We start from the raw sequence: 46974 nt of genomic DNA, 5'->3' as shown, positions 1-46974 counted from the left end.
CCATCCTCCCCATCCTCCCCATCCTCCCCATCTTCCCCATCCTCCCCATCCTCCCCATCTTCCCCATCCTCCCCATCCTCCCCATCCTCCCCATCTTCCCCATCTTCCCCATCCTCCCAGTGTGGAGGGTCTTCTTAAACCTCTTCCTTGAAGGGCAGATCAAACAGGGGCGTGCAGATGCCGTCTTGTTTTTTCCCGGTGAGTAGATAGACAAGCATTTCCCCCTTCCCTTTAATGGGGATAGGGCCTCGGCACTCGAAACAGTAGCTAGACTGTAAGAGGGAGTAGGTGGTACTAGAGACCTGAATACGTCCGGGAACCCCGTGAGATTCCATGCGAGAGGCAATATTCACCGTATCGCCCCAGAGATCATAGATAAACTTGTGAGTTCCGATCACCCCAGCGATCGCCGGTCCAGAATGAATGCCAATCCGTATGGCAAAAGATTCGTGGCACTTGCGATTAAAATTCAGGATTTCCGTTTGCATATCTAGGGCCATTTCTGCGATCGCCGAGGCATGATTGTGGCGCTGCACGGGCAGACCCCCTACCACCATATAGGCATCCCCAATCGTCTTAATTTTCTCCAACCCGTGCTTTTCCGCCAGTCGGTCAAATATCGTAAAGATTTCATTGAGTAATTGCACCAATTCTGTCGGGGAAATCCGTGCCGCTAACTTTGTAAAGCCCACAATATCGGCAAATAAGACCGTCACTTCCGGAAAACTCTCGGCAATAGTTTGGGTATCCTCCTTGAGACGTTCAGCGATCGCCTTGGGCAAAACGTTCAGCAACAGGCGCTCAGACTTAGCTTGTTCCACCTCCAATTGCTTAAACGCTTGCTGCAACTGGGCAGCTTGTTCCGCACGGGCTAAGGCTAAAGCTTCAATTTCCGCAGTCCGGGAAACCGAAGTCAGCAGATAGGTGACCGGAATATGTGTCCACAAAAAGCCAATAATCAGCACCGCCCAAGAACGCCAGTGCCTTCGCGAAGCACGATATTCATCCGTCGGCCAAATATAGAATGCCCAAATCCGTCCATTCACCTTAATTTCTCGCCGGATCGCACCTTCGTTCCCGTTAGCAATGATTACCGCACGCACAGGATTTCGCTGATTTTCCTGGGGTTTGAGAGGACATTCCGATGGCACATCTATAGCAAAAGGTTCGGTGGCACTATTTGAGGTGACCAGTTCCGTGGATTCAATGAAAGTGAGCAGGGGATAGGGTTGACGGGAATCCGGGGGAGTTCCTGTTCCAGGGGTTTCATCGCACAGGTACAAGTTAAACTGGCTGCCCCTGGCTCCAGCGAGTTGAAACAGATTGTCCACCTCCACCCACCCCACGACAAACCCGAGCAAGGGTTTCACCGCCTCCTCACTGGGCTGGGGGTCATTTTCGAGGGAGAAACCCGTGGGGACAGCCGTCTCATAGACTGGGTGAACCGCTAAAAATCCCTGTCGCCAGCGCGAGCCAACTTGCCACTCTAGGCGCTCGCTGACCACCAATTTGCCCATCTGTGCCGCGCGTTTCAGTGCCGCTTGGTAGGCGGGATTGACAGCTAGATCGAAGCCGGAGGCATTGGGGTTTTCCTGGAGAGGGGCAATATAGGAGATGGGAAAGTATTCGGCAAGGCGATCGCGCTCGATGAAACCGCCGGGAGTGATAGATTGTGTAATCTTAAAATTCCTGTCCCCTTCAATCGCCATGCGCTCCTCGTAATCCTCGCGATCGGCATCCTCCACCCGCTCGATCCAAGCCACGAGAGACACGGTAGAAGGGTTTGAGAGGGGACGCTGCACGAACTGCTCAAAGGACTCCAGATCCACAGTGGCAGAAGCGTGAAAGAAATCCGTAATCGTGCGAATGACTTCCAAGTCGGCGTCGAGTTGCTGCTGCAATCGACCCGTTAAACCGTCAATGCTCCGATTTAATTCATAGTCCCGTCGCCGATTTTCCCACTCCCATACCACACTGAATCCGACGACAGACAGTCCAACCCCCATCCCAAAGATGATGGTAGCAGGAAGATAGCGACTCCAGGGTATTTTCGGCTTTTTTGGCATAGTTGCCTCGATATGTTTGGCATCGATCTCTAATTCTCGATGCCCTAGAGCATCGATGTTATGAATCGTTTTACTGGGGAATGAGCATCCCCCCCTCGTTTACCTGAAATATCTTGTTTTCTACAGGTTTTCTAGGGGTTGGTGTCTCTATCCCCATCCTGATTGCATTGCACCTCACCCCACACCCTGATTCTGATCTCCCGAATGCGATCGCGGTTGGGAGTTAATGGATGGAACTGCCTGGATTCCGAACAATCAGCGGGTTCTGTTTGGATCCTGGGTTGATGCCTCCCCCATTTTACGGTCCCCTCATGCCAGTCCCAGCGCAGTTGTTAACGGATCTGGCTCCCTGATTTACCCCTATATTCTTGTCATCCAAACCGTCCCCTGACGCTGATAGTAGGCGGGCAATGTCAGAGCAGTTTATACCGTAACATATTCCTTTAGATAGACTGTTCCCCACCTTCGGGGCAGGCGAACCAGTCCCCAAACCCACAATTCCCCCAGCCCCGAAGGTAGTTCTTTCTCTTGTCCATCCCCCTCCATCCTTCTGCGCCCTTTCCAGCTCAACCCGACTTCCCCTAAATTTAGGCATAAACCCCTAAATTTAGGATTGGGTCTTCAATAATGCGTCCGTCTGGCTAGGCTTGCACCTGAGTTTAAAGACTCAACCCTCATAATTTGTAGCCAACCCGCAAATATAAAACCCGGATTCCGTATCAGTTCGGAGCCCTGCGTCTCCATCGACCGATTTGCGGTGAAGTCATGGGAAAAGGGGGTAGCGATTTTCTCCCCTTACCTACAATTTTATAGATTATATAGCCGGAATAGGGTTCGGGAAAAAGAGCCGGAGCAGCCCAAATTCCCTAAGTTCTCACCGGGGAGCAATGACCCCGGGAAAATTCCCCCATTTAGTCCAAAAATGCCCGGTTATCGCACCTCAAAGGACTGAGGGTTGGGTTCATCGATACATCCCCTTTGTTCCGTATCAGGGGGGACGACATTCGGCAGGACCTGCGGAAGTAACAACTTCTCTGAAATCCACCCCATATTACTCGGGCGGACCCCTACAGGGGGTGGCGCTGCCGGTGGGGAGGCGTCCTCATTGCCTGGTTCAGAGGCCCCTTCAGCCGGAGAAACGGGAGCGGGTGCAGCCCCCTCCGATTCCACGGGTTTTGGGGTCGAGCAAACTTGGACTTGGACCCAGGCATCGGTATCGCTAACTGCCTGTTGTTTGCCCATCACCAACAGAACACTGCCACCGGGGATAAACCCCAATTGATTTCCCGGGATGGCCTGCCCTTGCTGCTTCAACAACACCAATTTCCCATCCTCTGGCGCTTGCGCGGTAAAAGAATCCCGCAGTTGCAGGTACTGGCCCGGTTCTAGAGTGGGCTTTTCTGTGATGTCTGGAACCGGGAGGGGTTCACCCACGGGAGCCGGGGGGTTCGAGTAGTCTTCCGGTGAAAGGGGCAAATTCTCGATTTGATTCTGCCATCCCTCCTGGGTGAGAACTAAACCCGCTACGACGCCGACGCCAACTAACAACAGGATTCCGAGTAACATCGGCAACTTGGAACGTGGTGGCTGTAAAGAGGGTCTCAACTCCGTCGGGGCATCCTCGGGTTTGAGAGTTTCGGGATCCTTCTTGGGGAAACCTGTGGGTTGAGAGTCTTCTACGGGGTCTGCTGGGGGGACTGATTGGAGTTGGGCCACCAACAGACGGGAGTCGAGTCCGGCAGACCGAATCGGCTCTATCTTACAGTAGACCAGCCCCACGGTGACATTATCGTGACCGTTATGAAAATTACCAATATCGATTAACTTGGTGACCGATCGCAACACGGGGAATTCCCCGGATAAAACTGGCAGGATTTCCGTTTCCCAGTATTGCTCTACCCGGTCATTGTCGCTCAACCCATCGGAACAGAGCAGGAAAGCGCTATCTTCGTCGATGATAAAACGTTGGACGGTGGGATGAAGGACCGAGGATGCACCCATGCCTAATGCCTGAATCAAAGAGCCTGCGGCCCCTTGTTGTAAGGCATCCCGATATAGGGAGTAACCCAAACGGACCTCCCGAGAAGCGACATCATCATCGAGGGTAACTTGTCGGCATCCGGTGGAGGTAATCCAATAGGCGCGACTATCGCCAATATGATTAATATAAATTTCATGACGATGGGTCAAGGCCATCACCAAGGTGGTGCCCATGCGCTGTCGAGCTTGGCGCTGTTCTTCGTCATTGCGACTAGCGATGCGATCGTTGGCAATCCCCACGGCCTGTTCGATTTGCTCTATAATCCGGTGGGGAGCGCTTTGGGTATTCTCGGAAACGAGGGATTCGAGGTGTTGTTGTAAGGTTTCGATCGCCAAATTGGAGGCGACATTCCCCCCTTCATGTCCCCCAATGCCATCACAGACGATCGCTAACCCACTGGTATCTGAGGTGGCACGGCTGGTCCCACTGGGAGGATAGCAGGCGTCTTCATTCCGGCGACGAGTCGGCCCGCGATCGGTCCCCGTGGCAATGTAATAGGTGCGCTTGTAAAGCTCTCCACAGACACTTAAACCCCGGTCTAACAACTCGATTAGTTGCACTGGGGTTTGCACATCTCGGGCCCTGAGCATTTGGCTAAGTTGCTCCAGATACGGGGCGATCGCCGGATGAGCAGTCTTGGCCCAACTCAACCACAACTGACCCAGTTCAGATAGGTCTGGCGTTGTGGGATCCCGGGGCAATTCGAGCAGGCGCAGTAAGGATCCTTCCACCCGCAGCAATCCCGGATTTAGCAAACTCCCGGCTACCCCTTCCTTTTTAAACGGGTGCCACAGTTGAGCCATTTGCCACAACCAATTGAGCTGCCGCATCGGTGAGGCATCTGCCCAGCAGTCAGTCAGTAATGGCATCAGTTGGGCATGAACTGCCTCGGGGGGTTGACCTGGGTTAACCGAAACTATGGCCCCTTCCGGGTAAATCGCCGTTTCTTCTAGTAACCAAATATCCCGATTCGGGTCGTTTCCTTTCGAGGGCAATCGACCATAAACTTGGGGGAGGTGCAATCGCAGGGGAAATAGTTTGAGATAGGGGATGATCGCCCCAGGAATCTCGACTGGCATTTCTGGCAAGACCCCGGGTTTGGTATCGACCAGAATCTTATCCTCCTTAACCCAATAGCGATCGGCTAAGATATCCCCCGGTTGATAGCTGGGACGGCCCGTTGCACCCACTGCCCATAAGTAGCGTTTCGGCAGGGGAGTGCCACATTTTTGACAAAATTTTTGGGTCTCCGGGTTGGGAGACTGGCAAGTAAAGTTGGGACAGTAGATTATGGCCGATGGTTTGTTCATGGGGATTCCTCGCGCCTGGAAGCTGTTTTTAATCAGCCGAATGTCGGCAATATTATCTCCTTTCTCTGGGCGCAGCAGTTGGGGAATATATTGATTACTCGATCCATGATAGTTGTATCCTATGTAGGTCACCCCTGGTTCAAGCTAGATCGCTGAACATAAGTGCCAATGTCCGATTTTAGCTTTTTTCTGACCGTTTAGGGCTTTTATTCCTCGCCTTGGCCTTATAAGAGTGGGAAAGGCTTGCCCGAATTGGTGTGGGTGGTACTGGGGCTATAGGAAAACCCGCTTGTCACCCCCTCACTCGGGAATCCTCCTGTGCTTATCCTGGGACAGTCTAACTTACTATCCCGTTGATGTGGGATTGAGCGGGAGCTTTACAGGGCTTTACAATTGATGATGTATTGATTTTAACTACCCTGGCATAATAGCTATGATGCTCAAGTCAACGACCCGTCACATTCGGATTTTTACGGCAGAGGTGCAAGATAATGAGTTTGCTCCGAGTCCAGACTTATTAACCCTTGATGTGGATCCGGATAATGAGTTTAACTGGTCTGAACCGACGTTACAGAAGGTTTATCGCAAGTTTGATGAACTGGTTGATTCTTACAGCGGGGAAGATTTAACGGAGTACAATTTACGCCGCATCGGTTCGGATCTGGAGTATTATTTGCGATCGCTTCTCCAAGGTGGAGAACTCTCCTATAACCTCAACAGTCGCGTCCAAAACTACAGCATGGGTTTACCCCAAATGGTCTACGAGGACCAGTAATCTCAAATCCGGTTGTGCTCGGGTTTAAAACGGAAGCCCCACCCTCGGGCTGTGGGGTCATCTTCCCTACAGAGTCGGGGCAGTTGATAGACTGCCCCGCCTACAGATTCGGATGAGCTCCTAAAATTCCCTGAAGTCCTGATTCGCGTTAACCGCAAAGCCTCCAGGGGGTTGGGGTTTATTCGTGTGGCGGTGCGCTAATCCTCCCCATCTCCCCCATCCTCCCCATCTCCCCCATCATTCTTGTGGCGGTGCGCTAATCATCGCCTGAACCTCTTGCAGGTCAATTTGGAAATGGTGAGCGATCGCCTCCATCACCTGCTGTTCTTGATCGGTGATTACCCCATCGATTTGAGCAATTCGGCAACATTGGGCTAACAACGGATAAGCAAAATCGCGATCGAGGAGATTGAGTAGTTCCGGCAAGGGGACCGGATGCTCAATCTCCGCCTCGATCGCCTTCAAGGACTCCGTAGTAAAGTTTAATTGCTTTAATTCCGGCAAAATCTCCGCCCAAGAGGTATCCGGACGGGACGCCAAAATCTGATGAATCAAAATCCGGTCCATGACATCTTTTTGGGCGATCGCCCGTTCCAAATACTCCTGATTCTCTTGTTCTAATGCTTGAGTCGCCGCCTCCTGAGTCAGCGGATTTGTCTTCGCTTCATAAAAACGACAAGCTGCATATCCCAATCCATACAACATCACCGCATTAGAACTCGCCCCGATCGCCATCCCCGCTACTGGCAGGTTCCGCAACACCCCTAATCCCCCTTTCAATGCCGCTGACCCTCCCAGGGATAAGCCAAAAATCGCTAACACTTCCCCTCGACGCGCCGGATCTTTTAAATCCATGCCATAAGCACCGGCAATCTGATAAACCATTTCTGCCTGTAATGCGGTTGTTGCTACCACATCCACCCCCAACAAGGCTAGGGCCAGTCCGGGCAGAATACTACTGACCAATCCAATCCCCCCGGCATAAAGGGATTTTTCCACCATAATCCGATGGGCAATCTCATTGGGGCTTTCATGAGGATACTCTTGCTGCAACTTGCGAACTTCGGCTTCAGCTTTGTCTATATCCACGTGTCCGACTAAATTCAGCAGCCATTGGGCTTTAAAGACTTTAGCGAATTTTTTAAGAACCGGGTTTTCTCCAATAAACGAGAGGGCTTTTCCCGTTTCTAAAACCGTGCGATCAAACAATTTCATCGATTCTTTGGTCGCAGTGTCGGCAGTCTTCGAGGCATTTTGAGTTACCGATTTTCCCGCTTCCGAGGCCCATTGGCTGGCTTGTCCAGCGGCTTCAACAGCCGTTGCGCTTAACGAAGCCACATCAAAGGCAACTCCCCCGCTGTTTCCCTGGGCGATCGCCCCCACAAATTCGATGGTTTCTGCCACTTTATCCACCGCCACCTTACTCACTTCTAAAGCAGCTTTATTAATATTTTCTTGCACATCTCCCACTGTTGCACCCACTTGTTTGCAGGCTGAGTTATTGGATTTGACCCCTTGTTCCTTGAGTCCAGTTTGCAGCTTATTGGATTCGGTTTTCATTTTTTATCTCCTGTTTTTATGAGTATTTTTAAAGTCTGAACGACTTTCCTATTCTGCGCCCTATGTAACCTTCTGATACCAAATCCGGTTGTTAAAAGTCGTTTTTCTCTCCAGCCCGCGTAGGCGGGCTTCGTCCGTATAGACCCACCCTTGAGGGTGTGGGTTTTTATAGACCTATCACAACCGGATTGGATATGATTAAAACAGTTTTAAACCCATTGAGTCTGTTCTACAGGGGTAACCACAAAGAAGGTGAGCGATCGCCTGAATCACTCACCTTTCTCTGTTGAAAATTTAAACAATTCCCACCAGGGTAGTCGGTTGCGCCGGTTCCGGCTCTTTCAAGCCTATCCGTTCTTGGTACAGACAGGCCAAGCGTCGCTCTGCCTTAGCCAGGTCCCGTTCAATGCTACTAAAAATCATCGTGGACACGGGGTCCGTAAACTGCACTTGCAAGTGAAAACAGTCAATCACCCCAGTTTGAATATCCCCCAAGGCTTGACGCAAAATGGTGATGTCATTTCCAGCGGGTAAAATGTTCCGTAAAGAAGCGAAGGCAGCAGCAGCCATTGCCGGTAAAAATAGTTGTTCTCCCAGGGTTCGCAGGCGGCTTTCCAACAGTTCAATATGACTGACTTTTTCTTCCCAAATCTCTAACAACAGCAAGCGAGTCGCACTATCGGCGGTGATTTCAGCATAATGTTTAAAGGCTTCTTGGCTATAGCGTTCTCCCGCCATTGCCTTGAGCAAGCCGTCGATAATTTCCTGACGGGTTGATCCACCCCAAGCTTCGGCAAGTTGCCACCATTCTGCAGAAGTGTCGGTGCGATCGGGTAGGGATTGGTCGGGAATGCTCAAATTCAGCCTAGAGAGAATGGCGGTCGTGAAAATGGCTAAATCACCCGGTTGCCGAGAGCAGATCAGGTTGCCGTCGGTGGTTACGGCTTCATCAATATAGGTGGCACCGGCATTTTCCATATCTTTGCGGATGGAGATAAAGCCGGTGGCACGACGTCCCCGAAGTAAGTCGGCTTCGATGAGGACTTGGGGTCCGTGGCAGACGGCAGCGATTAATTTTCCCAAGGCAGCGGCTTCTTGAACGAAGGCGATCGTGTTGGGGTTGGTTCGCATTTTGTCCGGTGCCGCACCCCCGGGAATGATTACCGCATCGAAGCTTTGAGCGCGCGCCTCCGTGGTGGTGCCATCGGGTTGGATGGAAACTTTCCCGTTTTTACCATGATAGGTTTGATTCATCCCGGACCCCAGTACAGAGACTTTGGCCCCGGCTTGTTGAAATGCTGTATAAGGAACTTTAAATTCTGAATCTTCCACTCCTTCTTCAATGAGAATGGCGATTCGGGGTGTGGGCTGTGAGTTGTTGGTAGACATAAAGTGAGATTTTAGTTAATTAAGTTTGCAGTGTAAATCCAAAAGTGAGATAAAATGCACTTTGGATTTTATCTTTATTGTTTATTATTCGGTTAGGAAGAATTGACGGTTCAGGTATATCACAGAGTTGCGCCCTATCTACGGACTCGGCTCCAGGGGGGAAAAGTATGACTATACGAGGGCGATCGCCTAGCTGCCGAAACCTCACCCTAAAAAAGACTCGGGTTTTTATCTGGTGAGGTTCGGCTTTTGGCAGTTTGTGAGTTTAGTACAGGTACATACTACCGTTAGGCTCAATCCTCATGTTGGTGATGTCTGAGTCTAAGTTGTTGGCTTCTGTGAGATAAATCCGAATCTCTCCTGGGGCAATCACTTGGGGTTCGGCCTGAATCAGCCCCCCATCGGGTCGCTCAAAGGTGACGGTTAAGGGAATTTGCAGATCCATCAGCATGGCTCCTTCGCCCCCGACGAGGGTGCGATCGCCAGTCTCCCCGATCGCCTCGTAGGTAATCGGAGTATTGGTGCTATTGATGATTTCTACCGCAACGGGCGCCGTTCCCGGCGGCACGTAAGCTACGGGCATTTGCACGTTCTGGGGTAGGGGCATCGGTTGTGCCTGAGCCTGTAATTTGTTCTCTTCAGTGGGACTATTCTGAGCAATGCTGGCAATGGGAAAGGCAACTGCTCCCAGCAAGAGGCTAGTAAAAACTGTGCCTAATAATCCCGAATTTTTACGGTTCAATAAGGTAGTAAACTTCATAAAAAGCCTCCAAAATTGATGAAAAAATGTTCCCCAGGGGTACGCTCTCCTGGAAATTGAGTGTAGAGTTCCTGTAGATGACCCTAGGTTAATTTTTCTGGGCTGATTGGATGGGGTGCAATCCCCCTACTGCGTCACTGGATTTAATAAAGAGAACAAGAAACCGGGTTTCTGGACCTTCCTTTGTTGCTCAATTAGCACCAATTCAGTTAAGAAACCCGGTTTTCTTGCCTAATACTGCAACGATTTTCTAGCTAGAGAGTGGGTCATACCATTTTCTAGGCTTTCAAAATGACCTCACTCCCTTTGGATTTGCTGAACAGCAGCGATTAACCCGCTAACATACTACGAAGCATCCAGGCATTTTTCTCATGGATTTGCATCCGTTTGGTCAGCAAATCTAAGGTGGGTTGGTCATTGGCTTCCTCTAGGAGCGAAAGCATTTCCCGGGAGGTGCGGACCACGGTTTCTTGCCCTTGAACTAACAAGCGAATCATTTCTTTCGCCTCGGGAATGCCCTCATTGTCTTCAATCGAAGTCAGGCTAGAAAACTTCGCATAAGTAGCAGGAGCAGGAAACCCCAAAGCGCGAATCCGCTCGGCAATTTCATCGACTGCTAGGGCTAATTCTTGATACTGCTCCTCAAACATGAGATGCAGGGTGCTAAATAGGGGTCCCGTGACGTTCCAGTGAAAATTATGAGTTTTCAGATAAAGGGTATAGCTATCGGCCAACACCCGGGATAACCCTTGAGCAATTTCTTCTCGGGTGCTGTCGTCAATCCCGATATTGACGCTGATCGGATTTTGACTTTGAGCAGACATTCCAAGAGTAGCTGTCATTCTTATTCCTCTAATGAGTAGACTGTTTTACTGCGGTTTTGAAAAGTTCAGAGTATAGATTGGGGGGAAACGACTGTTCCCCGGTTGCGACTTAGTTAAATGATGCCTGGACCTTTTCCACGGCGATCGCCTTCCATCGTCAGCTTCCCATCCTCGTCATTGTCATGAACTTCGTCATATTCACGAGCACGTTCGGCTTTGAGAGCTTCTTCTTTTTCGCGCAAGTCACCCGGCTCATTGATATACATTTCAGGTTCGATCGCATAGTTATTAATCAAACCTTCTTGGTCTACCGTAAAGCCATCACGGGTATGATCCGGATTTTCATGAGGTTCATCTGCATTAGAGGGAGCTTTCATAAACTTGTCACCCTCACGCTCTTTGCGCGCTGCCACTTCTGCCGGAATGATTCCGCGATCGTAATGCACCGGCCCTTCTACAGGTTCCGTGACCTTGTTATTAACGGTTTCTTTGTTATCCATTTTTTGTTTATCCATGAGTATTCCCTCAATGTTTTATTTAGTCTCTTTACACCTTATCCGGTGATCCCTGCTTAATTAAACTATCTATGGGAGTAAGTTTCCCCCTACTCCTATCGATAGAGAAATTCAGGAAATCCTCTCCCTGTAACCGTTTAGAGTTCCTCCCTTGAAAAACACCCCAGGGATAAACCTTAGAATTAACTGATTCAATTTTTTACAGGCCCTTTTTTTAACGGGGATTCGGGTTTTCATCCCCTACAGCTATGGCATTTTCCGTTGGAACGATGCGAGATCCATAGCGGTTGGCATAAACCTGGGTAAACTCGGCCCCAAAAAATAAAATTTGTGCCGAAAAGTTAACCCACAACAATAAAACCACTAAAGAACCCGCTGCACCGTAGGTCGAACCAATGGTGCTATTTCCTAAGTACAAGCCAATTAAAGTTTTACCGATAACAAAGAGTAACGCCGTAACGATCGCCCCTAGCCAAACATCAGTCCAGGCAATTTTGACATCGGGCAAGACTTTATAAATCATGGCAAATAACACAGTAATCACCCCAAAGGAGAGGAAGAAATCTAACACTTGCCACAGCCCCATGAGCATATCGGGAACCAGATGGCTGAAGAAGTTTCCAATTGCAGCTAAGGCGGCACTTAGCACCAGGGAAACCAGCAGTAAAAACCCAATGGTGAGAATCATGGCAAAGGATAAAAAGCGGTCTTGGAGCATTCCTTTTATCCCGCGTCCTGGTTTGGGTTTTACGTTCCATATCGTATTGAGAGAACCCTGGAGTTCGTTAAAGAGTCCCGTTGCTCCAAATATGAGTAAACCCAGACTGATCAGGGTTGCCCAAATACCTGACCCGGTTTGCCTGGTATTCTCAATCATGGTTTCGATGACTTGTGCCCCTTCAGTGCCGATCGTGCCTTGAAGTTGGCGGACAATTTCCCCTTGGGCAGCATCTTGCCCAAAGATGACTGCGGCCACGGCGATCGCAATAATTAAGATCGGCGCTAAAGAGAAAATGGTATAATAGGCTAAGGCCGCCGCCAATCGCCCTGCATTATCTTGTTGCCATTCGGAAAAGGCCAGTTTTAACAGCCTAAACAGTTGCTTTATTTTTACCATTTTTGTTCCTTGTTGTTGTTAAAAAAATTTTCAAGGGCGTGTTTAATTTAATCAGGCTTCTTCAGAAAACCCCTAAAAAAAAGGGGATTACCTTCGGGGGAAATTCTCCCTCATCGGCCCGGTTTGAGTAAAGATGGGTTAGGGTTTTATTAAAATAGGGCTTAGATAGCTCAATCGCTAACTAAACCCTTTTAATCAATCCAGAGGATTTACCGCTTTACCGAAGGTGGGGATTTGGGTTAGAGAATCCTAAACCCCACCTGTTGTTAGCGCTTGAGTGCCCCCTTTCTCTCTCCCGGGAGGGAGAAAAATTTAGGGAGTTAGGGTCGGACCCTCAATCTTCAACTCTGCTGGACTATTGCAAAACAGAAGCACTTTTCGTAAGCTTTGGCCGGGGAAAGGGAGATTGAAGGCGCAGGATGAATCAAGTACCCTCTGACTTCCAGGGCATTGGCGATCGCCCTACCCAAGTTTAGGCAGTTTAACCGCGATATTCCGAGGATTAAAACTGTCCAGTTTTTGACTGATGAATATCTTCTTTAGCTTACTCAACCCCAGGGGAGCTATACCTCTATCCCAAGGTAGATCGATTGGGGGACTTTCCATTCTCAAAGAGTCTGTGCGATCGCCGCAAAACTCCCCATTCCTACAACTCAAATCCCTCCGGCTCAACCCCTAATATCCAGTCCGGTGGATTAACCTAAAAAAACATCTCTTCCTCTTCTCCCCCTTCCTAGCAAAGGAAGGGGGAAAGGGGGTTAGATCAGTGCCCCTGTTCCAGCAAACATGATATAACCCCTCAAATTATCCAACTAATCCAGAGCGCAACGCCAAAACCGCAGCTTGGGTGCGGTCATTCGCACAGAGCTTGTTTAATATATTCCGAACGTGAGTTTTCACCGTACCCACAGTGATGTACAGCTTTTCGGAAATTTCGGCGTTATTGTACCCTTGGACAATCAGTTCTAAAACTTCTAGTTCTCGTTCCGTCAGAGGATAGGCTTCGATAATTTGGCTATATTCCGGTTCGGGAGCCTTAATCGTTACCGTTTCTTTCTTCTGAGAGCCTAGGGTGGGTTGGGTATTCGTCGTGCGGGCCTGCTTGAGGACGATTCCGGCGATCGCCGGATCAATCCAGGAGTTACCTTCGTAGGTGAGGCGAACCACTCCCAGCAATTCCTCAAAGCTAATATCCTTCATGCAGTAAGAATCTGCACCGGCAGCAAATGCAGCCAGAACCGCATCTTCATTATCCTGAAAGGTCAAGATCAAGATTTTGGTTTTGGGATTCTGCCCTTGGGCCGCTTGTGCTTGTTGCAGTCGCTGGGTCACTTCAATTCCATCAATATCCGGTAACCCAATATCAACAATCCCAATATCGGGCTTTGTATCCATCAGCAACTTCAATCCCGAGGTGCCGTTGGCGGCATCGCCGACAACAACGATTCCATCAGATTGTTGCAAAGCGGTTCGGATTCCTATCCGAGTCAGGTCATGGTCTTCAACTAAAGCAACGCGAATTTCACTCATCTATTAAAAAGGGTCTCAACCCCGTCGTTTACAGCGAGAAGTTGGAGAGTTTTTTTCTGGGATCTCATCTGGGGAACCCTCCGAAACCCGGATGTGCCACTTCTTACACCGCGACTCAAATGTCCGCTGAACTAGGGCATTGCTACAGTTTTAGATCCCCGGGACCAGAAACCGGGTTTTTGGACCTTTCTTGGACCTTTTAGGTCAAGTATTTTCTGAAAAACCTGGGTTCTAACCAATACTTTACCGGCATCCTAGGGGGTATTCTTCAGTTCTGTACTTAGTAACGGCGTGATTGGCTTTCTTCAGCATTTAAGTCCGGATGGTTACCCGAAGCCCCTTCCAGTCGGCAGGGGTGCTGAGTTTTGATATAAGTTTTCACCAGGGAAAACAAAAGTTTAACAATCTAGGGCTACGTTCGTGATGACCCGGATGGCCAAAAAGAATTCGATGCCCGTAAAAAGGAGATCTCTCAAACCAGTTTATCAAAGTGCTTCCCACTCTGGGGACCTTTTCCCTCCCGGGTCGTTTTCCCCTCCTGATTCTTGTCAAAATTCCGCTTCTCAATAAGCTGTGGCTATCCCCAATGATTGCCGTTCCACTCCCAGAGCCTCCCTGGATGGAAGGGGAAAACTAAGTGATCCCGGGGCGATCGCCCCTGGGGTTACTTCACGGGGTTTAGGGGATACCTTGGTTCCATTCCGACCGGATGAATTCGTTTCCCAGAGCGAATTCCACCTATTGATAGAGGTGGTCCGTACCGGATCCAGATACATTTATATTATCTAACAGTACAGTTATTGAGTCCTTTTTAGTGTTAAACATTGCCATTAAATTATTTAAGCCGCAATGGACCAGGGATTCCAGAATTGACGCAGCGGAGGTCTCTAAACTTTATTATTTTATCAACTTTCTTCCGGATACTGGCTACTTGGATCCTTGAAATGTTCCCAGGAACTGCTCGATTTCTATCCCCAGGGCAGCCACTACCACCGATCGCCAGTAGGGATGCAGTGTTTTTTTTGCACAGAAAACTGTCCTATCCGTCCCGAGAAAGATTCCTATTTTAGAGCCCGTGGCGCTCAGGGGCGGGTTCGATGTCATCTGCCCAGGGTGGGAGAATCTCCCGAGGCGATCGCCATATAAGCTTTTAGCTTTCCCTTTCGCGGGAGTCGGATTCGGAGATTCTATATAGAAGCAGTGGAGGCAAAACTTTGCCCGGTTCGGAGCTTTTCCGGCTCCCTCTTCCCGAGGCTCCTGCCACCAGACTCAGCCGGGTCAATCCGCTCAAAGACCCTCCCCAAGTGGTTCTGGGTTGATTAAAACGTTTCTGTTAAGATCTGCGCCAATCGGCCTAAAGCACTGGTCAAGGCTTTCAAAACCTCGATATTCGGCGGATAAATTGATGCCAATTCAGCTCTGATATTTCCCTCGCCTTGTCCAGGTTCCCTCCGTATAAAGACCTTTTATTTAAAGTGCGATAAATTCTCTTAACTTTATCCCCCTAAAAACCTACCCAGCAATAGGCTACTGACCCTGAACCTAGCACAGAATCCCTCAAATAGATCCACAATTTACCCAATTTTTTGACAATCGGGATGGAGTCAACCCAGATGAATAACCTTACCAATCCTCAATTTAATAATCGAAGACATCGCCACTATCTGACCGCTTTTCACTCACCGCAGCAACCCCCTGGAAAAGATTCACCGACTCCTAGGGAAGCAGCTTCAACGATTGGCCTGGGGGGACAAATCCTGTGGAAAGCAGATGCTATTGGTGTCATGACTAAATTAAACCCGACCTGGGAAACCTATACGGGGATGGGTCGGAAGGTTTCCTTGGGTAGGCGCTTTTTACAAGCTATCCACCCGGAAGATAGACCGATTTGGCACCGTGTATTATCCTGCCCAGAAACCCCTACGGAGCTAACCCAAAAACGCTTAGGGGTTTCGGTTTGTGAAATGGAACTGCGCTTGTTAGGAAGCGACGGCATCTATCGATGGATGCTGGTCCAAGCCGTTCCCCTGGGAGGTAAAAAAGGGGAATTGGTGGGATGGCACGGAACTTTTACAGATATCGATCGCCTCAAACAAACCCAACTCCAACTCCAACAAAAACAAGAATTTATAGAAAATCTCATTGCCTCTTGTTCCGAGGCGATTATTGCTGGGGATGCCAATGGAACCATCCAAATTTTTAATCAGGCGGCACAAGAATTATATGGATTAGCCGAACAAAAACCCCCGCAGAATGGATCAGAATCGGGTCCAACCGATGAAAAACTCCCCCGGACACCGGACCCCTCCGGTTTAGGGGGTGGGATTGGGATGGGTAATTCCCAGAGAAACCCGGGATCGATGGCTCCTAGGCCCACTTCCCCGGAAGCGTTGCCCCTATGGGAAGCCTTACAGACGGAAACCGCATCAGAAAAAGAATTAGTGGTCACTCCAAAAACGGGAAAACCCCGGATCATGCTGGCTAATAGTAATCCCATTTTCAACCCAGGAGGGATCAAATTAGGGGCGGTGACCCTGATGCGGGATATTACGAAACGGAAACAGCGAGAACAAGCCTGTTTTAGCCTCTATGCAGAAACTCAGGAAGAAGTGAGGGTACTCCAGGCGCAACTGCGGGAAAGCGATCGCCCAGTGCCCTCAACTCACCTCAACTCACCCCAGACAACGGCCCCAGAATTCTTCCAGGACTCCGAGTCTCAAACACTGCCGAGAATAGAAAACGAGGAGGATTTCGCCCAACTCTTCCAAACCCTAGATTTAATGAGTCCCTATCAGATCGCCGGTCTTCTTTGGGACCAGTCGGGAGAATTGCAAGGGGTGATGAATTGCCATCGCCTGCTGACTGATTCCCTGTGGGAACGGTTAGAAAGCCTCCTGCTGAAAGCCTTCCCGGCTCAGAATTTGCGATCGCCTTCCCCGGAAGCAGTGGTTTGGTCCATTGCCTTACCGGAAGGGGAAGGCTCTGAAGTCCCCCTCACCGAACTGGGGTCCCTGCTCGTATTTCCGGTGATCGGGAAGGGCGATGCTCAGAAGGTGGGGCTGCTATTTCTCGTATTGGAAGGGCGATCGGCTTTGAATACCTCTGAACTAGCGCTGCTAGAAAGGATGATTCAGCAAGCATCAGAAACTCTGGAAAAGCTGTCTCCTGAGTGCGGGGACTACGGCCCAGATGGCCCCGAAAATAGCCGGGGTGGCCTGGAACCCTTACCCCAGAACCTAAGCGCAGAGCTGGTAACGGTAGGCCGCCAGAGCGATCGCCATAGGCAAGACGACCGCGATCGCAGTTCCGCTGCCTCCCCATCGCAGCAACCCTCTGTGGGGAAAGCGGGCGATCGCGCCGAGTCCGTTTCTGCCTTCTCATCCCACCCTTACAAAGAAACTCATTTTTCCCAACCCCAGAACGGCAGGGGAGATTTTCCCCTGCTGAATGGGAGTGAAACCCTAGCTTTGAACCAGAACAGCAAACCAACCCCAGACCACTGCCCCCAGAGCGTTTCCCCGTATTTTGGAGCCTCACCCTCTCCCCAAAACTCCCCAGACCCCCAGGAAAACGCAGCCCAGGAGAATCCCCGGCTCCAGAACAACTATCCAGGTAGAGATAGGGAGCGCCTTCACGATACCGTTTCCTACCGCACAGAGATGGAAGGGGGTAGTTCCCCGGGACAAAGGGAACAACCTTCCCTCAACGAAGGACCCGCTGTTCCTCAAGGGTGGCACCGAACCTCAGAGGACGAAGGGGTGCTTATTTATGATGGCGATGGGATTCTCATCACCTGCAATCCCAGTGCCGAAAGAATTTTAGGCTTAAGCGTTCGGGAGTTGGTCGGACGCTCGTATCAGGATGCAGGCTATTCCAGCATCTTCCTCGACGGTTCACCCGTGGAAGGCGATCGCCATCCCGTCGCCATCACCTTTGCCACAGCACAAGCGCAATGGAATACCATCCTGGGGATTTGCAAACCCGATGACACCCTCAACTGGGTCTCCCTCAACCTTCAGCCCTTATTTGATCCAGATTTTGACCCGGAGGAGCGCTCTCCATGTACGGTGATTGTCTACCTCCAGCAAATTGATGATTTTACCGAAGCTCAAGACTATCCCAGGGAACTCAACGACCCCAACTATCAGGTTATGGTCGAACAGTCCCAGGACTTAATGGCTCGCCATAGTCCCGAGGGACTTTATCTGTATGCCTCTAGCGCCAGTTGTTCCCTCTTGGGATATGAACCCGATGAACTGGTGGGACAAAGTATTTATGGGTTTGTTCATCCCGAGGATGTGCCAGCAGTCAACGGCATCTTTGCGCGCTTAACTCCAGAATCCCCTAGGGATCGAGTCACCTATCGCCATCAGCGCAAAGATGGGTCCTATATTTGGTTAGAAATGACCCTAGGCGCGGCCCCTAACCCCCGGTTAGACAGGGAATCCGAAGTAATCTCGGTTTCCCGTGATATTACCCCGCGCAAGGAGAAGGAAGAAAAAGTTGCCCAGCTTAATCATGACCTAGAGCGCTTAGTCCGCAAGCAAAGTGTCGAACTCGAAAAGGCACGTCAACTCAAAGATGAATTGCTCCTGCGCGAACAGTTAGCCCGAAAAGTGGCTGAGGCAGCCAAGACCCTCCTGAGTACGGAACGGCAGCGCATTGCTGAATCCCGCTCCTTTTTAGCAGAAGCAACCACCCTCCTCACCGCCTCCCTGGATTACCAAACTACCCTGGAGAATTTGGGGAGACTGCTGGTGCCTCGGTTTGGCGATTGGTGCGCGATCAATGTCATGGAAACGGGTACTAGGCCCCTGGGGTCCTCCGATGGAGACTATCGTTGTGTGACGGTGGCTTGTTTGGACCCCTCGAAGCAATCGCTGGTTTGGGCCTTGCAAAATCGCTACCCTGTGGAGGGTGATGGTCGGTACAGTTATTTGCAACAACTGGCCGAGATTCGCCGTTCACAGTATCGCTGCGACTCGGGAGAGCGGGAGAATGGGGCGGAGTTTTGTTTTGGCATTTCTGAGGATGAACTGGCAGCAGTTGCTCAGGATGCAGAACATCTGGAACTGTTGCGATCGCTCGATATTCAGGCGTATCTCTGGTTACCCATCTGCTTCGGCGATCGCACCTTTGGCTCCATTCTCCTGGTGCGCGGCAATCAGCCGAGTTCTCGTCGTCTTCGTTTAGAAGAGGAAGCCAGCTACAGTCAAAGCGACCTGTCTCTGGTTGAAGATTTGGTGCGGCGCGGTGCCATGACCCTGGAAAAGGCCATCCTCTACCGGGAAGCTCGGGAGACGGGAGAAAACCTCCGTAGGACCGTCTGCATTTTAGCGGAACGGCAGCGCCAGTTGCGGACCCTCCAACAGTTGGCAAATTTGCTTAACCAGCGGATTGCTGATTTACCCCGGTTGTTACAACTCATGGTAGAAGCGGTCTGCGAGGCCATCCCCAAGGCCCAGTTTTGCCTAATTGTCCTTCACGATCGCGAACACGACCGTCTGGAATTAATGGCCACAGCAGGCGCAGGTACCCAAAATTTACCCATCGGAGTCCCGTTGAAAACCAAGGATTCTTTACTATCCGAGGTGTTTGCTACGGGTCAGTGTCTGTTGCGCTGCCATTCTCTCGATGGACTGACTTCCGATTCCCAGACCGAAATTCTCTCGCGCGAGTTACCCGCTTGTGTGTATGCCGTGCCGATTGAGTCCGCGCGAGCAGGGCGTTTGGGGGTACTCGCCGTGGGCAATTGGGACGATTTGGCGGCTTTTGAGGTGGAGGACCTCCGTCAAATGGTAACGGCAGTGGGCGAACAAGCGGCGATCGCTATTAACAATGCCCGCTCTATCGAAATTTTAGAGGAGCGCGATCAACTCTTACAAGCTCAAAATCATACTCTGGCTTGTCAAAATCAGGAACTAGAGTCCAAACGTCAACAGATTGAACGTCAGAACTGCCAACTCAAGGAGGCATCTCGCCTCAAATCGGAGTTTTTAGCCACCATGTCTCACGAACTTCGGACTCCCATGAATTCAATTCTGGGCTTTTCTCAAGTCCTCTTACGTGGGCGCCGCCATCCTTTGCCTCCTCAGCAAAAACAAATGGTGGAACGAATCCTCGATAATGGCAAGCACTTGCTCGCTTTAATTGATGATATCCTCGACTTGTCTAAAATTGAGGCCGGTCATTCTGAACTTAAGTTAGAACAGTTTGAACTGGATTTATTAGTCAGTGCCACCTGTGAGGAATTGCGAATTTTTGCCCAACACAAAAGTTTAACCTTGCAGTTTAATTCCACCTTGGATAATCCCCAGGTGGTCGGCGATCGCCTCCGCTTACGGCAGGTTGTGAGCAATTTAATCTCGAATGCCATTAAGTTTACCACCTCGGGCGGGGTGGAAGTTTCCGTATCCAGTCCCTCCCCCGATTCGGTGGAAATCTCCGTTAAAGATACCGGCATCGGTATCCCTCCCGAACAGCTTAATCATATTTTTGAAGCCTTCCGCCAAGGAGATCAAACCACCACTCGCGAATATTCAGGGACCGGCTTAGGGTTAGCTCTATGTGACTCTTTAGTTCGCCTCATGAAGGGGAGGATTTCTGTAGAAAGTCAGCTTAATGAAGGTTCGACTTTCTCTATTCAAATCCCTCGCTCTATCTTTGAGCTTGATTAGGGCAATCCCATAATTAAGCTCTCCCTAGATAGCGCTAGTCTAAATCCGGATAACGAGATCAATTAACGAGTGGGAGCAAGATGCTCCCTCCTGTTAATTTAGAGCAATCTTGCTCCCACTTCCTTTAAAAATTGTCCGCTTCATTTTCAAAGGCAGAGTTCTACAAATTTTTATCAAAAAAACTCGGCTGTATAACCCATTGGCTACCGAGGCTGGAGGAAGCCAGGAGAGTAAAAAGAATTTTTTGTTTCCTTTCTAGTCCCCAACCACAAAATGCATAAAAATCAGCCTGATTTAACTTGTAGCGTAAGGCTTTAACCCCGTTTTATCCCTCTTATTAAAAACTTTTACCTGCTCAGAAAAATAAACAACATAGACAAAATTTAAGGACGCACCGCAGTGCGTCCCTACAAAATTTATGCTGTTATAGTCGAGCATTAAAACTATAAGCTGGGGGTTACACCCGTTTCAGCTTGGGTGGGGATGGAACCCACGACAGTATAGCCCATTCCGCCAGCAATTTCGCGGAAAATCGAAATTTGCTCCTCGAATTCTGCCTGTTCTACCTCAGCTAAAATGCGATCGGTTTCCGGGGTGGATGGGTAATCGGGAGGCATATCTACAATGCGATCGCCCATTCCCACTGCCCAGGCATACCAGACTACTAATTGATTATTAGCAGATAAAGCCCCATAAGCATGGGAATAAACGGTATCTTTGCGCTCCACAATATCCCGCATGATCTGAAGCTGCTCATCGTCAGAGAGGTTGTAGTAGTCATCCATCAGCATCGGTGCAATGTTGGGTTCTGCTGCCCCTGGTGCGGCGGGAGTAACGGAGTCTCCCATTTTTTCGTAAATCCAATACAGCACAGCCAATTTATCATCGGTACTCAATTTTTCAAAATCATTAACGATGTCTTGAGTTCCTTGGGAACGGATTTGGCTTCTTCCGGTCAAATTAGCAGTCATAAACAAATTTTCTCTTTCTATCAAGTTGAACTGAGTCGATTGTTACAAATCTTCAGGTTAAGTGTCAATCTCTCTCTTGATGAAGCCCAATTTTGTTAATAAAATATTTTTATATCCTGAGATAGAGTTTTAGTCACTTCCCCCCGCAAATAAACCCTCTTTTAAATCTTTAAAATTATTTCATCTATCTACAGAGATAATCCCTTTAGATAAATTTTACCTAAATTATTTCATTGGATAGAAAAGCCCGAACCGATCGCTCCGTTTTCCATCCCGGTATTGCTGCTCCCGGGTCCCAAGGGATGGTCAGACCCCAAAGTTGCCCCTGCACCGGATTATTGCTTTAGCCGTAGAAAATTCATCGGGTTCCCAGGGGTGGGCTCTTACTCAAAAAACTGGGATTCTCTGCGATCGCTCCGGCCTGGGAAGTTGGGATCCCGATTGTAGCAACTTTGAGATTTATCCCAAGAGCCGTAGAACTATAGGTAGCAACACTTTACCCCTCTATTAGCCTACTACAAAACGCTGAAAATCCAAGTCAACAACAACAAATATTCATTAAGCAACGCCATAGCCTAAGCAAAATCCGATAAAATCCGTCTAAAGAGCGAGAACATCAAAAGCGGTAGGGTGAGACAATCTCCTTACCACCCAAACTGCTTTTTTGAGCCGAGTCCAATTTTTATAGATAAATGAGCGATCCCTCCTTGCCTCAAAACCCGAAAACAGACCGCATCCTGGTTGTCGATGACTCTCCTGATAATGTCTTGCTCGTCAAGACGATTTTGGAAGAAGAAGGATATGACATCACTCAGGCGGAGAGCGGCTATTCAGCTTTAGCGCAAATTGACCAATCACCGCCCGATTTGGTATTGCTAGATATTATGATGCCGGGAATGGATGGCTATGAAGTCACCCGGCGGATTCGCGGCAACAAAAAATTGTCCTTTATCCCCATTTTGCTAATCACCGCTCACGATCAACCCAGTGTAGTGGAGGGATTAGATCTTGGGGCTGATGATTTTATCCGCAAACCTGTCGAACTCGATGAACTCTTAGCGCGGGTGCGGAGTTTGTTGCGCCTCAAGCATAGTGTAGATGAGCGGAATGAAATCGCCCGTCAGCGAGAGGATTTCGTATCAAGGCTCACCCATGATTTGCGAACTCCGTTAGTTGCGGCGGATCGAATGTTGACCCTGCTCAAACAAGAAGCCCTCGGACCGATCACTCCGCAGATGGAAGAAGTCTTCACCACGATGGTCCGGAGTAACCAAAATTTGTTGAAGATGGTGAATACGTTGCTGGAGGTGTATCGCTACGAAGCTGATCGGAAAAACCTGAATTTCTCTTTGGTGGATATGCCCCAACTGATTCAGGAAATTATCGAGGAACTGATGCCGATCGCCCAGGAAAAAGACACCCAAATCAAGATGAAGTATGGGACGGCGGTCAATGGATCCGGCAAAACTTCTGGGTTCGTCCGTGGCGATCGGCTAGAACTGCGTCGCCTCGTGACTAATTTAGTGGGTAATGCTATCAAGTTTACCGATAATGGGATGATCGAGATTCGCATTACGGAAGATGAGACGGGTAAAAATGCCGGGGGTCCCAACTGGGTTGGCATCGCGGTGGCCGATAACGGTCCGGGGATTAGTGAGGCGGATCAAACCTTATTGTTTGAAAGATTTCTTCCGGGCAAGCACAAGCGATCGGGAAGCGGTTTGGGCCTGCACCTGTGTAAACGAATTACTGAAGCCCATAATGGAACGATTGATGTTAAGTCAGTTCTAGGCCAAGGCAGCGTCTTTAGTGTGCGCTTACCGGCTTGGAAAAATTGAGCAATCTCCGGGGTTATTATCCCTTAACCATGAGCTTAGGGTGTCAAATTTCAGGGCAAATTTCAGGGCAAATTTCAGGGTTATAATTGCTGCTATTTAACCTATCTTATAGAGGGAATATTCATGGATAAGCAAGAAGGGGAACGTGGCGATCGCTCCTGAGTGCTATCTTTCGTGGGAAGGGGGGAAATCTTCTGGCAGCAACCGCTTGAATCAGGTTGTACCGGGGTATGGAAAGTTCGCGGTGTCGATAAAAGCTGCTATAAAGGTGGCAGATGTATTTTGACTCCACCTTAACGACACCACTATGGAAACTTTTGCCTATCTTCAATTATTCCTTGTCTATGATGCCCCTCTCGCCCCCTTAGAACCGCTGGCCCCAGGGGTCAGAAAATTTTTTGCAGGCTTTAAAGGAAAAAATTTCTCTAGTGCTGGGTTGATTGGCTGGTTCTCTGTGGCCATTACTGTCGCACTGCTGAGCATGGCGACCCAGGTTTTGGCCTACCAACGAGGGGATGAGAGTGAAGCGGTGCGATCGATTCAAGTGCGCTTACAGCAGTTGGGCTATTTTAATACGGAGCCAACTCGCTTTTATGGTGAGATCACCGAGGACGCGGTGAGGCGTTTTCAGCGTGATAATGGCCTGCCGGTGACGGGGAGAGTGGATCCAGAGACGTTAACGGCGATCGAGCGATTATTACGACCGGCTGCCAGTTTTGGTCCAGTGACCCAAGTGGGAACGACCAATCAAGTGCTGGGTTTGGGAAACTCGGGTCTACAGGTGAGCGCCCTCCAGGACCAGTTAAGACAGTTAGGGTATTTGAATCGTGCCGCTACAGGTCAGTTTGATTTGGAGACAGAACAGGCGGTTTTGCGCTTCCAACAGGCATTTAATCTCCAGCGGACGGGACAGGTGGGACCGACTACTCGTGGGGTTTTAGACCAACAATTAGCACGGATTCCGGCGGCTCCATCCTGGCAACCTGTAACCCCGATCGCCACGGGAAACGCGACGGTAAATTTGAAACTGGGCGATCGCAGCATTGCTGTTAAATCTCTTCAAGAACGGTTAATTGCAGCAGGATATGCGATCGGTGTCGCCGATGGCACTTTTGGCCCCCGCACGGAACAAGCCCTCAAAGAGTTTCAAATGAGTTTTGGATTAGTTCCCTCTGGGGTGGCGAGTGCTGAGACTAACCAAGCTTTGGATCGCAAGTTTTATATAGTTGTCGTTCCTAAACGCAGTAATTTTACCCTCAGCGCCGTTCGGGAAATTTTTCCCGATGCGTTTGAGGCCGAGAACCGATTGGGGACTTACATTCATGCTGGTTCCAATCTGCGCCGGGAGGTTGCTGAAAACCGCGCCAAAATTTTAAAACAACGGGGACTGATCGATACTCGCGTGGGTTATTTCTAGTTAGCACTGTTGGGGGTAGAAGGGTTAAGTTCTGCCCCTAAATTGGCACTAAGGCGCGCTGACAGGTGGGACAAACCGCATGGATGGTCAGTTGACAATCGAGCAGGTGGTATCCTTCTTTAGTGGTGGTTTTAATCCCTACTTTTAAGATGGAATCGCTTTTAAATTCAATGGTTTTGTTACATCTGACACAAATCAGATGGTGATGATGGTGAGGATAGGGTTGATTAATTTCGTAATGTTTGTGTCCTTCTGCTAACTCTAATTCGCGTAAAATTCCCATCCTCGCCATTAATTTTACGGTGCGATAGATGGTAGATAAACTGATTCCTTCTCCTTCCTCTTGCAAAAGTTCGTAGAGGTCTTCAGCACTCAGATGCTCACCTTTCGGAAGGTTTTGAAACACTTGTAAAATCGTTTCTCGTTGCGGGGTTAAGCGCCAACCCCGTTCGTTTAATTCAGCTTTAAGCGAGGACGCTGTGTAGAAAGACATAGCAATCTTCTTCTCTTCTCAAGAAACCCTCTTTATTGAGAAGGATACACAATAATTTGAGAATTTGCAACAAAGCTGGCTTATTGACAATTATTAGCACCTACTCAATCTCCGGCTCTCTAATTGCTCAAAGCCATAAGGGGTAAGCATTATGGAATTGTTAAACTGGACCGGGTGAATGAGGAGCCGGTGTTAATGACCCGGGTTGGTTGTGGTTACACCGGGTACAAAATCCTCACTCTGAGGGGAGTCCATGAATTTTTAGCGGCTAGAGTTTTAAGTTTTGTAACAATTTTTAAAAGGCCAAAACTCCCCCCTTCTGAAAGGGCCCTCCCCGGCGCAAAAATCGCCTTCCCGACTTGTGAAAGGCGATCGCAATATTATCCAGTAGATAGTCCCCCTTGTGATAGCAGTCGCGGGGGATAAAAAGTTGTTTGAGTATCCACCAACCACCCTGACTGATGAGGCGATCGCACCATTGCCTGATTGGAGTCAAAGAACTCCCCTGAAGCGATGAGCGTTTCCCCCTAACTCAACAATTCCAGATAGTCTCGGACGCGGTTGCGTCGCTTGGGCTGCCGCAACTTTTGCAGGGCCTTGGACTCAATTTGACGGACTCGTTCCCGAGACAGGTCCAGAGCACGACCAATTTCTGCTAAGGAGTAGGGATGTCCATCCGTCAATCCAAACCGCATTCCAATCACATCCCGTTCTCGACTGGTTAAATCTGCCAGGAGGTGATGCAACTCGCGATGCAAGGCTTCTTGCATCAACTTTTCTTCAGGAGAGATATCATCGGTTTCGAGTAAATCTCCCAGTTCCGTATCTTTTTCCTTGCCCACCTTGGTTTCCAAAGACACAGACCGAGGAACTCGCAATAACACTTCCCGGACTTGTGCCGGAGTCATTTCTAATTCCTGAGCAACATCTTCGATGCTGGCAGTTCGGCCTTTTTCTTGGGAAAGCTTGCGCTGGGCTTTTTTAATTTTATTGAGCTTTTCGGTAATGTGAACCGGCAAGCGAATAGTGCGACTTTGGGTGGCGATCGCCCGGGTAATGCCCTGACGAATCCACCAGTAAGCATAGGTGCTAAACCGATACCCCTTGGTCGGATCGAACTTATCCACGGCCCTTTCTAAACCCAGGGTTCCTTCTTGGACTAAATCCAAGAGCTCTAACCCTCGGTTTTGATACTTCTTGGCAACGGAAACCACGAGACGGAGGTTGGCCTCAATCATGTGTTCCTTCGCGCCGATTCCTTCAGCTTGGGTGCGTTCTAGTTCCTCAACGGTCATAGAGGCAAGGGCGGCCCATTGACGTTTCCCTACAGCTAAAATCGGCTTGAGGTCGCTGACTTGCTCTCCCGCTTCAGCGGCCCACCGCTCTAAGGACGGTCGATGCCCTAAGAGAGAGGCGAGGCGATCGCGGGTGTCCACGAGGCGAACATAGCGTTGCAGTTCTGGATTATCCTCAGTAGCGGCAGCATCACGCATCTCTTTGATCTGCATATACCGCTGCACTTTCTGGGCTTCCACAACCTCTTCTTCTCGCCCCAGCAACCGCACGCGCCCAATTTCCTGGAGGTACAACCGAACCAGGTCGGTGGTGCGACGAGTGGGGGCTTGAGAGATTTCAACGGTGTCCGGTTCCTCCATTTCCAGCTCCACTGCAAGCGGATCGGAACTCAGGTCTAAGTCATTGTCCCCAGGAGCATCAAGCTCGAAGTCGGAGGGCAATAATGGATTGTCGTCTTCTGTATTAGGGTAAAGAGAAATTCCTGGCATGGTGATCTTCTCAGCGTCTCCAGGTGATGATCGGTGGTTCGCGGTTCTTGACTGCTTTGTTATCAATATTCCCTCGATATGAGACTTCCTGTCACATCTGAGCGTCCCGTTACATAACGTTACTATCAGTTATAAGGTGAGTTACTTAAGGGATTTGGCGGTTTAATTACCTGAACCGGGCTGCCCCTGTTCAGTGAATTCGCCGTTCGGTGAATTCGCCATATTTTACATCAAACAGGAGGGTTCTTTACAGAAACAGATAAATTCCCTTTCCTGAACCCTACACGCAAGTATAGAAAGTATTACCTCAACTTGAGGTGACTTCTATCAGCCCCTTCGTTAATTTTCATCACCGACCGCCACCGTTCCGGATCACGGGGGGCTAGAATTGAGATCACAAAAGAACCCTTTTAGTTTCCAGTTGCTAGTAGATTGGGACATTACTCGGGCTTGATATCCCGCAGCATCAGGGCCTCAACCGCATCTTTGGGGGTAATTTTGCCTTCGAGTAACTGATGCACCTGATAAGAAATGGGAACGGAAATCTGCAAAGTTTTAGCCCTTTGAATTAACACCTGGGTGGTATTAACCCCTTCGGCAGTTCCTTCTAAATCGGGGAGAATCTCAGCCAGGGTCTTGCCTTGTGCCAGTTGATAACCCACTTGATAATTGCGGCTGAGGGGGCTATTACAGGTCGCCAGTAAATCACCAAGTCCTGACAATCCGTAAAAGGTTTCCATTTGTGCTCCCCAATGGGTACCAATGCGAATAATTTCAGTCAGTCCTCGGGTGAGTAAAGCCGCTTTAGCATTTGTTCCCAATTGGAGACCATCGCAGACTCCCGAGGCGATCGCCATGACATTTTTGAGGGTCCCCCCCAATTCTACTCCCAAGGGGTCCGGATTGGTATAAACCCGAAAGTTGCTAGAAGAAAACACCGCTTGGACCAAACTAGCGGCACCCTCATCGTTACTCGCCACCACCGTTGCTGCGGGTAATCCCTGTTGAATTTCCTTGGAGAGATTAGGTCCAGCTAAAACCACCACAGGGCGCGCAGGAAATGCCTGTTGCCAGAGTTGCGCCGCCGTTGCCGTCGTCTGGGGGTCTAATCCTTTGGTGGCCGTGACAATAATGGTATCTGGGGCAAGGCCAAGGGCTGTGACTTGGGACAAAACCGAGGCCACTCCTTTCATGGATACCGCAGACAGGAGAATATTTGCCTCGGTGACAATCTCCTCTAAGCTGCGATCGCCACTGCGAGACCAATATTCCACCCGATGACCATTTTGGGTCACTAACTGTCCCAAAGTCCGCCCCCAAACCCCAGCCCCCAAAATTCCGAGGGTCTGAGGTTTGGTGGCGGGGAAAGTCGGCGTATTATCCATCAGTTTTGCTCAATCCTTCCCCTACACAATTTGAGGGTTGCGGCTATTTATCCGAGGATACCGTTCCATCAATGCCCGGACTTGCTCGGCATGATAGGAACTGCGGGTCAAGGGAGAGGCTACAATTTGTAAAAATCCCCAGGACTCGCCAAGCTGCTGCCATGCGGTAAATTGCTCAGGCGTGACCCAATTGACCACAGGTAGATGTTTCGGGGTCGGTTGCAGATATTGTCCCAAGGTTAAAATGTCGCACTCCACGGCGCGTAAATCTTGCAGCACCTGCTGAATTTCTTCATCGGTTTCCCCGAGTCCGAGCATGATTCCCGATTTGGTGTACAACCCCGGTGCTAGTTGGCGCGATCGCCGCAATAATTCCAAACTGCGCTCGTAGTTGCCTTGGGGACGCACCCGGCGATACAGACGCGGCACGGTTTCAGTATTATGATTGAGCACTTCCGGTTCGGCTTGCAAAATCACCTCTAAAGCTTGCCAATTCCCACAGAGGTCCGGGATTAACACTTCGATGGTTGTGCCGGGGGAAGCGGCCCGAACTTCCTCAATACAGCGCCGGAATTGGTCTGCCCCCCCATCGGGCAAATCATCCCGATTCACGGAGGTAATTACCACATGATTCAGCCGCATTCGCCGCACGGCTTCCGCTAACCGACTGGGTTCTGTGGGGTCTAGGGCTTGGGGCTTTTTCTCAAAATCAATATCGCAGTAGGGACAGGCACGGGTACAGGCTGGCCCCATAATCAGGAAAGTAGCGGTGCCGTTGTGGAAGCACTCTCCGATATTGGGACAGGATGCCTCTTCACAGACGGTATTGAGGGCTAAATCCCGCAATATTTCCTTAACGTTGCCGACGCGCTCCCATTGCGGGGCTTTGACCCGCAGCCAATCTGGTTTTACACTCACGCTTACGCCCTAAAATTTTTTAAAAGACATCATCCTTATGATACTGGTCTAGGGTTCAACTCGCTCGCTGGTGCGATCGCCCTCCTCAACGCTTTTGGGAAGAATCTGCCAGGAACTACTTGACAATTCTGGCAAGCAGGACATAGAGTGATAAATGCTGATAAATTACGGGATGTGGCGCAGCTTGGTAGCGCACTTCGTTCGGGACGAAGGGGCCGCTGGTTCGAATCCAGTCATCCCGATTTTTGGTTAGGGAAATTCTATCTGGGCGCGTTAACCCATACAGGGTTAACGGCGTTTCCGTTTGTGGGCGATCGCTTAAGAGGGTCGGCAACTCTTTTTTAGGGCGATGGCTGTTCTAAAATTCTTTTTGTAAAAATAATTCTGATCCAGCCTCTTCCTTTCTTCAGGATGATGAGAGAAAATAATCACACCGGACAAGACTGAGGCAAATTTGGGGATTTCACGGGATATGATGGGTTCCTTTGATGTACTGCCTCGCCTACTAGAAATACAGAGTGATGCATCAGTCTTGAAGCGATTTAGATGATTTCTCCAGTTTAATCATCCTCCAGTGAGGAAAATATCACCCTGTTCTACTAGGTCCCCGAGAGATGGCATCATGAACCAACCTGTGTTAGTTTCAACTGCTTTAGGCTTAAGTACACCGGATGTTAAGGCGCTCATCCAAGGGGCTACGATTGCGGCGGTGGCAGAAATTTTTCTGGAGGCGGGACGAGAATTTGCCCTCTATTTCAGAAATGATTTTAGCCCACAACTGCGCTCACCGAGCAGGGAGGAACCCACGGAAGTCTCAGAAACGGTGAAGATGGCGGCGATCGCGCGGTGTGAAGGGTGCCAAACCATTACGCAGAGAAATTTTTTGCCTACTCTGTCTCGCTTAACCTTGTGGAGTTTAGAAGACTTAGAGGAAATTCTCCAGGACCAGGGTGCTATTTTTCTGGCTCATTTGCGGGTTTATCGACTCCCAGAGGCGATCGCCTTACCTTGTGCTCTTCCAACCCAGGACCGCCTCGGCATTCCCATTGCGTTACCTGTACCTATTGCCGTGACTGATTCGGTGCCGGTATTGAGCGATCGCACCTTTGCATACCGTCGTTCACAACTGGAACAGTTCCTCATCCCGCTGCATCCGGAATTAGATGCCTTGCAAGGGGCGATCGCCAACCTTGCTCGTTCTCAACCTACGGCACAAAACCTCGATGATGATTTGCAACAGTTTCTCGGGTTCGGAAATCCGGTTCCCGTCATCTCAGAGGACCCGGATTTAACCTGGATTAGGACGATCGCCACTGTGGCTCATTCTCAAGATGCCGAGGGGTTTGCTAAGCTAGTGCGCCAAGGGTTGCTGAAATTAGGGTTTAGCGGTCCCGAACTGCTTCCTGAGTCGCTGATTGCCGAGGAAGAATTCGATTTTTATTGCGAAACGCCTTATCTTATGGTAGGACAGTGTAGTGCTAAAAACCCCAAAACCGCGATCGCTGACAATCCCGTTCAACTCCTAACCCGGGCTGGAAATCACCTCGGAACGGAACGATCCGAACGAGCTATTAAGTGGATCGTCGCGGCTGGAGATTTAACTGTGGATGCGCTGAAAGTGGCAATTGAAAATCAAATGAATGTCATCCATCCGGAAACCTTGCAAAGTCTAGTTCACTTGCAAGCTAAATATAAGGGGTCCGTGGACTTGCTGAAATTAAAACAGTGTTTGCGGCAAGACCCGTATGGATGGGCTGATGATAAAGTTAATAGTTATATTGATAAAGTCAAAGAATCGATTGAGTTGCGATCGCGCATTATCAAACTGGTTAAACGACACTTAGAAAATGCCCGCTTAGAACTCGCTGGGGTAGAAGCACTTCATGCTTTATATGTGAGTTCCCATCCTCACCATTTTATTCCCTTAAAAGAAATGCACGAAATTTTAATCGAGCTTTCTTCTCCTCTCACGGGATATTTAGGACGAATTAAGGGAAGCGAGTGGCAGAGCGATCGCTTTTACTATTTGCGAGACTTATCCCCCTAAAAGCGAATCCTCACGCCCTGATTTTAATTGCGTTTAAGATTTTTCATTAACCTAATAATTATAATGGAAACTAATGGAAAAAATTGCTCGATATCGTGGATGTCTTCTGGGGTTAGCCGTGGGTGATGCGGTGGGAACCGCCTTAGAATTTAAGAAACCGGGGACCTTTACCCCCATCAGCGATATGGTTGGCGGGGGGATTTTTCACCTCAAACCGGGAGACTGGACTGATGATACTTCAATGGCTTTATGTCTAGCAGAAAGTCTGATTGAAAAACAGGGGTTTGATCCGATTCACCAATTAGAAAAATATTTAACATGGGAGCAAACGGGATATCTCAGCAGTACCGGAGAGTGTTTTGATATTGGAAATACGGTGCAACAAGCCCTAGGTCGATTTCAGGAGACGAGACAACCCTATTGTGGGGCAACAGATGCCCGGAGTGCCGGGAATGGTTCTCTGATGCGGTTAGCACCTGTTCCCCTATTTTATGCGAATAATCCTGAAGTGGCGATCGCCACTTCAAAAGATAGTTCACGCACTACCCACGGTGCAGCTACCGCAGTCGATGCTTGCCGATATTTTGCCGGATTAATTATCGGTGCAATCCAGGGTAGCAGTAAGGAAAAATTACTTTCTCCTCACTACAGTCCCATTCCGGGATATTGGCAAAAACATCCCCTCGTTGCGGAAATTGCTGAAATTGCGGCGGGTTCTTTCAAAACTCGTCAACCGCCAGAAATTCAAGGGACGGGTTATGTGGTGAAGTCTTTAGAAGCTGCATTATGGGCTTTTTATCTTAGTCAATCGTTTGAAGAAGGCTGTTTATTAGCGGTTAATTTAGGGGATGATGCCGATACAACGGGGGCAATTTATGGACAAATTGCCGGTGCATTTTATGGAGAATTGGGCATTCCCGAACGATGGCGGCAACGGTTAGCTTATGCGGAGTTAATTGTTTCTTTTAGCGATCGGTTGTTTGAGTTTGCGGATTCGGTTGTTCCTCCATCAAGTTAATGAGCGCAAACGAATGAAGTCGTTATTACAAAGGAATAAATTTAGTTTCTACCCGGTTCAACGTCCTGATTTTAGTCGGGTCTTTTTTCTTTTATGGGGCGATCGCCTGTTGCTGTGGGCAGAGTCTAGGGTTACTCCAGGGGGTTCATGCTGGGAAATGAGTGAAGTCCTTGCTACAAAGGAAGAAATTTAGAAAAAATTTAGTTGCTCCCCTGTTCGTTGCCACGAATTTTGTCGTTTCTTGCGCTTCCCTTTGAACCTAATTCCGGTGGCCCCTTTTTGGGTATCATCAGGGATCAAGGCTTTCGCGCCCGTAAACGAGGGAAAGGCCCATGCCTTAGAAAATATCTGAAATTGTTAAGTTTTATTAAAAAAACCACTATTTCATCAAAACGGTAAAATATAATACAGAAATAGAGGAAAAGCCTAAAAAGGCGACCCTCTCCCAACTTTAGTAAATTTACTTAATTTAGAACAGGCACAAAGATATGAAACTAACTTATCGGGGAATTGGCTACGATTCGGAACCCCAGGGCTTTAATCTCATGGAGGCAGAAATTGGGGGGAAATATCGGGGGAATGATTGGCAAGTGCGCTATCCTCGGCATATTCCGGTCCCGGCGACTGTCAATGAGTTAAGCTATCGGGGCGCCCGGTACAATTCTGGAGAAACTGTCACCACCCCCGTGGCACCTGTTACGGCCAAGACTGGGCGGGTGAGGCACCTCATGGATGCGCCACCGGGAGAGAAGGTGATGGAAGAGGTGGCCAAACTGCACCGCAATAACATTTGCCGGAGTTTAGAACGCCGGATGCAGGCAGCCAAAATGCTAGGGAATAAAGACTTGATGGAACAGTTACAAATGGAATCCCAGCAACTCACCTGCTACCCTTATTAAGTCTCTAATCGGAGTTACGTCGTAACCATATCCCGCGCAAACCAGCGGCGATCGCCCCTTGATAATCATCCCGATAACTATCGCCGATGTGCCATGCGTCTGACGCTGCACAGCCATGTTTTTCTAAACCCGCCGCAAAAATCGGCGGGTTTGGTTTTGCAGCCCCCACGACGGTAGAAATGGTGACAGAATCGAAAAACTGCGCCAGATCCAATGCCTCTAGGACCGAGTATAGCCGGGAGTCAAAATTTGACAAAACTCCCAGGGGAATGCCTTGAGAGTGCAGGGATTCGAGGGTAGGGCGCACATCAGGATAGAGGAACCAAGGGTCAGCGGTGGCAAAGTAATCGTACAGTTGCTTAAAGAAGGCGGAAAAATCAGCAAACTGATGGAAGACTCCGGCGCGTTGGAAAGTATCCTTGGCGATCGCCTCCCACCACTGAAATTCCAGGCGGTGAATCTCGGTTTGCGGGACTCCCGGAAATGCCGCCTGTTCTGTGGCGGCAAAACTATCAAAAAATGCCTGATTTAAGAGGCGATCGTCAACTTCTACCCCAAAGCGACGGGCAAAATTTCCATAAGCTGCACCGATACTGCCCTGCACTCCAAAGAGGGTACCGGCGGCATCGAAAAAAATGACCGAAGGTTGGGACATCACGTTAGCTTAACGGGGTAAACCGGATTGAGAGAAAAACTCACGCACGGGCTGAGTAATCCAATTTAAGCCGACTTTAAGCTGATGGTCAAATGTGGGCATCCGATACAAATAGGCCAAACGCCGTAAGAGGTGCGCCATTTGACCCTCCAATTTGACACCCAATCCGGTTAAGGTGGCATTATCAATCCCCAAGGTCATCATTTCGCCTAATCCTTGATATTCAAAGGGGAGAAGGGGGCGATCGCTCAGGGAGGCCCAAACATTCCAGGCGGCATAATCCGCTTGCTGCATCGCTGCTTGTGCCGTGGTGGGCACAGGTTGTCCGCTGGCATCGAGACTATAGGCGAGGTCCCCGACTGCAAATAGTTCCGGATGGTCGATCGCCTGTAAGGTCCGCGTCACTTCGATTTGACCCCGTTGGGTATGCTTCACCGGGAGGGATTGCACCACGGACGCTACTTGGGTTCCGATGGTCCAAACCACCAAATCCACGGGAATTGGGTCTACTTGTCCTCGATATAACAGGGAAATGGTATCGGCGGTAATTTCTTCGGTGGTGGTTTCTAAATCAATCCAAATTCCCCGTTCTTCTAGGGCTTTGGTTGCTGCTTTGCGGTTAAATTCGGTAGAGGTTCGCAGAATTTCTGTCCCCATTTCAACCAGGCGCAGACGACCTCGCTTTTGAAGGCGATCGGCTAGTTTACAAGCCAATTCCACGCCGGAATAGCCGCCACCGACGACGGCGATGCGGATTTTATCTTTGTCGGAGGCTTCTAGGAGGCGCAGGCGTTCTTCCAGACGATAGGCATCGGCAATGGTGCGGAAGGGGAAGGCATAATCGGCACATCCGGGGACTAAATTTAAGGGAGTTTCTCCACCGAGGGCCAAGATGGCGCGATCGTAAGTGAATTCCATGCCATCTTCTAAATGGAGCTGTCTATTCTCTAGGTTGATGTCAGAGACAGTGCCTTGATGGAAGCGCACTCTGGTATTAGCCAACAGTTCCGAAAAGGGTGGCGCAATTTCCCAGGATTGTAATTCCCCAGTGAGTAACTCGTAGAGGAGGGGGGAGAACAAGAAGCGATCGTTGTTATCAATCAAAACAATCTCGGGGGCTCCTGGGGGGTTCCAGGGTAACTCACTCAAGCGCAAAGCGGCATACAGGCCGCCAAATCCGCCGCCGAGGATACAAATTCGTGCTTTTTCGGTCATAAAAGTGGGCGATCGCGTTGGTTAACAAGATAGTCTTTTCCACGATAGCAGGGCGATCGGCCAGCGTGGGGCAACCGGGCGGAATAGAACCCATGAGAATCACTTCTTGCCAGAAGGATTCTCGCCCTTTCCTGTCTCTTTTCTCACCGGGCGGTTAAATCTTGGATTAGGTGGCGTTCAATTTCCGGAGCAACCGTTATTTTCTCCGCAATAAAATTACAGGCGCTAGAACCAATTGGCAGCGTCTTTATACCCTGCATTTTGCCCATCAGTCTTTGATTATGACCGTAACTAACGACAAGCCAAATTCCATTTTCCTGGAAATTGATAAGATTTGCCCCCTCTCCGAAGTCGCCAGCAATCAGACTTTAACCACTGAAATTCAACAGCGATTAACTGAGTTGAAATTACTCACGCCTCCCGTTGATGGCGTTTTTGGTGAACTGACGAGCGCCGCTTATCAACGCTTTCAGGACCTCAACGGGATTCAAGAAGAACAAGAAGCTTTGGGTCCGAAAACAATTGCAGCCCTGATGAATGCTCAGGCCCAAACTTTTTCGACCCCCCGAATTTCCCTACAAACCACCACGAAAACAACTTTTAAAACTTTACCTCTGCAATCTTCTGTACTCACTGCCAATGAGCAATTTAGTGTAGAACCAGGTCAAAGTTTTACCTTAGCGAATTATGAACGGGGCCATCGCGGTCATTATCGGATTACCTTACAAGAAGCGATTCGTGGAAATCGAGTCTGGTACGCCTTTGAAGAACACGTTCAACTTATAGAAGGAAACCGCACCCTCACTCAACCGCAGCAACCGGCAGCTTCGGTGCGATTAAATGTACCTTTTAGGTCTCAGATGGATAACTATTACAATCCCAGCGGCGCTTGTAATGTTACCTCGATCGCCATGTGTTTGGAATATCTAGGCGTTCCCCGCTATGACAATCGGTATCGCCAGATGGAAGATGAGTTATATCGCTGGTGTCTCGATCGCGGCTATTCCCGCCATGAACCTGAAGATTTAGCCCGTGTTGTCCGAGACTATAAACGCAAAGATGACTTTACCAAATGGGGAACCATTGAACGCTGCCAAAACCACCTACGTGGTGGCAATCCCTGTGTGATTCACGGCTATTTTACTAGCTTTGGTCACATTATCGTCTTAGTCGGGTTTGATGCCAACGGATTTATCGTTCACGACCCTTATGGCGAATGGTTCCCAACGGGTTATCGCAATGACGGAAAGGGTGCTTATCTGAACTACTCCTACAACTTAATCCGCCGCACTTGTATTCCAGATGGACAGTTCTGGGTTCACTACATTAGCCGTTAAACCTAACCTTGTACATCGGGTGAAACTTCCAACACGGAAACTTTTGATTCCGTGTTTTTTTATGCCTCGTTATTCGATAGATAACTGTCTAAACTTCCAAGAATTTATAGGGGATTAGCTTCATATAAAAGTCCTAAATTAGTTCTGACAGATTTAATTTCAGGATTTATAACATACTATGGTTTAAGCTATCAGCCCTTTTTTATCACGAATTAAAAACCGTTCGCCTAGGCGGGACCGATGAAAGTAGGCAATAACCGACTGCTGGAGTGGGGAGTTATTCGAGGCGATCGCGTTGCTCCTACCTTACCCACTGAGCTGCCCCTATAATAAAAAGAAAACTGGCAGCCCTATGAACAACAGCGAGGAATTATCCAACCCCAGCACTTCAAATCTAGCCACTCCAGGCGAGTATCGTCCCCTGATCATTGCGGGTTTGGTGCTAGGGTTGGGGCAAGGCGGCTTTTTTGATGGGATTATCTTCCATCAACTGTTGCAATGGCATCATATGTTTTCCAGTCTCACAACAGATATGACTGTTGCTGGGATGGAGATCAACACATTAGGCGATGGACTCTTTCATTTAGCGGATTGGCTGCTTACTCTGACGGGAATCTTTCTGCTGTGGCGGGCAGGGACGCGGGCAAAAGTTGCTCACTCGGGGCAAGCCTTTTTTGGGGCTTTACTGATGGGGGCGGGGTTATTTAACCTGGTTGAAGGAGTGATTGATCACCACATTCTCGGCATCCATCATCTCAAACCTGGACCCCATCAACTGCTGTGGGACTTGGGTTTTTTAGGATCCGGGGTGCTGTTGCTGGTGATAGGTTGGGTTTTAATCGAGTCGGCGCGAAAAGCCAGTTAATCCTTAAATGTGTTTGAAAAAACAGCGATCGCCCTCATCAAATCTCCCCTAACTCTCATCCGATGACGTCACATCAACGGCAATCACCGTCGCATAGGGATTAAGAAATTGCTCCGGCACTTGAATCGTTAACTCACCCAGAGGGTCAGGATTGAACAGGGAATCGACAATTGCGCATCGAGTTGAGTATTGTAAGGGTTGCTTTTCACCCACGATAAAAACACCCTGAATCCGCTTGATGGGTACAGCTCTAACTGTTACTGAATCGTAGGGTTTCATCAGCAAAAATAGATAAAATCGATTCCCCCGGCGAGTAGAAGGACCATAAAATTGCCACGGTTCTAAACCCGCTTTTGTACCGACAATACTCTCATGATGAAGGGTTAACCATTCCTCTATTTGTTGCAACAGTTTCACTTGCTCAAATTGAATCTCTCCATTTCCCATTGGACTAACATTCAGCAATAGATTTCCCCCTTTACCGGCAATTTCGCAGAGGGTATGAATCAGTTGACGAGGTGACTTAAATTGGGAATCCGTGGGGTTGTAACCCCAGCTTTCATTCAGGGTTAAACAAGCCTCCCAAGTGCGTTCGGGAGGTTGGGGCGGGATGAATTGTTCGCAGGTATCAAAGTCGCCAAATCCCGGGAGGCGATCGTTAATCAATAAATCCGGTTGTAGGGAGCGAATCATTTCCTGTAGCGCTTGAGGCTGCCATTGCTCAGGCGATCGCTCCCAACCCCCATCAAACCAAAGCAAGTCAATTTTGCCATAATGGGTCAATAATTCTCTGATTTGATCCAACATAAATTCCCGGTAGCGCTCCCACTGAAAACTCGTAGGCTGCCGAAATTTACCAAACTGATAAGGTTTATCCGCTTCGGTAAAAGCTGGGTAATCCGGGTGATGCCAATCAATTAAAGAAAAATACAGGCCGACGCGCAACCCTTCAGCCCGCATCGCTTCCACAAACTCTCGGACGATATCTTTTTTGTAGGGTGTATTGGCAATGGAAAAATCGGATTGCCGAGTATGAAATAAGGAAAACCCATCATGATGTTTTGCTGTTAAAATTACATACTGCATCCCCAACTGTTTCGCTAAACGTGCCCAGGATTGCGGATTATATTCAGTTGGATTAAAAGTTTGAGCCGTCCCGTGATAATCATCTACCGGGACATCTTGGCAGTAGGGTAAACTAAATACCCCTCCGACCAAGGGCCAGGATAATTCATAACCGGATTGGCTGCTATGGCCCCAATGCACAAACATTCCTAATCGGGCGGTGTCAAACCAGTTTTTTTCGGGAGTCATGAGTTAACCTTGAAACCTCAAAATTTATATGATTTCTTCACTTTAACAGGTTGACAGAAAGTTATGAAAACCATCTCCTATACTTTTAAACTTCGCTGTCATTCCCCCATCAGACAACCAATCCAGAGCATTTTTACTCGGGGCAAAAAGTATAATTAATTAGGTTGACTGGGTTATCAAAGAAAATGCTCGCAGGGCGGGAAAAAATTGCCATCATAAAGAGAGTGTCTTTGAGGTTCAGATGATGCCAAATCCCAGCTTGATTATGGATACCGTTCGCGCCTACCAGAAAACTGCGGCACTCAGCGCCGCAGTCACCCTCGATATCTTCACGACTATTGCTGCTGGAGCACAAACCGCGATCGCCATTGCCGATCGCAGCGCCGCCTCAGAAAAAGGAATCCGAATTCTGTGCGATTACCTGGTGATTATGGGACTACTGGAAAAACAGGAGGGTCTCTATTCCTTAACCGAGGATAGTGCAACGTTTTTAAACCGCAATTCCCCAGCCTACCTCGGTGGAATGGTCGAGTGGACTGCGCGATCGCAGTCCGTCCAGGCCAGTCTAACTCTAGCCGATGCTGTCCGTAAAGGGGGGACGGCATTAGAAGGAAGCGACATCACCACGGACCATGATAAATGGATTGGCTTTGCACGGGGCATGATGAATATGATGAAGCCTTTATCGGAAACCGTAGCCGCTGTAGTCAGTGCTAACAGCGCTCAACCGGGTAAAGTGCTGGATATTGCCGCCAGTCATGGAATGTATGGCATCAGCATCGCCAAACACCATCCCCAGGCTGAAATCTATGCTGTAGACTGGGAAGAAGTGCTGACGGTAGCCGCAGAAAATGCAGAAGCTGCCGGGATTGCCTCCCGCTATCATTTGCTGCCAGGGAGTGCCTTCGAGGTTGATTTTGGGAACGATTACGATTTGGTGCTGATTCCGAATTTCTTTCACCATTTCGATTTGCCCACCTGCCAGCAATTTATGGAGAAAGTCTACAGCGCGTTGAAACCCGGGGGACGAGCGGTTACTGTCGAGTTTATCCCGAATCCAGACCGAGTAACACCACCCCAGGCAGCGGGATTTAGCTTAACCATGCTCACCATGACCCCTGGGGGTGATGCCTATACCTGGGCGGAGTTCGAGCAAATTTTTCACAATGCGGGTTTTGAGCGCAATGAGTTGGTTGCCCTTGACCCCTCTCCGGAACGGGCTATTATCAGTTATAAGTAGGGTTTGCTGTGGGTGGGTTTCGAGGGGTTTTTGTAGCCAGTTCACCCTCGCCAAAGTAGGCTAGTTCACATTGCGATCGCCTGCTGTCAAACCCATCCGCCCACAAAAAAAACACTGAAATTATTACTATGAACCCGGGAGTTATTGAGGGGATTTGGAGAGGTTTTGTAGGATGGTTTCGTGGTCTTTGCCTTCGACAATCCAGGGTTCTGCGGGTTTGATGCGATCGCTCAGGCCGAGAATAAAACGGTTGCTGTCAGACCCTAATGATTCACAGGTGGTTTGCAGGCAGAGGAGGTCTCTACCTGTTAATTGACTGAAAAAGGCGGTTAATATTCCGGCTTCTAAAAAACAGACAGGGCGATTCCATTTGGGGGCCTGGTCTGCGTAGGGGGAATTTTTGGCAATGATGATCAAGAATCCATCTTGATAATGGTCTTGATTTAATTCAACGCTACCCCAACCCATTGTTTTCCAAAATTGCTGAAAGCATTGAATGAATTGAACCATTTCCATTTGAGAGATGGTTTTTCCATAGTAATCGGAAATCTCTTCACAAAATCTCACATAAAAGTTTTTTCCCCACCATTTACCGCAGTTGAAGAGGACGAGGCGGGCGGCGGAGCCGGTTTCATGTTCAAGTCCGCTATAGATGGCGGAAATTAAGGTTTCGGGGATGGCGAGGAGGCGATCGCCTCGGCGATTTTCCAAGAGTCCCAGTTCTAAGTCGCCTTTCACATAGACATCATAAGCAAAATAATTGCCCGGGAGTTGTTGTTCTTTCAGCAGGTTGGAAATAGAAATCATAGGGTTATGCTTAGAAATTCACAGTAGGGGATATTTTTTCGAGGAGTTGAAGAGTAAACTACTGAGGTTTAGGCTCCTCCAATAGAATAGCTTTGGCTTTCTCAAATAGGGGTTGAATCAGGGGGAAGTGTTTATCGGAAAGTTCTGCTTTGACCCCTTGAAGTAATAACTCGTACAGTTTGCGTTCGATAGTTTGGGTTTGGTGCGTTTGCACTAATCCAGTCATCCAATCTTTCAGGCGTAAGGCCAGAAAGTCGGGGTCACTTAATAGCATGGCGGTCCCACAGTAGCGACTAATCAGCAGCCAATGTTTTAGCGATCGCTCTAGGAGGTCCTGGCGTTCATCAGGAAAAGCGGCGACAAGGCGATCGGCTACGGGTTGAAAAATCTGCTCTTCTTTGTCTCGGAGGATTTCATAAGTCTCCATGCGTCTAGCTAAGGATACCGCATAGCGTCGAAAGAGTTCGAGTTCATTCGTCTGTAAATAACGCTGTTCAGCTTGCTCTAGCAGTCGCGCAATCTCGGGGTGCATGGTTGTCTTCTGATCTGGATTGGAGGATGGGATAAGTTTAAGAACAACAGTCGTTGGGGTGACGATCTGCCGATTCTTTCTCTTTTAGCCCGCGCAGGCGGGCTTTGTTCGTATAGCCCCACCCTTGAGGGTGCGGGTTTTTTCTATCAGTACGGGATTGGCTGTGAATCGCGACTGAAGTCGCTGTTTGCTGTCGCAACTTCAGCCACTGTGGAAAGTCCTAAAAGGCTTCCAGTAAATCAATCAGGGTCACTTCCTCTTGTGATGAGGAGGCGGTCCCCGCAGAGGATGAGGGTTTGGGAAAAGAACCGACTTCTGGGGTCCCTTCCCAAGGCAACAGGCGGAAATAATCCCCCACCACCAAGGTCCACCGGGAGGCGGGGTCGGTTGGCTGTCCGTTAGAACCTTGGGTTAGGGGTTCTCCTTGCCAGTTACATTGACTAAAATACTCTTGGACGGACAGTTGTAATAACGATTTGCCGTTATTCATCGCAGGCGTTCTCCGGCTTCTAACCGTTGTTGAATATCCCGCGCAGTGGCTCCTTCATTTTGCCAGAAGGCAGCGGCATCGATGCGATCTTGACTGCCGAGTAAAAATTTACAGTAGGTTTCACCCATTGAGTAACACTGAAGTTCAATGCAGCTTAACTGTTTGTTGACCAAGCAGGTGAAGAATCCGGCAAATAGACCGGCATAGATGTAGCAGACGGGTTTTCCGACATCGCCGAGGGTGCGCGCAACGGCAGAATCAAAGAGGTTGATAAACATAAATCCATGCTTGCGATCGCTCAGATCGACTTCCCAGCGTCCCCATCCTTGGGCGGTAAAGGGCCACCACCAGGTTTCTAGCAGGAACATCAGATTGGCTTGGCGGATATCCCGTTGATATTCTTTTTCAAACCATTTTTTGAAAAATTCGGCATCTTTGGTCCCCCATTCGCAGCCAATGGTGTACATAATCACTGAGGCGGCACTGCCGACTTCTTCTTCTAACCCTTCGACTAAGCCAATAATAAAGTCTTCGCTGGTAAAGGTATTTCGTCCCTCATTCCAGTCGGTGACAATCCCGGTGTCGGGGTGAAAGGAAAAGAAATCCTGAAAGCCATAGTGATTGTGCTTTTTGGGCTGCTTTTGCTGACGATTCGGTTCTAAGTTGGCAGCCGGTTTTTTGTTGGTAGATACTACCATCAGACAATACTCCTTGTGATGGGATGGGGTCTTTAGTTTGCTGTCCCGGTCAGTTCCGTTAAGCGGCTTCCTGTCTGGGGGTGGGTGGTCGCGGTCCTCTGTACCGACGATGCCATGTTCACCCGTGCCGGTCTATTTCTAATTTTAGGCAACTGAGCGGATATTTGGAACGATTAATTTGGCCGATCGCACTAAAAACCCGGAAAATTGAGGGGAAAATTTCTAACATCAAGAATCATGTATTTTTATTGAGAAATTGTTACCGATTAATTTTTATCATCACTTTTCTAAGCTAGGTATAAATCCGGAAGAATGCGATTGACATTAAACCCGCTTTGTGTATATAAAATACCATCAAGACTGACCCCTGCTCCCTAAACCCAGGCTTTCAGGGGCGATCGCCCCTGACCCTGTAGATTATGCCGCCCGAGAAGTCATCGGCAGCGGCTGAATCGGGATTTCAATTCGGAACTCGGTGCCTTGTCCCATTTGGGAAAGACAGGTCAAACAACCCCCATGTTTTTCCACTACGATTTGATAGCTAATGGATAAGCCCAAACCTGTCCCTGAACCGATCGGTTTCGTGGTAAAAAAGGGGTCGAAAATTCGCGATCGCACCTCCTCGGGAATTCCTGGACCATTATCGCAAATCCGAATCACCACCCCGCTTCCCTTGCTCAAGTCGGGGTTTTCCGGCCCGTCGGAACAAACTGCGCCTGAACTGGTGCTAGAGGCATCATTCTCCACCCATTCAGTGCTGATTTTAATCCAACTGGGATTGGCACGAATCTGTTCTGGGGTCCGCTCGCGATCGTGCATTTCCAAGGCATCGATCGCGTTGCTCAAAATATTCATAAAAACCTGATTCATTTGCGCCGCATAACATTCCACCAACGGCAACTCAGCATACTCTTTAATCAAATGAATTGGCGCCCGATCCCCTTTAGACTTGAGGCGATGTTGCAAAATCAATAAGGTACTATCCATCCCTTCATGAAGATTCACCGGCTTTTTCTCGGATTGATCCAGCCGCGAGAAGTTTCGCAAGGATAAAACAATTCCCCGAATCCGTTCTACTCCCACTTTCATCGAGGATAAAATCTTCGGCAAATCTTCCTTCAAAAAATCCGACTCGATTTCCTCACTGAATTCTTGAATCGCCTCATGGGGATTGGGATAGTATTCCTGGTACTGTTCCACTAATTCCAGCAAATCACGGGTATAATCTGTCACGTGAGTGAGATTTCCATAAATAAAATTCACAGGATTATTAATCTCATGGGCCACCCCCGCTACCAACTGGCCGAGACTCGCCATTTTCTCACTCTGGACCAGTTGACTTTGGGCCTGTTGCAAGTTTTGCAACGTGAGAGATAGTTCCTCCTTTTGATGTTTCAACTGGTCGAATAGTTCGGCTTGATGCACCGCCACCCCAAACTGAGCGCCGATTTGACTGACTAACTCCACCTCATACTCATACCAATGACGAGGGCCGGAATTTTGATAGGCAGCCAGCAATCCCCACAAAGTTTCTCCGGCGAGGATGGGAACAATGATATAGGCTTTAGCTTGGAGCTTTTCTAAGAGTTCGATATGACACTGAGCATGGCCTACATTGTAGATATCATTAACGGCGAGGGCTTGATTCTGGCGGTAGCGTCCGCCGTGGGTTTCCTGGAGGTGAGTATCGGCGATATCCGGCAGGTTTCCCACCAAGGGATTCCAGCCCGGGGAAACGGATTCCGCGACAAAGTTGCCACTCCAATCGGGTTTGAAGCGATAGACCCCGACGCGATCAGTGTCTAGGAGTTGGCGGACTTCTTGGGTGGTGGTTTGGAAGAGGGTATGGATATCCAGCGATCGCCGGATTTTATCGATCGTCGTGGCTAAGGCTCGTTCTCGTCGGGCTGCCTGGGCTAATTGTGAGGTTTGGGCTTGGAATTGGCCCTGTTCTTCAGATCGTTCAAGGGCCAGACCCAAGTGAGAGGCCATGAGGCGAAGAAACTCAATTTCGCTCGGTTCCCAGTGGCACTGTCCCCGACATTGATGCACCCAGAGGAGTCCCCAGAGGGTATCTTGTTGATGGAGGGGGATGCACAAGTGAGATTTAACCTGTAATTGCGTTAAAAAATCGTGATAGGGCCCGGGGAGAGGGGACTGGGAAATATCCGCGATGACATGAACACCGCCGAGGTGATAGTAGGTATTACATTCGTCCGCAAAGCTGCGATCGCCTAATTCTGCCCCCAATGCAGCTTCTGCGGGCGATCGCACGTCTTCGGCAATAATTTGTCCCCAACTGCCCTTATATTCCGGCCATACGCGAAATACCGCCACCCGATCCACATCTAATAATTGCCGCAGATCCGTCACTGTGGCTTGAAAGAGGCGTTCTAAATCCAGGGATTCTCGAATGCGGGCGATCGCCCCAGACAAGGTTTTGTACGGTTCCATTGTACCCTGAGCGAGCGCCGTTCTTCGTGGTGACTTCATCAAAAAACCTCCCCGCTTCGAGACGTCCGGTTCTATCTCGGTGACCCTGAGTAAACTTTTCATTGCTCATACTCCATCCTGTATTCTGCCCTTCCACCCGGGTAACTATTCGTTTATGGATTCAATTGAGTAGATGCGCGAACTAATTCGTCAGGCCACTGGATATCCCCAACCTTCCCTGATTTCTTCTTATTATAAGATTTCTATTTTTTTTGGGTCAGTCTATATCGGCTGATTTTTCCTGTTAATCGTTACAGGGAGTGCTTCTCCATGAGACTATCAATTCATTTGATTGTGAAGATAACTTTTTTCTATGCCCTCAGACAGCAGCATTCAAAGCTCATCACCGAGGGAAGGGTAAACTAACATTTACCCTCCCTGCAAACTGAGAAAAAACTGCCCACGGGTTCCGCAAGCTACCGGGAAGAGGGCAGATGGGTGGGGTTTGATGTCTCCACCTCTACGGTGGCAGAGGGTTTGCACTGCATAATCGGAATTTCAATCCAAAATTCAGTTCCCTGACCCGGTTGGGAGAGACATTTAAAAGTTCCGGCGTGTTTATCCACCACAATTTGTTTACTAATGGAAAGACCCATTCCTGTTCCTTTTCCAATCTCTTTCGTAGTAAAAAAGGGTTCAAAAATGCGCGATCGCAGATGTTCGGGAATGCCCGGACCATTATCAAAAATACAAATCGCCGCATTTCTTTTCTCGTCATCCCCCGTTACGGTAGTGCGAATTGTAATTCTACAGGGTTCCTGATGGCGTTCTTGAGGCGATCGCTCTTTATCCCAGTCTTCTAATGCATCAATAGCATTGCTCAAGAGATTCATAAACACCTGATTGAGCTGTCCGGCAAAGCATTCCACCGGAGGCAGTTCCCCATATTCTTTGATAATTTCAATTCCCGGGCGATCGCTTTTGGCTTTAAATCGGTGGTGTAAAATCATCAAGGTACTATCAATCCCATCATGAATATCCACCGCTTTCATATCCGTTTGATCCAACCGGGAGAAATTCCGTAAACTCAGCACAATCGACCGGATGCGGTCCGCCCCCACCTTCATAGATGCCAACATTTTGGGCAAATCTTCAATCAGAAAATCTAAATCAATTTCTTCAATAAACTCCTGAATTTCTGGCGGAGGCTCCGGGATATGACATTGGTAGAGTTTTTGCAAATCCAACAAATCCTCTGCATATTGGGTGGCATGATTCAGATTGCCATAGATAAAGTTAACCGGATTATTAATTTCGTGAGCAATTCCAGCCACTAGCTGTCCCAGGCTGGACATTTTTTCCCCTTGAATCAGTTGGGTTTGAGCATTTTGGAGGTCTTCGATCGCCTGTTCTAACTCCACCGCTTGGGCTTGAGCTTTCGCTGCCGCCGCTTGGGTTTGTTGATAGAGTTCCGCTTGTCCAATGGCAATCGCCGCCTGATCCGCCAGTTGTTGCAACAAATCAATTTCTTGATCTTGCCACAGGCGCGGTTGTTCACACTCATGGGCAATTAAAAATCCCCACAAATCTGAACCCATCCGAATCGGGACAATTAAATTAGCTTTGACCTGAATGCTTTCTAAAAACTCTCGATGACAGTCACTCAATTCCGCCGTGGCAACATTATCAATCGCCCGGATCCGGCCTTTTAAATACAAGTTAGAAACATCGGTAGGAATACATCCGGGACAGCGCACCCCCCGAACCGATTGCCAGCTTTCCCGCAAATCTTCTACCGTAACCTCACCCGTGCCGCTGTCATCAAACTGATAAATCACCACGCGATCGGTATTCAGCAAATTTCGCACCCGCTGGGCGATGGTTTGTAGAATGGTACTGACATCTAAAGTGCTGCGAATTTGGTCCGTGATTTGTTTAAGAATGCGGGTAAATTTTAAGGACTGTTGGAGTTCCTCAGTGCGTTCTTGGACCTGCTGCTCTAGGTTGGCATTGAGGGAATTAACTTCTTTGTAGAGTAAATACTGCTCGATCGC

Annotated in this window: 35 protein-coding genes and 1 tRNA gene; 12 read left to right on the top strand and 24 right to left on the bottom strand. The window is 49.0% G+C overall.

The window, feature by feature from the left end:
- Positions 1-134 precede the first annotated feature (134 nt).
- Together NG792_RS25095 and NG792_RS25090 are read right to left on the bottom strand one after the other, a co-directional pair.
- Positions 135-2066, bottom strand: coding sequence for an adenylate/guanylate cyclase domain-containing protein (locus tag NG792_RS25095; RefSeq protein ID WP_261237197.1), 1932 nt, complete (start codon positions 2064-2066; stop codon positions 135-137).
- 930 nt (positions 2067-2996) lie between these two features.
- Positions 2997-5549: a protein phosphatase 2C domain-containing protein gene (locus tag NG792_RS25090; RefSeq protein WP_261237196.1), complete on the bottom strand. Its 2553-nt coding sequence runs from the start codon at positions 5547-5549 to the stop codon at positions 2997-2999.
- Positions 5550-5850: 301 nt separating this feature from the next.
- Between NG792_RS25090 and NG792_RS25085 the strand changes: the two genes are divergently transcribed.
- Positions 5851-6192, top strand: a complete 342-nt coding sequence (locus NG792_RS25085) for an NAD(P)H-quinone oxidoreductase subunit M (RefSeq protein ID WP_261237195.1) — start codon at positions 5851-5853, stop codon at positions 6190-6192.
- Positions 6193-6429: 237 nt separating this feature from the next.
- Here the strand turns inward: NG792_RS25085 and NG792_RS25080 are convergent, their stop codons facing one another.
- From NG792_RS25080 to NG792_RS25050, 7 genes are all read right to left on the bottom strand, one after another.
- Positions 6430-7752, bottom strand: coding sequence for a hypothetical protein (locus tag NG792_RS25080; protein ID WP_261237194.1), 1323 nt, complete (start codon positions 7750-7752; stop codon positions 6430-6432).
- 294 nt (positions 7753-8046) lie between these two features.
- Complete coding sequence (locus tag NG792_RS25075) at positions 8047-9141, bottom strand: type 1 glutamine amidotransferase domain-containing protein (RefSeq protein ID WP_261200841.1); 1095 nt, start codon at positions 9139-9141, stop codon at positions 8047-8049.
- Positions 9142-9406: 265 nt separating this feature from the next.
- Complete coding sequence (locus NG792_RS25070) at positions 9407-9901, bottom strand: hypothetical protein (RefSeq protein ID WP_261237193.1); 495 nt, start codon at positions 9899-9901, stop codon at positions 9407-9409.
- Positions 9902-10230: 329 nt separating this feature from the next.
- The gene (locus NG792_RS25065) at positions 10231-10743 is read right to left on the bottom strand and encodes a Dps family protein (protein ID WP_317619205.1); all 513 of its coding nucleotides are present in this window, start codon (positions 10741-10743) and stop codon (positions 10231-10233) included.
- 95 nt (positions 10744-10838) lie between these two features.
- Positions 10839-11240: a hypothetical protein gene (locus NG792_RS25060; RefSeq protein ID WP_261200843.1), complete on the bottom strand. Its 402-nt coding sequence runs from the start codon at positions 11238-11240 to the stop codon at positions 10839-10841.
- Between the two features lie 214 nt (positions 11241-11454).
- Positions 11455-12357, bottom strand: a complete 903-nt coding sequence (locus tag NG792_RS25055; protein WP_261237192.1) for a YihY/virulence factor BrkB family protein — start codon at positions 12355-12357, stop codon at positions 11455-11457.
- Positions 12358-13161: 804 nt separating this feature from the next.
- Positions 13162-13887, bottom strand: coding sequence for a response regulator transcription factor (locus tag NG792_RS25050; RefSeq protein ID WP_261200845.1), 726 nt, complete (start codon positions 13885-13887; stop codon positions 13162-13164).
- Between the two features lie 1613 nt (positions 13888-15500).
- On the opposite strand from NG792_RS25050, the gene NG792_RS25045 reads away from it, so the two are divergent.
- Positions 15501-20564 carry a PAS domain S-box protein gene (locus tag NG792_RS25045; protein WP_261237191.1) on the top strand — a complete coding sequence of 1688 codons (5064 nt, stop codon included), beginning with the start codon at positions 15501-15503 and terminating at the stop codon, positions 20562-20564.
- 443 nt (positions 20565-21007) lie between these two features.
- Here NG792_RS25045 and NG792_RS25040 read toward each other — a convergent pair whose 3' ends face one another.
- Positions 21008-21535 carry an orange carotenoid protein N-terminal domain-containing protein gene (locus NG792_RS25040; protein ID WP_261200847.1) on the bottom strand — a complete coding sequence of 176 codons (528 nt, stop codon included), beginning with the start codon at positions 21533-21535 and terminating at the stop codon, positions 21008-21010.
- Positions 21536-22227: 692 nt separating this feature from the next.
- Between NG792_RS25040 and NG792_RS25035 the strand changes: the two genes are divergently transcribed.
- Both NG792_RS25035 and NG792_RS25030 read left to right on the top strand, forming a co-directional pair.
- Positions 22228-23373: a hybrid sensor histidine kinase/response regulator gene (locus NG792_RS25035; protein WP_261200848.1), complete on the top strand. Its 1146-nt coding sequence runs from the start codon at positions 22228-22230 to the stop codon at positions 23371-23373.
- Between the two features lie 307 nt (positions 23374-23680).
- Positions 23681-24790: a peptidoglycan-binding domain-containing protein gene (locus tag NG792_RS25030; protein WP_261237190.1), complete on the top strand. Its 1110-nt coding sequence runs from the start codon at positions 23681-23683 to the stop codon at positions 24788-24790.
- A gap of 37 nt (positions 24791-24827) precedes the next feature.
- Here the strand turns inward: NG792_RS25030 and NG792_RS25025 are convergent, their stop codons facing one another.
- From NG792_RS25025 to lipA, 5 genes are all read right to left on the bottom strand, one after another.
- Positions 24828-25283 (bottom strand): Fur family transcriptional regulator, encoded by a 456-nt coding sequence (locus NG792_RS25025; RefSeq protein WP_261200850.1) that lies wholly within the window; start codon positions 25281-25283, stop codon positions 24828-24830.
- 295 nt (positions 25284-25578) lie between these two features.
- The gene (locus tag NG792_RS25020; protein WP_261200851.1) at positions 25579-25779 is read right to left on the bottom strand and encodes a hypothetical protein; all 201 of its coding nucleotides are present in this window, start codon (positions 25777-25779) and stop codon (positions 25579-25581) included.
- A 31-nt stretch (positions 25780-25810) separates the two neighbouring features.
- Positions 25811-27067 carry an RNA polymerase sigma factor SigC gene (sigC, locus tag NG792_RS25015; protein WP_261200852.1) on the bottom strand — a complete coding sequence of 419 codons (1257 nt, stop codon included), beginning with the start codon at positions 27065-27067 and terminating at the stop codon, positions 25811-25813.
- Positions 27068-27507: 440 nt separating this feature from the next.
- A complete protein-coding gene (locus NG792_RS25010) occupies positions 27508-28452 on the bottom strand; it encodes an NAD(P)H-dependent glycerol-3-phosphate dehydrogenase (protein ID WP_261237189.1) in 945 nt (314 codons plus the stop codon).
- Positions 28453-28473: 21 nt separating this feature from the next.
- The gene (gene lipA, locus NG792_RS25005) at positions 28474-29370 is read right to left on the bottom strand and encodes a lipoyl synthase (RefSeq protein ID WP_261237188.1); all 897 of its coding nucleotides are present in this window, start codon (positions 29368-29370) and stop codon (positions 28474-28476) included.
- A 168-nt stretch (positions 29371-29538) separates the two neighbouring features.
- Between lipA and NG792_RS25000 the strand changes: the two genes are divergently transcribed.
- The 5 genes from NG792_RS25000 to NG792_RS24980 all read left to right on the top strand — a co-directional run bounded on the left by NG792_RS25000 (position 29539) and on the right by NG792_RS24980 (position 33334).
- Positions 29539-29612: transfer RNA gene (locus tag NG792_RS25000), tRNA-Pro, on the top strand.
- 380 nt (positions 29613-29992) lie between these two features.
- Positions 29993-31417 (top strand): DUF1802 family protein, encoded by a 1425-nt coding sequence (locus tag NG792_RS24995; RefSeq protein WP_261237187.1) that lies wholly within the window; start codon positions 29993-29995, stop codon positions 31415-31417.
- A gap of 73 nt (positions 31418-31490) precedes the next feature.
- Positions 31491-32435 carry an ADP-ribosylglycohydrolase family protein gene (locus tag NG792_RS24990; protein WP_261237186.1) on the top strand — a complete coding sequence of 315 codons (945 nt, stop codon included), beginning with the start codon at positions 31491-31493 and terminating at the stop codon, positions 32433-32435.
- 13 nt (positions 32436-32448) lie between these two features.
- Positions 32449-32628: a hypothetical protein gene (locus NG792_RS24985; RefSeq protein WP_261237185.1), complete on the top strand. Its 180-nt coding sequence runs from the start codon at positions 32449-32451 to the stop codon at positions 32626-32628.
- A gap of 295 nt (positions 32629-32923) precedes the next feature.
- Entirely contained in the window at positions 32924-33334 is a 411-nt protein-coding gene (locus tag NG792_RS24980; RefSeq protein ID WP_261200857.1) for a DUF4278 domain-containing protein, read from the top strand.
- A 4-nt stretch (positions 33335-33338) separates the two neighbouring features.
- Here NG792_RS24980 and NG792_RS24975 read toward each other — a convergent pair whose 3' ends face one another.
- Together NG792_RS24975 and NG792_RS24970 are read right to left on the bottom strand one after the other, a co-directional pair.
- Positions 33339-33989, bottom strand: coding sequence for an HAD-IA family hydrolase (locus tag NG792_RS24975; protein ID WP_261200858.1), 651 nt, complete (start codon positions 33987-33989; stop codon positions 33339-33341).
- A gap of 9 nt (positions 33990-33998) precedes the next feature.
- Entirely contained in the window at positions 33999-35204 is a 1206-nt protein-coding gene (locus NG792_RS24970) for an NAD(P)/FAD-dependent oxidoreductase (RefSeq protein ID WP_261237184.1), read from the bottom strand.
- Between the two features lie 281 nt (positions 35205-35485).
- Here NG792_RS24970 and NG792_RS24965 point away from each other — a divergent pair, with 281 nt between their 5' ends.
- Together NG792_RS24965 and NG792_RS24960 are read left to right on the top strand one after the other, a co-directional pair.
- Positions 35486-36541: a C39 family peptidase gene (locus NG792_RS24965; RefSeq protein ID WP_261237183.1), complete on the top strand. Its 1056-nt coding sequence runs from the start codon at positions 35486-35488 to the stop codon at positions 36539-36541.
- Positions 36542-36893: 352 nt separating this feature from the next.
- Complete coding sequence (locus NG792_RS24960) at positions 36894-37406, top strand: DUF2243 domain-containing protein (protein ID WP_261237182.1); 513 nt, start codon at positions 36894-36896, stop codon at positions 37404-37406.
- A 48-nt stretch (positions 37407-37454) separates the two neighbouring features.
- Here NG792_RS24960 and NG792_RS24955 read toward each other — a convergent pair whose 3' ends face one another.
- Complete coding sequence (locus NG792_RS24955; protein WP_261237181.1) at positions 37455-38720, bottom strand: alpha-L-fucosidase; 1266 nt, start codon at positions 38718-38720, stop codon at positions 37455-37457.
- Positions 38721-38961: 241 nt separating this feature from the next.
- Between NG792_RS24955 and NG792_RS24950 the strand changes: the two genes are divergently transcribed.
- A complete protein-coding gene (locus tag NG792_RS24950; protein ID WP_261200864.1) occupies positions 38962-39960 on the top strand; it encodes a class I SAM-dependent methyltransferase in 999 nt (332 codons plus the stop codon).
- Positions 39961-40101: 141 nt separating this feature from the next.
- Here the strand turns inward: NG792_RS24950 and NG792_RS24945 are convergent, their stop codons facing one another.
- The 6 genes from NG792_RS24945 to NG792_RS24920 form a co-directional block, all read right to left on the bottom strand.
- A complete protein-coding gene (locus tag NG792_RS24945) occupies positions 40102-40767 on the bottom strand; it encodes a V4R domain-containing protein (protein ID WP_261200865.1) in 666 nt (221 codons plus the stop codon).
- A gap of 58 nt (positions 40768-40825) precedes the next feature.
- The gene (locus NG792_RS24940) at positions 40826-41299 is read right to left on the bottom strand and encodes a globin family protein (protein ID WP_261237180.1); all 474 of its coding nucleotides are present in this window, start codon (positions 41297-41299) and stop codon (positions 40826-40828) included.
- Between the two features lie 220 nt (positions 41300-41519).
- Positions 41520-41789 carry a hypothetical protein gene (locus tag NG792_RS24935; RefSeq protein ID WP_261200867.1) on the bottom strand — a complete coding sequence of 90 codons (270 nt, stop codon included), beginning with the start codon at positions 41787-41789 and terminating at the stop codon, positions 41520-41522.
- Entirely contained in the window at positions 41786-42487 is a 702-nt protein-coding gene (locus NG792_RS24930; RefSeq protein ID WP_261200868.1) for a V4R domain-containing protein, read from the bottom strand. The genes NG792_RS24935 and NG792_RS24930 overlap by 4 nt, the downstream gene beginning before the upstream one ends.
- A gap of 417 nt (positions 42488-42904) precedes the next feature.
- Entirely contained in the window at positions 42905-44980 is a 2076-nt protein-coding gene (locus tag NG792_RS24925) for a GAF domain-containing sensor histidine kinase (RefSeq protein ID WP_261237179.1), read from the bottom strand.
- Positions 44981-45396: 416 nt separating this feature from the next.
- A partial coding sequence (locus NG792_RS24920; protein WP_261237178.1) for a GAF domain-containing sensor histidine kinase occupies positions 45397-46974 on the bottom strand: 1578 nt, incomplete at its 5' end.

The organism is Laspinema olomoucense D3b, from assembly GCF_025370785.1.
Lineage (GTDB): Bacteria > Cyanobacteriota > Cyanobacteriia > Cyanobacteriales > Laspinemataceae > Laspinema > Laspinema olomoucense.
Note: the sequence above shows the minus strand (reverse complement) of the source record. Positions and strands in the feature narration are given on the sequence as shown.

Excerpts from the sequence above, each read along its gene's own strand:
- NG792_RS24965 (WP_261237183.1), top strand. The coding sequence starts at position 35,486 with ATGACCGTAACTAACGACAAGCCAAATTCCATTTTCCTGGAAATTGAT.
- NG792_RS24985 (WP_261237185.1), top strand. The coding sequence starts at position 32,449 with ATGAAGTCGTTATTACAAAGGAATAAATTTAGTTTCTACCCGGTTCAA.
- NG792_RS25040 (WP_261200847.1), bottom strand. The coding sequence starts at position 21,535 with ATGACTGCTAATTTGACCGGAAGAAGCCAAATCCGTTCCCAAGGAACT.
- NG792_RS24960 (WP_261237182.1), top strand. The coding sequence starts at position 36,894 with ATGAACAACAGCGAGGAATTATCCAACCCCAGCACTTCAAATCTAGCC.
- NG792_RS25060 (WP_261200843.1), bottom strand. The coding sequence starts at position 11,240 with ATGGATAAACAAAAAATGGATAACAAAGAAACCGTTAATAACAAGGTC.
- NG792_RS24940 (WP_261237180.1), bottom strand. The coding sequence starts at position 41,299 with ATGCACCCCGAGATTGCGCGACTGCTAGAGCAAGCTGAACAGCGTTAT.
- NG792_RS25095 (WP_261237197.1), bottom strand. The coding sequence starts at position 2,066 with ATGCCAAAAAAGCCGAAAATACCCTGGAGTCGCTATCTTCCTGCTACC.
- NG792_RS24970 (WP_261237184.1), bottom strand. The coding sequence starts at position 35,204 with ATGACCGAAAAAGCACGAATTTGTATCCTCGGCGGCGGATTTGGCGGC.
- NG792_RS24925 (WP_261237179.1), bottom strand. The coding sequence starts at position 44,980 with ATGAAGTCACCACGAAGAACGGCGCTCGCTCAGGGTACAATGGAACCG.
- NG792_RS25030 (WP_261237190.1), top strand. The coding sequence starts at position 23,681 with ATGGAAACTTTTGCCTATCTTCAATTATTCCTTGTCTATGATGCCCCT.
- NG792_RS25070 (WP_261237193.1), bottom strand. The coding sequence starts at position 9,901 with ATGAAGTTTACTACCTTATTGAACCGTAAAAATTCGGGATTATTAGGC.
- NG792_RS25050 (WP_261200845.1), bottom strand. The coding sequence starts at position 13,887 with ATGAGTGAAATTCGCGTTGCTTTAGTTGAAGACCATGACCTGACTCGG.
- NG792_RS24975 (WP_261200858.1), bottom strand. The coding sequence starts at position 33,989 with ATGTCCCAACCTTCGGTCATTTTTTTCGATGCCGCCGGTACCCTCTTT.
- sigC (WP_261200852.1), bottom strand. The coding sequence starts at position 27,067 with ATGCCAGGAATTTCTCTTTACCCTAATACAGAAGACGACAATCCATTA.
- NG792_RS25025 (WP_261200850.1), bottom strand. The coding sequence starts at position 25,283 with ATGTCTTTCTACACAGCGTCCTCGCTTAAAGCTGAATTAAACGAACGG.
- NG792_RS25045 (WP_261237191.1), top strand. The coding sequence starts at position 15,501 with ATGAATAACCTTACCAATCCTCAATTTAATAATCGAAGACATCGCCAC.
- NG792_RS24980 (WP_261200857.1), top strand. The coding sequence starts at position 32,924 with ATGAAACTAACTTATCGGGGAATTGGCTACGATTCGGAACCCCAGGGC.
- NG792_RS25065 (WP_317619205.1), bottom strand. The coding sequence starts at position 10,743 with ATGACAGCTACTCTTGGAATGTCTGCTCAAAGTCAAAATCCGATCAGC.
- NG792_RS25075 (WP_261200841.1), bottom strand. The coding sequence starts at position 9,141 with ATGTCTACCAACAACTCACAGCCCACACCCCGAATCGCCATTCTCATT.
- NG792_RS24930 (WP_261200868.1), bottom strand. The coding sequence starts at position 42,487 with ATGGTAGTATCTACCAACAAAAAACCGGCTGCCAACTTAGAACCGAAT.
- NG792_RS25080 (WP_261237194.1), bottom strand. The coding sequence starts at position 7,752 with ATGAAAACCGAATCCAATAAGCTGCAAACTGGACTCAAGGAACAAGGG.
- NG792_RS25055 (WP_261237192.1), bottom strand. The coding sequence starts at position 12,357 with ATGGTAAAAATAAAGCAACTGTTTAGGCTGTTAAAACTGGCCTTTTCC.
- NG792_RS25010 (WP_261237189.1), bottom strand. The coding sequence starts at position 28,452 with ATGGATAATACGCCGACTTTCCCCGCCACCAAACCTCAGACCCTCGGA.
- NG792_RS24990 (WP_261237186.1), top strand. The coding sequence starts at position 31,491 with ATGGAAAAAATTGCTCGATATCGTGGATGTCTTCTGGGGTTAGCCGTG.
- NG792_RS25085 (WP_261237195.1), top strand. The coding sequence starts at position 5,851 with ATGATGCTCAAGTCAACGACCCGTCACATTCGGATTTTTACGGCAGAG.
- NG792_RS24935 (WP_261200867.1), bottom strand. The coding sequence starts at position 41,789 with ATGAATAACGGCAAATCGTTATTACAACTGTCCGTCCAAGAGTATTTT.
- NG792_RS24950 (WP_261200864.1), top strand. The coding sequence starts at position 38,962 with ATGATGCCAAATCCCAGCTTGATTATGGATACCGTTCGCGCCTACCAG.
- NG792_RS24945 (WP_261200865.1), bottom strand. The coding sequence starts at position 40,767 with ATGATTTCTATTTCCAACCTGCTGAAAGAACAACAACTCCCGGGCAAT.
- NG792_RS25035 (WP_261200848.1), top strand. The coding sequence starts at position 22,228 with ATGAGCGATCCCTCCTTGCCTCAAAACCCGAAAACAGACCGCATCCTG.
- NG792_RS24995 (WP_261237187.1), top strand. The coding sequence starts at position 29,993 with ATGAACCAACCTGTGTTAGTTTCAACTGCTTTAGGCTTAAGTACACCG.
- NG792_RS24955 (WP_261237181.1), bottom strand. The coding sequence starts at position 38,720 with ATGACTCCCGAAAAAAACTGGTTTGACACCGCCCGATTAGGAATGTTT.